The organism is Marinobacter goseongensis (assembly GCF_023156235.1).
GTDB lineage: Bacteria > Pseudomonadota > Gammaproteobacteria > Pseudomonadales > Oleiphilaceae > Marinobacter > Marinobacter goseongensis.
This window is the reverse complement of sequence record NZ_JAKZAI010000005.1, coordinates 1-55,680: the sequence shown is the minus strand read 5'-3', so window position 1 is coordinate 55,680 and position 55,680 is coordinate 1. Positions and strand designations below refer to the sequence as shown.

At 60.5% G+C, this 55,680-nt stretch carries 55 protein-coding genes (1 of these 55 only partly in view); 26 read left to right on the top strand and 29 right to left on the bottom strand.

Annotated elements, in window-relative coordinates:
* On the bottom strand, positions 1-766 hold the 5' portion of the coding sequence (locus MLC70_RS05315; RefSeq protein ID WP_248182047.1) for a L,D-transpeptidase family protein. Its footprint begins 896 nt before the window's first position; 766 of the gene's 1,662 nt are visible here — the first part of the coding sequence; it begins with the start codon at positions 764-766; its stop codon lies beyond the left edge, outside the window.
* A gap of 225 nt (positions 767-991) precedes the next feature.
* Between MLC70_RS05315 and MLC70_RS05310 the strand changes: the two genes are divergently transcribed.
* Positions 992-1,657, top strand: a complete 666-nt coding sequence (locus tag MLC70_RS05310; RefSeq protein WP_248182046.1) for a protein-L-isoaspartate(D-aspartate) O-methyltransferase — start codon at positions 992-994, stop codon at positions 1,655-1,657.
* 4 nt (positions 1,658-1,661) lie between these two features.
* Here the strand turns inward: MLC70_RS05310 and MLC70_RS05305 are convergent, their stop codons facing one another.
* Positions 1,662-2,468 (bottom strand): DUF1338 domain-containing protein, encoded by an 807-nt coding sequence (locus MLC70_RS05305; protein WP_248182045.1) that lies wholly within the window; start codon positions 2,466-2,468, stop codon positions 1,662-1,664.
* Positions 2,458-3,558 carry an arginine N-succinyltransferase gene (locus tag MLC70_RS05300; RefSeq protein ID WP_248182044.1) on the bottom strand — a complete coding sequence of 367 codons (1,101 nt, stop codon included), beginning with the start codon at positions 3,556-3,558 and terminating at the stop codon, positions 2,458-2,460. Before MLC70_RS05300 ends, MLC70_RS05305 begins: the two co-directional genes overlap by 11 nt.
* A gap of 133 nt (positions 3,559-3,691) precedes the next feature.
* Here MLC70_RS05300 and MLC70_RS05295 point away from each other — a divergent pair, with 133 nt between their 5' ends.
* Positions 3,692-4,120, top strand: a complete 429-nt coding sequence (locus MLC70_RS05295; protein WP_248182043.1) for an Lrp/AsnC family transcriptional regulator — start codon at positions 3,692-3,694, stop codon at positions 4,118-4,120.
* Positions 4,121-4,155: 35 nt separating this feature from the next.
* Here the strand turns inward: MLC70_RS05295 and MLC70_RS05290 are convergent, their stop codons facing one another.
* The gene (locus MLC70_RS05290) at positions 4,156-4,434 is read right to left on the bottom strand and encodes a YebG family protein (RefSeq protein WP_248182042.1); all 279 of its coding nucleotides are present in this window, start codon (positions 4,432-4,434) and stop codon (positions 4,156-4,158) included.
* Positions 4,435-4,561: 127 nt separating this feature from the next.
* On the bottom strand, positions 4,562-5,476 hold the full coding sequence (locus MLC70_RS05285) for a glutathione S-transferase family protein (RefSeq protein ID WP_248182041.1): 915 nt from the start codon (positions 5,474-5,476) through the stop codon (positions 4,562-4,564).
* 413 nt (positions 5,477-5,889) lie between these two features.
* Between MLC70_RS05285 and MLC70_RS05280 the strand changes: the two genes are divergently transcribed.
* The gene (locus tag MLC70_RS05280) at positions 5,890-7,572 is read left to right on the top strand and encodes an AMP-binding protein (RefSeq protein WP_248182040.1); all 1,683 of its coding nucleotides are present in this window, start codon (positions 5,890-5,892) and stop codon (positions 7,570-7,572) included.
* Positions 7,573-7,684: 112 nt separating this feature from the next.
* Here MLC70_RS05280 and MLC70_RS05275 read toward each other — a convergent pair whose 3' ends face one another.
* Entirely contained in the window at positions 7,685-7,882 is a 198-nt protein-coding gene (locus tag MLC70_RS05275) for a hypothetical protein (protein WP_248182039.1), read from the bottom strand.
* Between the two features lie 129 nt (positions 7,883-8,011).
* Between MLC70_RS05275 and MLC70_RS05270 the strand changes: the two genes are divergently transcribed.
* Positions 8,012-8,911: a LysR family transcriptional regulator gene (locus MLC70_RS05270; protein ID WP_248182038.1), complete on the top strand. Its 900-nt coding sequence runs from the start codon at positions 8,012-8,014 to the stop codon at positions 8,909-8,911.
* Here MLC70_RS05270 and MLC70_RS05265 read toward each other — a convergent pair.
* Positions 8,908-9,591, bottom strand: a complete 684-nt coding sequence (locus MLC70_RS05265; RefSeq protein WP_248182037.1) for a transglycosylase SLT domain-containing protein — start codon at positions 9,589-9,591, stop codon at positions 8,908-8,910. The two genes, MLC70_RS05270 and MLC70_RS05265, sit on opposite strands and share 4 nt — an antisense overlap.
* A gap of 124 nt (positions 9,592-9,715) precedes the next feature.
* Here MLC70_RS05265 and MLC70_RS05260 point away from each other — a divergent pair, with 124 nt between their 5' ends.
* A complete protein-coding gene (locus tag MLC70_RS05260; RefSeq protein ID WP_248182036.1) occupies positions 9,716-10,537 on the top strand; it encodes a DUF2059 domain-containing protein in 822 nt (273 codons plus the stop codon).
* 76 nt (positions 10,538-10,613) lie between these two features.
* Entirely contained in the window at positions 10,614-11,816 is a 1,203-nt protein-coding gene (locus tag MLC70_RS05255) for a M24 family metallopeptidase (RefSeq protein ID WP_248182035.1), read from the top strand.
* On the opposite strand, the gene MLC70_RS05250 is transcribed toward MLC70_RS05255, so the two are convergent.
* Positions 11,789-12,751 (bottom strand): VanZ family protein, encoded by a 963-nt coding sequence (locus tag MLC70_RS05250; protein WP_248182034.1) that lies wholly within the window; start codon positions 12,749-12,751, stop codon positions 11,789-11,791. The two genes, MLC70_RS05255 and MLC70_RS05250, sit on opposite strands and share 28 nt — an antisense overlap.
* A complete protein-coding gene (locus MLC70_RS05245; RefSeq protein WP_248182033.1) occupies positions 12,751-13,029 on the bottom strand; it encodes a peptidylprolyl isomerase in 279 nt (92 codons plus the stop codon). The genes MLC70_RS05250 and MLC70_RS05245 overlap by 1 nt, the downstream gene beginning before the upstream one ends.
* A 183-nt stretch (positions 13,030-13,212) precedes the next feature.
* Between MLC70_RS05245 and MLC70_RS05240 the strand changes: the two genes are divergently transcribed.
* The 4 genes from MLC70_RS05240 to MLC70_RS05225 all read left to right on the top strand — a co-directional run bounded on the left by MLC70_RS05240 (position 13,213) and on the right by MLC70_RS05225 (position 17,239).
* Positions 13,213-14,799 carry an ABC-F family ATPase gene (locus MLC70_RS05240; protein WP_248182032.1) on the top strand — a complete coding sequence of 529 codons (1,587 nt, stop codon included), beginning with the start codon at positions 13,213-13,215 and terminating at the stop codon, positions 14,797-14,799.
* 34 nt (positions 14,800-14,833) lie between these two features.
* Positions 14,834-15,403 carry a DUF1415 domain-containing protein gene (locus MLC70_RS05235; RefSeq protein ID WP_248182031.1) on the top strand — a complete coding sequence of 190 codons (570 nt, stop codon included), beginning with the start codon at positions 14,834-14,836 and terminating at the stop codon, positions 15,401-15,403.
* Positions 15,404-15,590: 187 nt separating this feature from the next.
* Positions 15,591-16,322 carry a polyamine aminopropyltransferase gene (locus MLC70_RS05230; protein ID WP_248182030.1) on the top strand — a complete coding sequence of 244 codons (732 nt, stop codon included), beginning with the start codon at positions 15,591-15,593 and terminating at the stop codon, positions 16,320-16,322.
* A gap of 14 nt (positions 16,323-16,336) precedes the next feature.
* Entirely contained in the window at positions 16,337-17,239 is a 903-nt protein-coding gene (locus MLC70_RS05225; protein WP_248182029.1) for an NAD-dependent protein deacetylase, read from the top strand.
* A 23-nt stretch (positions 17,240-17,262) separates the two neighbouring features.
* Here the strand turns inward: MLC70_RS05225 and MLC70_RS05220 are convergent, their stop codons facing one another.
* From MLC70_RS05220 to MLC70_RS05205, 4 genes are all read right to left on the bottom strand, one after another.
* On the bottom strand, positions 17,263-18,090 hold the full coding sequence (locus MLC70_RS05220; protein WP_248182028.1) for a metal-dependent hydrolase: 828 nt from the start codon (positions 18,088-18,090) through the stop codon (positions 17,263-17,265).
* A 209-nt stretch (positions 18,091-18,299) separates the two neighbouring features.
* A complete protein-coding gene (locus tag MLC70_RS05215) occupies positions 18,300-19,712 on the bottom strand; it encodes a sodium-dependent transporter (RefSeq protein ID WP_248182027.1) in 1,413 nt (470 codons plus the stop codon).
* Positions 19,713-19,804: 92 nt separating this feature from the next.
* Entirely contained in the window at positions 19,805-20,905 is a 1,101-nt protein-coding gene (locus MLC70_RS05210) for a Glu/Leu/Phe/Val family dehydrogenase (protein WP_248182026.1), read from the bottom strand.
* Between the two features lie 116 nt (positions 20,906-21,021).
* A complete protein-coding gene (locus tag MLC70_RS05205) occupies positions 21,022-24,534 on the bottom strand; it encodes an indolepyruvate ferredoxin oxidoreductase family protein (protein WP_248182025.1) in 3,513 nt (1,170 codons plus the stop codon).
* 316 nt (positions 24,535-24,850) lie between these two features.
* On the opposite strand from MLC70_RS05205, the gene MLC70_RS05200 reads away from it, so the two are divergent.
* From MLC70_RS05200 to MLC70_RS05190, 3 genes are read left to right on the top strand one after another with little or no spacing between them, the layout of a single operon-like run.
* Complete coding sequence (locus MLC70_RS05200) at positions 24,851-25,393, top strand: hypothetical protein (RefSeq protein WP_248182024.1); 543 nt, start codon at positions 24,851-24,853, stop codon at positions 25,391-25,393.
* A 59-nt stretch (positions 25,394-25,452) separates the two neighbouring features.
* The gene (locus MLC70_RS05195; RefSeq protein ID WP_248182023.1) at positions 25,453-26,163 is read left to right on the top strand and encodes an AzlC family ABC transporter permease; all 711 of its coding nucleotides are present in this window, start codon (positions 25,453-25,455) and stop codon (positions 26,161-26,163) included.
* Positions 26,160-26,471, top strand: coding sequence for an AzlD family protein (locus MLC70_RS05190; RefSeq protein WP_248182022.1), 312 nt, complete (start codon positions 26,160-26,162; stop codon positions 26,469-26,471). The genes MLC70_RS05195 and MLC70_RS05190 overlap by 4 nt, the downstream gene beginning before the upstream one ends.
* 29 nt (positions 26,472-26,500) lie before the next feature.
* Here MLC70_RS05190 and MLC70_RS05185 read toward each other — a convergent pair whose 3' ends face one another.
* From MLC70_RS05185 to MLC70_RS05170, 4 genes are all read right to left on the bottom strand, one after another.
* The gene (locus MLC70_RS05185; protein WP_248182021.1) at positions 26,501-27,274 is read right to left on the bottom strand and encodes a DUF3750 domain-containing protein; all 774 of its coding nucleotides are present in this window, start codon (positions 27,272-27,274) and stop codon (positions 26,501-26,503) included.
* A complete protein-coding gene (locus MLC70_RS05180) occupies positions 27,275-27,940 on the bottom strand; it encodes a hypothetical protein (RefSeq protein WP_248182020.1) in 666 nt (221 codons plus the stop codon). It abuts the gene before it with no gap.
* Positions 27,941-28,027: 87 nt separating this feature from the next.
* Positions 28,028-29,194 carry a GNAT family N-acetyltransferase gene (locus MLC70_RS05175; protein WP_248182019.1) on the bottom strand — a complete coding sequence of 389 codons (1,167 nt, stop codon included), beginning with the start codon at positions 29,192-29,194 and terminating at the stop codon, positions 28,028-28,030.
* Positions 29,195-29,250: 56 nt separating this feature from the next.
* On the bottom strand, positions 29,251-29,622 hold the full coding sequence (locus tag MLC70_RS05170; protein WP_248182018.1) for a Spy/CpxP family protein refolding chaperone: 372 nt from the start codon (positions 29,620-29,622) through the stop codon (positions 29,251-29,253).
* A gap of 184 nt (positions 29,623-29,806) precedes the next feature.
* Between MLC70_RS05170 and MLC70_RS05165 the strand changes: the two genes are divergently transcribed.
* Together MLC70_RS05165 and MLC70_RS05160 are read left to right on the top strand one after the other, a co-directional pair.
* A complete protein-coding gene (locus tag MLC70_RS05165; RefSeq protein WP_248182017.1) occupies positions 29,807-30,493 on the top strand; it encodes a response regulator transcription factor in 687 nt (228 codons plus the stop codon).
* Positions 30,490-31,812 (top strand): sensor histidine kinase, encoded by a 1,323-nt coding sequence (locus MLC70_RS05160; RefSeq protein WP_248182016.1) that lies wholly within the window; start codon positions 30,490-30,492, stop codon positions 31,810-31,812. The genes MLC70_RS05165 and MLC70_RS05160 overlap by 4 nt, the downstream gene beginning before the upstream one ends.
* Here MLC70_RS05160 and MLC70_RS05155 read toward each other — a convergent pair.
* Positions 31,759-31,968, bottom strand: a complete 210-nt coding sequence (locus MLC70_RS05155) for a hypothetical protein (RefSeq protein WP_248182015.1) — start codon at positions 31,966-31,968, stop codon at positions 31,759-31,761. The genes MLC70_RS05160 and MLC70_RS05155 overlap by 54 nt on opposite strands.
* A 35-nt stretch (positions 31,969-32,003) precedes the next feature.
* On the opposite strand from MLC70_RS05155, the gene MLC70_RS05150 reads away from it, so the two are divergent.
* The 6 genes from MLC70_RS05150 to MLC70_RS05125 all read left to right on the top strand — a co-directional run bounded on the left by MLC70_RS05150 (position 32,004) and on the right by MLC70_RS05125 (position 38,274).
* Positions 32,004-32,609: a YigZ family protein gene (locus MLC70_RS05150; protein ID WP_248182014.1), complete on the top strand. Its 606-nt coding sequence runs from the start codon at positions 32,004-32,006 to the stop codon at positions 32,607-32,609.
* Between the two features lie 73 nt (positions 32,610-32,682).
* A complete protein-coding gene (locus tag MLC70_RS05145) occupies positions 32,683-33,219 on the top strand; it encodes a DUF4136 domain-containing protein (RefSeq protein ID WP_248182013.1) in 537 nt (178 codons plus the stop codon).
* A 28-nt stretch (positions 33,220-33,247) separates the two neighbouring features.
* Positions 33,248-33,604 carry a translation initiation factor Sui1 gene (locus tag MLC70_RS05140; RefSeq protein ID WP_248182012.1) on the top strand — a complete coding sequence of 119 codons (357 nt, stop codon included), beginning with the start codon at positions 33,248-33,250 and terminating at the stop codon, positions 33,602-33,604.
* Between the two features lie 90 nt (positions 33,605-33,694).
* Positions 33,695-34,948: a D-amino acid dehydrogenase gene (locus MLC70_RS05135; protein WP_248182011.1), complete on the top strand. Its 1,254-nt coding sequence runs from the start codon at positions 33,695-33,697 to the stop codon at positions 34,946-34,948.
* Positions 34,949-35,084: 136 nt separating this feature from the next.
* Complete coding sequence (locus tag MLC70_RS05130; protein WP_248182010.1) at positions 35,085-36,821, top strand: alkaline phosphatase D family protein; 1,737 nt, start codon at positions 35,085-35,087, stop codon at positions 36,819-36,821.
* A 10-nt stretch (positions 36,822-36,831) separates the two neighbouring features.
* A complete protein-coding gene (locus MLC70_RS05125; protein ID WP_248182009.1) occupies positions 36,832-38,274 on the top strand; it encodes an alkaline phosphatase PhoX in 1,443 nt (480 codons plus the stop codon).
* A 51-nt stretch (positions 38,275-38,325) separates the two neighbouring features.
* Here MLC70_RS05125 and MLC70_RS05120 read toward each other — a convergent pair whose 3' ends face one another.
* The 8 genes from MLC70_RS05120 to MLC70_RS05085 form a co-directional block, all read right to left on the bottom strand.
* On the bottom strand, positions 38,326-39,969 hold the full coding sequence (locus MLC70_RS05120; protein ID WP_248182008.1) for a fatty acid--CoA ligase: 1,644 nt from the start codon (positions 39,967-39,969) through the stop codon (positions 38,326-38,328).
* 171 nt (positions 39,970-40,140) lie between these two features.
* Positions 40,141-40,422 (bottom strand): pyrimidine/purine nucleoside phosphorylase, encoded by a 282-nt coding sequence (ppnP, locus tag MLC70_RS05115; RefSeq protein ID WP_248182007.1) that lies wholly within the window; start codon positions 40,420-40,422, stop codon positions 40,141-40,143.
* An 86-nt stretch (positions 40,423-40,508) separates the two neighbouring features.
* Entirely contained in the window at positions 40,509-40,841 is a 333-nt protein-coding gene (locus MLC70_RS05110; RefSeq protein ID WP_248182006.1) for a Na+/H+ antiporter subunit G, read from the bottom strand.
* A gap of 39 nt (positions 40,842-40,880) precedes the next feature.
* Positions 40,881-41,150, bottom strand: a complete 270-nt coding sequence (locus tag MLC70_RS05105) for a K+/H+ antiporter subunit F (protein WP_248182005.1) — start codon at positions 41,148-41,150, stop codon at positions 40,881-40,883.
* Complete coding sequence (locus MLC70_RS05100) at positions 41,147-41,635, bottom strand: Na+/H+ antiporter subunit E (RefSeq protein WP_248182004.1); 489 nt, start codon at positions 41,633-41,635, stop codon at positions 41,147-41,149. Before MLC70_RS05100 ends, MLC70_RS05105 begins: the two co-directional genes overlap by 4 nt.
* Entirely contained in the window at positions 41,635-43,152 is a 1,518-nt protein-coding gene (locus MLC70_RS05095) for a monovalent cation/H+ antiporter subunit D (RefSeq protein ID WP_248182003.1), read from the bottom strand. Before MLC70_RS05095 ends, MLC70_RS05100 begins: the two co-directional genes overlap by 1 nt.
* Positions 43,149-43,517 (bottom strand): Na+/H+ antiporter subunit C, encoded by a 369-nt coding sequence (locus MLC70_RS05090; RefSeq protein WP_248182002.1) that lies wholly within the window; start codon positions 43,515-43,517, stop codon positions 43,149-43,151. Before MLC70_RS05090 ends, MLC70_RS05095 begins: the two co-directional genes overlap by 4 nt.
* Complete coding sequence (locus tag MLC70_RS05085; RefSeq protein WP_248182001.1) at positions 43,517-46,318, bottom strand: monovalent cation/H+ antiporter subunit A; 2,802 nt, start codon at positions 46,316-46,318, stop codon at positions 43,517-43,519. Before MLC70_RS05085 ends, MLC70_RS05090 begins: the two co-directional genes overlap by 1 nt.
* Before the next feature lie 407 nt (positions 46,319-46,725).
* Between MLC70_RS05085 and MLC70_RS05080 the strand changes: the two genes are divergently transcribed.
* A complete protein-coding gene (locus tag MLC70_RS05080) occupies positions 46,726-48,780 on the top strand; it encodes an NADPH-dependent 2,4-dienoyl-CoA reductase (protein WP_248182000.1) in 2,055 nt (684 codons plus the stop codon).
* Between the two features lie 107 nt (positions 48,781-48,887).
* Positions 48,888-49,907 carry a CNNM domain-containing protein gene (locus tag MLC70_RS05075; protein WP_248181999.1) on the top strand — a complete coding sequence of 340 codons (1,020 nt, stop codon included), beginning with the start codon at positions 48,888-48,890 and terminating at the stop codon, positions 49,905-49,907.
* A 43-nt stretch (positions 49,908-49,950) separates the two neighbouring features.
* On the opposite strand, the gene MLC70_RS05070 is transcribed toward MLC70_RS05075, so the two are convergent.
* Entirely contained in the window at positions 49,951-50,115 is a 165-nt protein-coding gene (locus MLC70_RS05070; RefSeq protein WP_248181998.1) for a hypothetical protein, read from the bottom strand.
* 112 nt (positions 50,116-50,227) lie between these two features.
* A complete protein-coding gene (locus MLC70_RS05065) occupies positions 50,228-51,223 on the bottom strand; it encodes a GlxA family transcriptional regulator (RefSeq protein ID WP_248181997.1) in 996 nt (331 codons plus the stop codon).
* A gap of 149 nt (positions 51,224-51,372) precedes the next feature.
* On the opposite strand from MLC70_RS05065, the gene MLC70_RS05060 reads away from it, so the two are divergent.
* The gene (locus MLC70_RS05060; RefSeq protein ID WP_248181996.1) at positions 51,373-53,175 is read left to right on the top strand and encodes an acyl-CoA dehydrogenase; all 1,803 of its coding nucleotides are present in this window, start codon (positions 51,373-51,375) and stop codon (positions 53,173-53,175) included.
* 165 nt (positions 53,176-53,340) lie between these two features.
* On the opposite strand, the gene MLC70_RS05055 is transcribed toward MLC70_RS05060, so the two are convergent.
* Positions 53,341-54,636: an alkane 1-monooxygenase gene (locus MLC70_RS05055; RefSeq protein ID WP_248181995.1), complete on the bottom strand. Its 1,296-nt coding sequence runs from the start codon at positions 54,634-54,636 to the stop codon at positions 53,341-53,343.
* A 182-nt stretch (positions 54,637-54,818) separates the two neighbouring features.
* Here MLC70_RS05055 and MLC70_RS05050 point away from each other — a divergent pair, with 182 nt between their 5' ends.
* Together MLC70_RS05050 and MLC70_RS05045 are read left to right on the top strand one after the other, a co-directional pair.
* Positions 54,819-55,082 (top strand): hypothetical protein, encoded by a 264-nt coding sequence (locus tag MLC70_RS05050; protein ID WP_248181994.1) that lies wholly within the window; start codon positions 54,819-54,821, stop codon positions 55,080-55,082.
* Between the two features lie 128 nt (positions 55,083-55,210).
* Entirely contained in the window at positions 55,211-55,510 is a 300-nt protein-coding gene (locus MLC70_RS05045; protein WP_248181993.1) for a hypothetical protein, read from the top strand.
* Positions 55,511-55,680: the final 170 nt, after the last annotated feature.

The window sequence follows — 55,680 nt, the reverse complement described above, 5'->3', positions numbered from 1 at the left end:
GCACAGCGGCCACCAGGGCAGGGTCGTGCCGGGTGGCAATCGCTTCTGGGGCGTCGCTGTCCGGGTGGGGGTGGTCACCCAGAGCCCTCAGCCGTTGCCGGACGTGCGGCACGCGTTCATCGCTGTTTCCCGGCCGGATGGTCTCGCCCTCCGGGATGCGTTCCCAGGGCTCACGCATCAGCGCAGCCACGGCCGCCCGGGCGCTCAGCAATTGCTGATAGCCCGGCGTGGCGGGGGCCAGGCGTTTCAACCCTTGCTCAACGTTGTCGGCCGCCAGGGCCTCCGCCAGAAGGTCATCGATGCCGCGGTCCGGGTGGCTGGCGTCCGGCTCCGGACGCAGATCTTCCGGGTTCACCTTGCCGTAGCGCAGATGAGACGCCAGCAGCAGGGCGCTGTCGGTCAGTAGCAGATCGATGTCGGCCTGGGCTTCGGCGTCCAGGTGCCGGGTATCGCCGGCAGCCACGCGTGTGAGTTGCGCCAGGTTGTAGTCGTTGGGGGACAGGCCATGGTGTTGTGCTGCCGCTACGGCATCGAGCAAAGCCCGGCGATCCGCTGCCTCGCTCCAGGCGAGGGTATAATCCCGCTCCCGGTAGAAGCTTGAGAGGGTCTTGTCGCTGGTAAGAATCTTGCCAAGGGCGCTGACGGGGAAGTCCAGATCTATGGCGCCCATGCGGGTGCGGATGGTGTCGTTAGCCACGCTGCCCATGGAGCACAGGCACAAGGCTGACAGAAGCATCCCTCTTACTGCCATGGAACCTGAGGTCATTCTGCCTCTCCGCCCAGAAAACATGAATTGGTTCACATAATCCTAGTCCTTTCCAGCTCGAGACAAAAGCAGAAGCTTTGCCTGCGGCCCCGGGTGACATGCAATGTGACAGCCCGGGGTGAAGCCTTCGGTCGGCGGATCGGTCTGGATATTGACCGGCGTCAAGGGGAGCGCGTCAGGGCAAGGGTAGGCTGGAATTTCACCCCTTTGCATCAGGTGCACAGAATGGACGCGCCCGATTTTACCGCCCGCCGGGCGTCGATGGTGGATTACCAGGTCCGCGGTCGGGGCCAGTTCTCGCCCGCGGTTCTGGCTGCAATGCGTCGGGTCAGGCGGGAGCAGTTTGTGCCGGACGAGCTGCGCGAGCAGGCCTACGACGACGGCCCGTTGCCCATCGGCCATGGCCAGACCGTGTCCCAGCCCTACATCGTGGCACTGATGGCGGAGGCCCTGTCGATGCAGGGCGGAGAGAAAGTGCTGGATATCGGAACCGGCTCAGGTTATGGCGCGGCAGTGCTGGCTTGCATTGCCGGGGAGGTGTTCGGTATCGAGCGGCTTCCGCAACTGGCGCAGCAGGCGTGCCGCGTGCTGCTGGCTGAGGGCTTCCTGAATGTCCATGTGCGCTGCGGTGACGGTACACTGGGGTGGCAGGAGGTAGCCCCGTTTGACGGCATTGTGGTGGCGGCGGGCGGCCCGGGGATTCCCGAAACCCTCAAGAATCAGCTTGTCATCGGGGGTCGGCTGGTGATGCCGGTCGGCTCGGAATTCGGAGGTCAGGAGCTGGTGCTCATCACCCGGGTGTCCCGCTCCGGGTTCGAGCGTGAAAGCCTGGGAGAAGTGCGCTTCGTTCCTCTGTTAGGTGCCGAGGGCTGGCCCGCAGAGAACCGCTAGCCCATCAGCCCGTTGTGTTGGTGCTCTCGAAGATCTTGTCGGCCGACGCGGCGACAAAGCCCGGATACAGCTGGCCGCTGGCGTCGGGATAGCGCAGCGCAAATTCATAGAAACAGCTGGGTATGGTTGCCGTCCTGTCAGAGAACTGCACCGGAATGCGGTCGGCCATGGTCGACGACTGCTCAAGCAGCTCTGCAGGCGACCCCTTGATCTCGCCGCCAGAGCTGTTGACCCGATAGCCCTTGTCTTTCAACAGCTGGTTGATGCCTGAGACACTGTGAAACTGCCCGAGCTGGTTGATGCTGACCGTGAAGTGATTGGCACGGAAGCCCCAGGCAGCCAGCCATCCGGCGTATTCGCTTTCCTGCAACAAGGTCTGGTAGGTGGCGTAATCGAGATCCCAGTGGCGGCCGGAATACAGAAAATTGTCGGCGGACACGCTGGCGGGCGACACCTGCGCCACCAGGTTACGGACAACAGCCTGCAGATCAGGCGAGTATTGCTCGGTTAACAATTCGGAGATGAAGACTTTCGGGGCCAGTGGGTCCGGGTGTTCATAATGGCGGGCATAGAGCTTTTTGGCGCCGAACCGGTACTCACCACCGGCGTAATAGCCCAGCGAGGTGAAGTGTTCCGCGAGGGCGTCCAGCCCTACCGGGGCCAGGTTGAAGGTGCGCAGGGCGATGTGGTCGTTGACAATGCCCTGGCCCTCCTCGGCGCCCAGAATGCGGTGAAGGCCTTCGGCCGAAGGGGTCACTCTGCGGTAGTCTTCCCACAAGTGGTGGAACAGCGATTCCCGATCAGTGTGCATAGCGGGCCTCCAGTAACGGTGAGTGACTGCGTGGCTGTTTCTGGTCTGCGGTTGGAGCCAGTGCAAGACAGCGGGCGACCGAACCGGTTTCCAGCATCAGTTTGCCGGCCAGAGAGCGGGGAACACTCAGCAAACGGTGGTGCGGCAGCCAGGTTGCCCCATGGGTGATCGTAGCGCGAAAATCGCGGACACCGCCATTGGTCAGTAACAGGGCCTGGTTAAGGTGGCCCGGCCGGTTGCGAGTGATCGCGGGTACGTTGTCATCCACCACCTGAACCCGGCAGGCCTCAGAACCCTGAATGCTGGCAATGCCGGCAAGCGGTGACTCGACGGTAGGGCCAGCATCAAACAGGTCCACATAGCCGGTGTAGCGGAAACCCTCGTCCGTCAGCATTTTCAGGGCGGGCCGGGTGCGCTCGTGAACCTCACCGATCACCCGGCGAGCCTGCTCACCGATGGAAGCGGTGCACAGGGACCCGCCAGGTAGCAGCTTGTCGAGCAGGCGGGTGTCGCCGGTGCCGGCCAGGCGCGTAACCGTGGCAAAATCGAGATTGCCCGCCTGCGCCCGTAACCCGTTCCAGAAAGGCGACTGGCCGTGCTCGTCTGATACTCCCCGCATTTCGGCGATCACCGTGTCCTCAAAGCGTTGTGGGTGCTGGGCCATGAACAGGAAGCGTACTTTTGACAACAGTTTGCCCGCCTGCGGTCGCCGATCACCTGGCCGCAGATACAGGCTGCAGATTTCGCTGCAACCGGTGTAGTGGTTGCAACGGATCAACTGGTCTGGTTCATCCGCCGTTCCCGGAGCGCCAGCGCTGTGTCGAAAATGAAACAGCGGGCGATCCTGCCCGGCGCGGGCTTCGATGGCCGTAGTGCCCATGACACGTCCGCTGTTTTCATCCACCAGCACGAACAGATAATGCTCATCGTCAGGGGTCCGGGGTGATCGGGCAAAGCTGTCGATACTGAGAGCGATCTTGCGCCTCAGAAAGTCCGGGTCATCCACCAGTGAGGTAAACCCCGGGCCGGATTCCCGGGCGATGGCACGCAGTGCTTCCAGGTCCTGATGCTGGATCGGGCGAATAATCATGGTGTAACCCCGCGGCGGATCGGTTCTGATTGTTTGTATTGGGGCAGTATGTAAGGGAGCAATGCCGGTTTGTAGTGGCAAAATTAACGGAATAATGAAATAATTTATCAAAATGACGAAATGAGTGGGCATTATGCTTGGAACACAGGATCAGAGGCTGTTGTTGCTGCTGCGGCAGAACGCCAGAACCAGTGTGTCGGACCTTGCGCGTGCGCTTAACCTGTCCCGCTCGACGGTGCAGCATCGGCTGGCGCGCCTTGAAAGCAGCGGTGTGATCAAGGGCTATTCGGTGCAGCTGGGGGGCCGATTCGAAGCCAGCCAGGTGGAGGCTCACGTCTCCATCAAGGTGATTCAGAAGCTGACGTCGCGCACCAACGTGGCACTGGAAAACATCAGTCAGGTGTCACAGCTGTTTTCGGTAAGCGGTGAGTACGACCTGATCGCGATTGTTCAGGCCCAGTCTCTGGAGGAGTTGAGTTCGGTTCTGGATGACATCGGCAATCTGGAGGGGGTGGAACGCACCAACTCGTCGGTGGTGCTGGAAACGCGCTTCCGGCGCTGAGGCTGTGCGCTCCTCCCTGAGCGCGGACGCCGCTGTTACTCGGTCAGCGCCGTCTGGTTCAGCAACGACGGCTTTTTCAGTGCACGGCCGAACAAGTCTTTTTCCTCGGCGATGGCCAGCGCCGCTTTTTCCGCCAGGGCCTCGTCCATGCCCTCAACCCGAGCCTGCAGGAACTGGGTGATTTCTTCCGCGAGTTCCAGCACCTTGTCTCGTGCATCGGCGTCCGCTTTGGATGAAAACAGCAGGGTATCCGGGTTTTTCAGCGCCATCTCCAGTCCATCCCTTTCCGAGTAGTACAGTGCTTGTACAGCCATGAATCTCTCCAATGGGGTCCCCCGCCGGCAGGGCGCGGCGCGGGAGAGTCGTTACGTATGGAAAGCAGTGTAGCGCACCGAAGCTGTATATGTATACAGTTGTCAGTGCGTGCTTCCGGGCGTTGGCTCAGGCAGCGGTTATGGCAAAACCCTGCGCCGGGAAGTGCACGTGCACGGTCCCGGTTCTGGGGTGTTCCCGCTTCAGGATGGTGGTGTGCTCATTGCCGAACAGGAGCAGGCCCTGCACAGGGTCACGGCCGTAATCGTCTGGCGCCACGGTCACAGCCTGCCCGGTGAGGGGGTGTTCAGAGGCTGCCTCCAGTGCTCTGGGGTCGGCGGTTCTGGCGATATCCAGCGCCTGTTCATCCGTGATTTCTGCACGCTGGCCATGGCCGAAGGATCGCATCCGTTGAAGCCAGCCTTCAACCCGCGGGTAATCCCGGAGCCAGGGCTTGCCCGCCAGGTCACACGCGAACCAGAGTCCGTGGTAGGCAGAAAAATCTGCGATGCAGGGTGTGTCTCCGAACAGGAAGTCCTGTTCCAGCATGCCTTCCATCTGCGCCATGTGCGCCAGCACCCGAGCCTTGGCTTCAGGCCCCTTGAGCGCCTTTACCCGGGCCTTGCGCCCCATATTGATCCGGTCTTTCAGGAAGCGGAAGGTGTTGTACAGAGAGGTTTCACGGATCAGCTTTTTCAGCATACGGCCGTCACTGGCGGCGATCACGCAGGCCAGGAATACCTCGAGATCGGCTTCCCGCACAAAGTCCTGCACCGCCTGTGGCTGCTGTTCCAGAATCAACTCGGGCTTGCCACTGAGCCGCGCAATTTCCCGCGCGACAGAGCGGGTATCACAGAATACGTCCGCCCCCAGTTGCGCCACCGGGATTTTCCGGTAGCCGCCGGCGAGCTTGTCCAGCACTGGTCGCGGCGGCATCTCTTTCACGATGACAGACTGCCAGCTGAGGCCGGCATAGCCGAGCATGGCCCGCGTCTTCTCACCGAAAGGTGACATGGCATAGTGATACAGAACAAGTTCTTGCATGGATGTGGTCCCTGGCTTTTGTGAGTGCTCAGAGCATACACGGATCAGGGGGCATCATGCGATGACTGCCGGTGGGATTGACCTAGGAAACCAAAAGCCCGGCCGAGGCACAATAGATAAAGGCCGCAGAACCCATCAGGATGAAGCCCCAGGCAGGGAAGATCAGGTAAGAGCGATTTGTTGTTTTCATGGGCATCTCCGGAAGTGACCCTGTTCAGTACGCTGAGCCACCAACTGTAGACCATCCTGCGCAACTGTCACGATTCGATTGCGCGCTGGCCTGCAATAAAGTAACAATCAGTCAGTTTTTGAGGCACCAGCGGCTATTGAGTAAGGGTGAAATGCCGGTAGTATGCAGATGACCTGAAACAAAGAGTCAGTCCGTGTCTGACAATAACAACAAGGAGCCCAAGATGGCTGTAGACCTTGAGAAGCAATCCTCCCTTCATTGCCTGTACTACTGGGCAAACAAGAATCCGGACAACGTATACCTGACCCAGCCATTTCCGGACGGGCGGGTCGAAGACATCACCTGGAGCCAGGCTGCGGACCAGGTGTCGCGCATGGCGGCTCACCTGAACAGCCTGGCGTTACCCGAACGCAGCAACATCGGCATTCTTGGCAAAAACAGTGCCCACTGGATCCTCGCGGATCTGGCCATCTGGGCGGCCGGTCATGTGTCTGTTCCCCTATACCCGACCCTCAACGGTGACACCGCGGCCTACATCCTTGAACACAGCGAGGCAAAACTGCTGTTTCTGGGCAAGCTCGATGGCACCGCCGATGGCTGGAATGACATCAAGGGCCACATACCGCCGGAACTGCCGATGATCTCATTGCCCATGTCGCCGCGGGACGACACGCCGAAGTGGCTGGACATCATTGCCGGATGCGAGCCGGCTGAACCGAAACTGCCCGACCCGGACGCGTTGGCGACCATTGTCTACACCTCCGGCAGCACCGGTCGCCCGAAAGGCGTGATGCACAGTTTCCGCACTATGATTTCAGTGGCCGATGGTTTGCAGCAGCTGTTCCCGGTGTCATCGGATGAGCGCATGCTGTCCTACCTGCCGCTGGCCCACGTTGCCGAGCGGGCGGCGGTGGAAACCCAGTCGCTGTATTACGGCTTCCACCTGTATTTCGCCAACTCGCTCGATACCTTCCAGGAGGATTTGCAGCGGGCCCGACCGACGCTGTTCTTCTCGGTGCCGCGGTTGTGGATGAAGTTTTACCTGGGCGTTAACGCCAAGCTGCCGCCGAAAAAGCAGAAAGTGCTGTTCAACATTCCGATTCTCAAATCGGTGGTGAAGAAAAAAGTGCTCAAGCAATTGGGGCTGGATCACTGCCGCGCGGCTCTCACCGGCGCTGCGCCGCTGTCCGGCGAAATCATTGCCTGGTATCGCGGCCTGGGGCTGGAGCTGCTGGAGGTCTACGGGATGTCCGAGAACTTCGGTTATTCCCACGCCAACCGCCCCGGCCAGGCCAAGGTCGGCACCGTGGGTATGGCCAATCCGGGGGTCGAGCACCGCCTGGGTGAGGGTGATGAGGTCGAGGTGAAGAGCCCCGGCCAGATGCTCGGGTACTACAAGAACGAAGAGAAAACCCGGGAAGATGTAACCGATGACGGCTTCCTGAAAACCGGTGATATGGGCGAAATTGATGGTGATGGCTGCCTGCGGATCACCGGCCGGGTCAAGGATCTGTTCAAGACCTCGAAAGGCAAGTACGTGGTGCCGGTTCCTATCGAGAACCGGTTCAACCATCCGAAAGCCGAGGTGGTGTGTGTGGCCGGTGCCAATCAGCCGCAGCCATGCCTGATGGTGCTGTTGTCGGATGAGGCAAGGGAGGCGCTGGAAACCGGTGGTAGTCGTGCGGAGCTCGAGCAGGAGCTGGCGCAGGAGCTGGAAGCGGTGAATGCCGAATGCGAAGCCCATGAAAAGCTGGCGTTCGTGGTAGTGGTCAAGGAACCCTGGACCATGGAAAACGGCATGTTGACGCCTACCATGAAGATCAAACGCAACGTGATTGAGGACTACTACAACCGGAAGATGGACGAGTGGTTCGGTCAGAAGACCAAAGTGGTCTGGGAGTTCTGAGTCTATAACGAAAAACACCGGTGGACCGTGCCTGCGGCGCCACCGGTGTTCCTGACATCCTTTTTCACATCCTTGCGCAAACCCTTCCCTGCTCCTGACGCCCGCTTCGGGTTCAGTGGCCGCCTTGCATTGCCTGGGGCATGTCCGTAGTTGCAGCCTGGGCGCGACGACCTGCAATGCGCAGCTTCCTGCCGATGAACTGAACCGCTTGCCTGGTGGCAGTGCGGGTATACTGGCGCCTGACCTCAACACTGTTGTGGAGGATGCTGGACGGCAGCGGGTGAACGGTTGCGATATGCTTCTGAGTCATAGCGCCTTCCTCCTTGTAGGGGGTGGGTTAGTTAGGGATCTATCTTTAATTTACAAACAATTCTAAGGGTTCTTATTTGCAGCATAAATACGTTAAAATCCGTACTCACGTTGCAAATATGCAGTCACTATGGACTGGGATTATCTTCGATATATTCACGCACTGGCAATAGGCGGAACACTCGCCAGGGCCGGCGACATTCTGGGTGTTCACCAGACCACGGTGTTGCGGCGGCTCGACCAGATGGAAGAGGCGCTGGGAGTGCAGTTTTTCGAGCGTTCCCGGGACGGTTTGCAGCTCACACCGGTGGGCGAAACCGCGTTCAGGGAAGCCCAGCGGCTGACCGTCGAGATGGACAATCTCGAGCGCAAGCTGGTCGGCCAGGACTCCGCACCGGTAGGCAAGGTTCGCCTGGCGGCGGAGGATGCCATGATGGCGCCGTTGCTCAGCCCGATACTGTCCGATCTGGTGCGGGAGTTTCCGGATATCGAGCTGGAAGTGCTGACCGATAACGACGTGGCCAACCTCAGTCATCGGGAGGCGGATCTGACCCTGCGCCCCGAGAACAAGCCCCAGGCAACTCTGGAGGGTGAGCGCGTCGCCGCCGTTGAGTCTGCGGTGTATGGCTCGGCGCAGTACTGCCGGCGACATCGCAATATGGACGTCGAGAGTCACCCGGAGGGCTGCGTATGGATCATTCCGGATGAGACCTTCAGCCACCTGGCGACCGGGCGCTGGTACCGCAAGCATCTGAAAAATGTGCCATCGGTGATTCGCTGCAACAGCCTGCAGTCGATGCACGCATTGGCCATCGCAGGCGCCGGCCTGGCGGTGCTGCCGTGTTACCTGGGGGAAAGCGCGAGAGAGCTGCGGCGGCTGTCGGAGCCTCTGGAAGGCGAGAGCGTTGATTTGTGGCTGCACGTCAACCACGACACCCAGCAAATGGCGAGGGTGAGGATCGTCATGGAGTATCTGGTGGAACGATTACAGTCACTGCAGACGCTGATCGAACCCCGGCGCCAGGCCTAGCCACAGATCGGCCAGAACTGATACCAGCGCCAGCACTGGAACTCTTTCTCGCAGCTTTTCAACTGGTTGTCGTAGCGATAGGCGCGGGTTTGCACCCGTGAGGCGAGCTCGACGATGCGCGGTTTGGCCTCATAGCTTCGTCGGGCATAGCCGGTGCGGCCTTCGTGGTAGGCGAGGTACAGGTTGCGCGGGCTGTGAAAGGGAATGCCGAGCTGGCGGTTGGTCAGATAATTGTACCAGCCGACAAAATCCAGGGCATGTTCCATATGGGTCCGCACCACAAAGGGCCCGTCACCGTTCGCTTCCAGGTACTCGCCCCAGGCCGGGTCCAGCGCCTGCGCGTAGCCATACGCCGAGGTTGGTCTGGTCCAGGGTATGAATCCCCAGAGCGTGCGTCGCGGGGGGCGCGCGTGGCTCCGAAAGGACGATTCGTAATACACGAAGGCCATCTGTGTAGCGATGGGCGTGCCCCATTTCTCCTCGGACTGTCTGGCGTAGTCATACCACACCGGTTGTTCGCGGAAGATCTCACACACGTTCTCCTGCTGCAGGGGCGGCTCAGGCTCAAGCAGGCTGAACCTCAGGGTTGCCCAGCTGGCGATCACCAGGCCGAGCACCGGCAGCCCGTACCACTTCAGTCGAGACTTCCAAACATTAAGACGTTTGCTGAGCTTACTCATGGGCTGGAAAACCAGAACCCTCCGTTACCCTACCAATTTGTCATCAAACCACACCCGGTATCGCTTGCAGGGGGTGCTTTTACCGTGGCATAAACCGCCCATCAATCTTCTCGGATGATAGGCCATGAAAGCATTTTCCCAAATTAAACCGGTTTTAGTTTCCGTCGCTCTTTTGTGGGGGACGGCTCAGGCCGCTCCATCTGCCGATGCAGTGCTGGCGGCATCACCCATTGATGACATCGTTGCCCAGTACCCGGCGATGATGAGCCAGGGTATCCGCGACGGGCTCAAGCAAAGTGGCCGGGTGCCGCCGTTCGCGGCAGACACCATTGGCCACATGGTCAGCAACAGCTTTAACGCGCAGAAGATTCAGGCGGAGATCACCGCTGACCTGGAATCCACGCTCAGCGATGCGCAATTGCAGTCGGTGATGGACTGGTACGACACCCCGCTGGCGCAGAAAATTGCCGCTGCGGAAATCGCCGCGTCGCGGCCGGAAGCCTGGGCGGAAATCCAGACCCGCGCAGCGGAACTCAACAGGCGCTTCCGCGGCAGCGAGCGTGTCGACATGTTTGACCGTTTCGACAAGGCCTCGCGCGCAACCGAGAGCGCGGTCGACACCTCCATTGCCGTGCAGCTGGGCCTGGCGACCGCGTTATCCGCTCTGAAAGGCAGCGATGCGGCGTCCTTCGAGCAGATTCAGTCGCAGATCGAGAGCCAGCGCGGCATGCTTGAGGGTATGGTGAACCAGCAGGTTTTCGACAGCTACCTGTTTACCTATCGCGACATCAGCGCGCAGGAACTGGCGCTGTACATTGCATTTCTGGAGAGTGACGCGGGCTCCGGTTTCTCCCGCGTGGTCACTAACAGCATTCAACGCGCCATTACTGCCCCGATTGAGTCCATTGGCAGCCAGATGGTGCGCTTTCTCAATCCCGGGAGCTGATTCCCGGGCCGAGAGTTGATCAACGGAAGTTTTGGGTCCACCCTTCTGAAAGGAAGCGTTTGCGGGAGGATGCCCCATGGACTTCAATGCCTACCAGACTGCACTGTCCAGTGTCGCACGGGGCGCGGAGTGTCCGTTCCCACCCGCAGAATTCGAGTCCCGGCTGGCCAGGGTGCGGGCGGGTATGGCCCGAGACGACATCAGTGCGCTTCTGCTCACTGACCCTTCCGATATCTTTTACCTGACCGGCTACAGCACCTTCGAGGTGTCGGTGCACGTGGCGCTGGTGGTGACGCCTGCCAGCCTCCTGTTGCAGGTGCCCTCCATCGAGATGGGGCCGGCCATGGTCACCACCCGGGTGGAACAGGTGGTGGGGTATCGCTGGGAAGGCATCGGCGAGGTGCTGGAGCCACTGGTCGAAGCGCTGTCGGGGTTCGAGGAGCGGGTCGGCGTTGATTTCTGGCACGGCTCCCTGCGGCACGGTGTGATCGAGGGTGTCCGGACCCGCCTGCCGGATATCCGGTTTGTCGACAGCGCCTTGCTCCTCAAGCGCGTGCGTATCGTGAAATCCCCGGCGGAACTGGCCTGTCTGCGGCGCAGCGCGCACACAACCGGCCTGGGCCTGAAGGCAGCAGTGGCGGCAGTCAGGCACGGCGTCACCGACAACGAGATCGCCGCGGTTGGCGCCGAGGCGCTGCTGGCCGCTGGCAGTGAGTTCATGAGTATGCAGCCCATTGTCACGGTCGGTCACCGCAGCAGCATTATCCACACCAACCACAAACGCTTTGCCATTGAGCCGGGCGACCCGGTGTTTCTGGAATTCGGCGCAGCCTGGAAACGGTATACCGCCCCGATGATGCAGACAGTGGTCGCCGGAGTGCCGACCCGATCAATGCAGCGGGTGTTTGACGGCTGCCGTCGGGTGGTGGAGGCCTTGCTCGAGACAATAAGGCCGGACGTCAGTTTCGATGCCGCAGCCCGCGCCGGAGAAAAAGCGCTGGCACCGCTGGCGGGTGAGGTGTTTTTCTCCGGGGTGTTCGGCTACACCGTGGGTGCGCAGTTTCCGCCTTCCTGGGTGGAAGGGTCCGGGTTCATCGCCCGGGGGCAATCCTCACGTTTCCAACCGGGCATGGTGTTTCATCTGCCGCTGTGTCTGCGAATACCGGGCCAGTGGGGGATCGGTTGCAGCGAGACTCTGCTGGTCACGGACGCCGGCACCGAAGTCCTGACTACGAATCCCTGGTCGCTGGCTCAGTCCAGCCTCAGCTCTGTCAGGTAGACGGTGCGCGGCTGGGGGAGCCGGATCACAAAAAGCCCCAGTCTGCGGATGTCGGACATGTCCATGGTGCGGGTTCCCGGCGCGTTCTTGACGTCGTCCAGGTTCAGGGTGAAACGGTTGATCCCCGGCTTCAGTTCCAGTTGGGTGTTGAAGCGATCGCCGTAGGTGTTGGCCTCGCGCTCGTGGGCGACGTCGTTGATTCTCAGATTCATAATGAAGCTGTCGCTGTGGGGATTGAACAGCGACAGCCTGAGCTGGTCGTAGCCGCGCCAATCCGGTGCCAGGTTGTCCAGAGACGCGCCGGAGTATAGTTTGGTGTTCAGTGAGATCTCCAGGCTTTTCCCGTCAGTCCGCTCGCTGGCCCCGGAATGCAGGGATGAGGGCGTCACCGGTCCGCGCCAGAAACGTGTGGGCTGTTCGTGGGAAAAGTTGTACAGCAGCGGGAGCTGGCTGTTGATCTCGAACTGCCTCGAGGCCACCACGCCGGCGGCACCCAGTTCAAAAATAACCAGTGCCAGCGACGCTAGCGCCAGTGCGCGCGTGGAGCCCGGGGTGCGGGTTTTGGACGTAAGCAGGGGGTGCCAGGCAAGCACCAGCCAGGTGCCCATCTGATTGCGCAGTACGTCGCGCCAGTCTTCCTGCCGCGCCAGTCCGGACTGCAGCAATTCGATGGCGATACCGATCGCCAGTACCACCAGAGTGACGGTCAGCCACAAACGCCAGCCCTGCAGCCAGCGCCACGGCTGGACCGCGTAGGTGGCCAGCGCGAAAAAGATGAGATGGCCAAGATCCCACAAAGCCCTGTCCAGGGGCGTCGACGACCAGTCCGGCCCACCGACAAAAAACAGGGGAACGATCAGAACAACCCCCACCGCAGCCAGTATTTGTAGAAGCTGGCCGCTGCAGAGGTTTTGCAGGATGGATCCGGTTCTCATCAGCCCCGGCTGGTCACTTCCAGCAGGTGGTAGCCGAACTGGGTCTTGACCGGGCCGATCACGGTGTTCAGCTCGCTGTTGAACACCGCCTTATCAAACTCCGGCACCATCTGGCCCGGGCCGAACGAGCCCAGATCACCGCCGTTGCGGCCGGAAGGGCAGGAGGAGTGCTGTTTCGCCGCGTCGGCGAAATCCTGGCCGCCTTCGATGGCTTTTTTGAGCTCTTCGCATTTTGCTTCGCTGTCGACCAGGATGTGGCGTGCGGTTGCCTGTGTCATGGATAGTGTCCTGTAGGTTTTGGTGAATGAATACTTCAGGGTAGGAATGCTGCCCGCCCTGCCGGCCGGAGGCAAGTGCTTTTTATCCGTGTTTCTGCGGCCTCACGGTTCCGGCCGCAAACCTGTACAATGCCGCCTTTTCTTTGCCGGCGCATCCGGCCCTCACACAGACAGGTCAGTTTCTTGATTTCCACCGCCAATATCACCATGCAGTTCGGGGCCCGGCCCCTGTTCGAAAACGTATCCGTCAAATTCGGCAATGGCAACCGCTACGGCCTGATCGGCGCCAACGGTTGCGGTAAATCCACGTTCATGAAAATTCTCGGTGGCGACCTGGAACCGTCCTCCGGGCAGGTCATGCTGGAGCCCAACATTCGACTGGGTAAGCTGCGGCAGGATCAGTTCGCCTATGAAGAGTGCTCGGTCATGGACACGGTGATCATGGGTCACGAAGAGCTCTGGCAGGTCAAGAAAGAGCGCGACCGCATCTATTCCCTCGCGGAAATGAGTGAGGAAGATGGCATGGCCGTGGCCGATCTGGAAGTGCAGTTCGCCGAAATGGACGGTTATACGGCGGAGTCCCGCGCCGGCGAACTGTTGCTGGGCCTGGACATTCCCCTGGAACAGCACGACGGCCCCATGAGCGCCCTCGCACCGGGCTGGAAGTTGCGGGTTCTGCTGGCCCAGGCGCTGTTCTCCGACCCGGACGTGCTGCTGCTGGACGAGCCCACCAACCACCTGGATATCAACACCATCCGTTGGCTGGAAAACATCCTGGTGGCCCGCAACAGCACCATGATCATCATCTCCCACGACCGCCACTTCCTGAACAGCGTGTGCACTCACATGGCGGATCTGGACTATGGCGAGCTGCGCCTGTTCCCGGGCAATTACGACGAATACATGACAGCCGCTACCCAGGCCCGCGAGCGCATGTTGTCGGACAACGCCAAGAAAAAGGCGCAGATTGCTGAGCTGCAGCAGTTCGTCAGCCGTTTCTCCGCCAACGCCTCCAAGGCCAAGCAGGCCACCTCCCGCGCCCGTCAGATCGACAAGATCCAGCTGGAAGAGGTGAAGCCCTCAAGCCGGGTGAGCCCGTTTATCCGTTTCGAACAGGGCAAGAAGCTGCATCGCCAGGCAGTCACCCTCGACAAGATGAGCAAGGGGTTTGATGAGAAGCCTCTGTTCAGGAACCTGAGCCTGCAGGTAGAAGCCGGCGAGCGGGTGGCCATCATCGGCCCCAACGGCATTGGTAAAACCACGCTCCTGCAGTGCATGGCCGGCGCCTATACCCCGGACAGCGGCGAGGTGAAGTGGACCGACAGCGCCGAGGTGGGCTATTTCGCCCAGGACCATACTGCGGACTTCGCCAGCGACGATACGCTGTCGGACTGGATGGCCCAATGGACCACCGGTGGTGAGCAACTGGTGCGCGGTACGCTGGGGCGGATGCTGTTCTCCGGCGATGATATCGGTAAGTCCGTGCGGGTGATTTCCGGTGGTGAGCAGGGGCGTATGCTGTTCGGCAAGCTGATTCTGCAGAAGCCCAACGTGATGCTGATGGATGAGCCGACGAACCACCTGGATATGGAGTCCATCGAGGCGCTGAACCTGGCGCTGGAGAACTACCCGGGTACGCTGATTTTCGTCAGCCATGATCGGGAGTTTGTTTCTTCTTTGGCTACTCGGATTATTGAACTCAAGGCCGACGGGATTACTGACTTCAGCGGGTCTTACGATGATTATCTGAGGAGTCAGGGGTACCTGTAGGGGCCTTTGACTGAATCAAGGAAACGGCAAGCGCATGGGTGAGAACAAAGTTATTAATGCGACTCGAAAGTGGGTCGAAGACGTGGTCGTGGGATATAACCTGTGTCCGTTCGCCAAACGGGAACTGGTTCGGAACCGGGTTCGGTTTGTCGTATCGGAGGCAGTGACGGAAGATGAGTTACTGCAGGCGCTGCACGCCGAGCTTCAACGGTTGGATGACGAACCCGAGATCGAAACCGCTCTGTTGATCCATCCGGGTGTGCTTCGGGACTTTGGTCTCTACAATGAATTCCTGGACGCGGCAGATGGTCTGTTAGCCTACCTGGATATGGAAGGCGTCTACCAGATCGCCAGCTTTCATCCAGATTATCAGTTCGCTGAAACGGAACCTGACGCGGCGGAGAACTACACCAACCGTTCCCCGTTCCCGATGCTTCACCTGTTGCGGGAAGCCAGCCTGGAAGCAGCGATTGACAGTTATCCGGATGTGGATGAAATCCCCCAACGAAACATTGAGCTGATGGAAAAATTGGGCGAAGACAAAATGCGTAATACTCTTGCAGCATGCTTCAGTAACGCTTTACCAGAGCGGACAGGGGAGTAGAACAAAGAGCCGGTGGGTCGGGCCGTCCAAAACTGTGCGGAGCCAGGGATGGCGGAGCCCAAGCGCCCCATGGATGGGCTTGAGCGTGTTTTGGACGGCCCGACCCACCGGCGACTGCACGGACTATCAGGCTGGTAGAGGCAACTCCCAAGTAAAACCAGCCCCCACACCAGAAGAGTCGTAAGAAATGGGACTGCTTTTCGAACAAATAGACAGCCAGCCCTCGGTGATCGGTGAGATCACCCTGCGCCGAAGACGCATCCCGGCCATTGGCGATCGCGACATCTATGAGGTGAAGCTGGGCGAGGAATTCCTCATGTCCAGCATGTTTGTGGACGCCGAGGTCGCGCTGTCTGATATCGGGCTGGGCGAGACCGAAGGGGATAGCCTCAGTGTGGTGGTGGGCGGTCTTGGGCTGGGGTATACCGCCGTGGCGGCTCTCAAGCACCCGCGTGTCAGTGAGCTGCTGGTGGTGGAGTACCTGCAACCGGTGATCGGCTGGCATCAGCAGGAGCTGGTGCCGTTGGGCAAAGACCTCAATGCCGATGCACGGAACCGCTACATCCATGGCAGCTTTTTTGAGCTGGCCATCGCCGATCCGGACACCGGAGGCTTTGATCCCGCGTTACCGGGTAAGCGGTTTGATGCCATTCTGCTGGACATCGACCACTCGCCGCGGGCGCTGCTGCATAACTCCAGCGCGAGTTTCTACACCACCAACAACCTGCGCCTGATGGCACGTCAGCTCAAGCCCCGGGGCGTGTTTGCCATGTGGTCCAACGAGGGCGAGGATGAGGCATTCATGGCGGTGTTGCGGGAGGTGTTCATCGATGTGGACTGCCACGTCGTAAGTTTCTACAACCCGTTCCAGAACAGGGAATCGTTCAATACTGTTTATGTGGCCCGCAAGCCGGGCTGAAAGCCGGAGTCTGTGTGCCTGTGACCACCCATCGAAGCCGACCGTTCCGCTCCAGCCAGCGTCTGCCCGATCCGGCGCAGCCGCCGGTGTTGCACGAGCCGGACGAGGCGGGGGCGCTGCTGGCAGAGTTTATTCACCGCTACCCGAAGCTGATGGTTCTGACCGGTGCCGGGGTCAGCACAGATTCCGGCATTCCGGATTACCGGGACGGTGACGGCGCCTGGAAGCGCAAGCAGCCGGTTCAGCACAACGCGTTTATGGAAGACATTCACACCCGCCGCCGCTACTGGGGCCGCAGCCTGATCGGCTGGCCGGTGATGCGGAATGCCCGGCCGAACCCCTCCCATCATTGCATCTCCGAACTGGAACGACTCAACCACAGCCACCGGGTGGTAACCCAGAATGTGGACCGGTTGCACCAGCAAGCCGGTACCCACGCGGTGACCGATCTCCATGGTCGCGCCGATGAGGTGCTGTGCATGAGCTGTGGTTATCGCTGCCCGCGGGATGAGGTGCACGACCGCTGTGCCGATCTCAATCCCGGATTCCGGCAGTACACCGCCGACACCGCGCCGGACGGGGATGCGGATCTGAATGTGGATTTCGCGGATTTCCGTCTGGTGGATTGTCCGAAGTGTGGGGGTATTCTGAAGCCGGATGTGGTGTTTTTCGGGGATTTTGTGCCCAAAGAGCGGGTGGTTTCTGCGCTGGATGCCCTCAAGGCCTGCGATGGTCTGCTGGTGATCGGCTCATCGCTGATGGTGTATTCGGGGTTTCGCTTCTGCCGCTACGCGTCCGAATGGGACAAACCCATTGCCACGTTGAATCTTGGGCGCACCCGGGCTGATGAGCTGGTGTCGCTGAAGCTGAATGCCCGCATCGGCGAGACCCTCAGGGCCTCGCTCGAGCGGTTGTAAGGGGGCCTGGATGGGGCGAACCCTCAGGCGAGATTGAGCTGCTTACGCCACTTGCGCAGCAGGAATTCGGTGTCGTGCTGCCAGGGGTGGAAGTTCGGCTTGAAGTAGTCCAGGTACTCCGGGATGATCGCCGTGAACAGGCCTTTGGGGCCCCACACGCGGTTCAGACCCTTGGCCCAGGAGCGCAGGTTCAGCAGCTGCTTGTCTTCGCGCATCAGCTCCACGATAAAAGAGTGGATCGCCACCATGATCAGCGCGGTGATCAGTGCCATGCTACCCATGCGAATCGCGTAGTCCGCCACGCCCTTGTCGTAGAGCTTCTCATAGGTGTCGAAGGCAACAGCTTTGTGCTCGTTTTCTTCCACGCAGTGCCAGGCCCACAGGGTGCGCATGGAAGGATCGATGGAGTTGACCAGATCCTCACGCTTAAGCAACTGGGCAGACAGAATGCCGGTGAAGTGCTCCAGGGCAACGGTGGCGGCCAGATGCACGCGCTTGTTGTTCAGCAGCGGCAGGTTCTTCGCAGACAGAAAGCCCCGGGTCCAGCCTTCCAGCTTCTTGATGTCAAAACCCTGATTGATAGCGCCTTCGTTGAAGTGGCCATGCTCTTTCGCGTGCATGGCTTCCTGTCCGATAAAAGCGCCGATGTCCTTCTGCAACTGCGGATCATTGATCTGGTCGCGTACCGCTCGGACGCTGTCCACAAAGAAACGCTCGCCATCCGGAAACAGCGCGGACAGGGCATTGAACAGGTGTGTCATGAACGGGTCACTGTCGACCCAGTGCCGTGGCACTTCCTCAAAACCGAAGTCCTGACGGCGTACGGGAAACGATGCGGTTACTGCTGACATGGTGTGACCTCTCTGATCCATTGTTCTATGCCGTTCACTTTACGGGACGCCCATCCGCTTTGGCCGGTTAGAAAGGGACAGAATGTGGTCACAGCTGTAAAACGGTGTGAAAAGACGTAAAGCGTTGGGGGCAGGAAGTGCAGTCGGGGCAAGGGGCAAAAGGGGGTAAGGGGGGGCAGGGAGACGGCAAACACCGCCTCCCTGGCGCCTTACAGCAGGTTGTAGATAAACACCACCGCTACCGCCACCGGTGTAACGAAGCGAACGGTCACCAACCACAGGTTGAACATCGCCGGCGACAGCGACAGCTCGTTTTCCATGGCCTGGCGGGACATCACCCAGCCGGCGAACAGCGCCACCAGCAACCCACCCAGCGGCAGCAGGATGTTGGCGGTGAAGAAGTCGAGCAGGTCGAAGATGGTCTTGCCTTCCAGCATCGGGATAAAGCCCAGTGGGGCCACATCCGCCCACAGGTTCAGGGACAGGATCGAGGCAATACCGAGTGCCCAGCAGACAATGCCGGCCGCCAGGGTGCTGACCGCTCGGTTCATGCCCTTTTGCTCCTCCAGCCATTCCACAATCGGTTCCAGCAGGGAAATCCCCGACGTCCAGGCCGCGAAGATCAGCAGTACAAAGAACAGGGTGCCAAACACGGTGCCCATGGGCATCTGGCCGAAGGCCAGGGGCAGGGTCTGGAAAATCAGACCGGGCCCGGCGCCTGGCTCGAGGCCATTGGCAAACACAATCGGGAAGATGGCCAGGCCCGCCAGCAGCGCCACGCCGGTGTCGATGACAGAGACTGTGATCGAGGTTTTGGCGATGGAGATGTTTTTCGGCAGGTAAGAGCCGTAGGCCATCATCACCGCCATGCCGAGGCTGAGAGTGAAGAAGGCATGGCCCAGCGCCACCAGAATGCCTGCGGTGGTGAGTTTGGAAAAGTCGGGCTGGAACAGGAAAGCTGCGGCCTCGCCAAAGTGGCCGGTGGTCATGGCGTAGCCCACCACCACCAGCAACAACACGAACAGGGCCGGCATCAGGATGCTGACGGCCCGCTCCAGGCCGGCGCGCACGCCGCGTGCGACCACCACCATGACCATCGCCATGAACAGGGTATGCCAGGCCAGCAGGGTCGTGGGGTTGCTGAGCAGCCCCGAGAAAATGGCACCAACCGCGTCGGCAGACTGGCCGGTGAGCTGGCCGCTGGCGGTGGTGCCGACATAGGAAATGGCCCAGCCGCCGATGACGGAATAGAACGAAAGAATCAGGAAGCCCGCCAGAACGCCGACGGCGCCCACCAGTTTCCAGGCCGGTTTCAACCGGTCGCGCTCGGCAATCAGGCGCAAACTGTTGACCGGGCTGCGCCCGCCGCGCCGGCCGATCATGACTTCTGCCATCATGATGGGGATGCCGACAATGGCAATGCAGAGCAGGTACACCAGAACGAAGGCGCCGCCGCCGTTCTCGCCGGTAACGTAGGGAAATTTCCAGATATTACCGAGGCCGACGGCGGAGCCGGTGGCAGCAAGGATAAAGGCGAGGCGCGACGACCAGAGGCCGCGTCTGGCGTTGGCGCCTTCCAGTGCCCCCGGATAGGTGGCCGAACCTGATGAAGTGACAGACATGACGATCTCCTGCGGTACTTGTTTTTGTCAGGGATTAAAAAAGAGGAACTGCAGAAGCCTGCAGCTCCCAAGGGGGGTGCACCGGTGTCAGGTTACCCGGTGCAAGCCAACCGCTCAGGCGCCAGCCCGGCACCCGCGGTATGTTTGTGAAACCGCTCTTCCGCCAGTTCGTTAGCGATGGCCCCGGTGGGGCGGCCTGAACGGCTGGAACGGTTGAAAATTTCGGTCAGGGTGTCGCCGATGGTGTCCACATGGGCGCGCACGGTGCCCGGCGTGGCGCCGGTGCGCTCATAGAACACATCGATGATACCGCCGGCGTTGATGGCGAAGTCCGGGGCATAGAGAATGTCCCGATCCCGCAGCATGGCGTCGTGTTCCGGGCGCGCCAGCAGGTTGTTGGCGGCACCGGCAACGATCGGAGCCCGCAGCCGCGGGATGCTGTCGCCGTTCAGCACCGCGCCCATGGCGCAGGGAGCCACCACATCCACCGGCAGGAACAGAATGTCCTCAGCAGACGCCGGTCTGGCGCCCAGCTGATCCACTGCCCGCTGCATGTTGTCCTCGTGGATGTCGTAGACCCACAGCTCCGCGCCCGCCTCTTTCAGGTGCCGGGCGAGCCGGAAACCGACGTTGCCAATGCCCTGAATGGCGACTTTCAGGCCAGTCAGATCGGTGCGATCCAGCTTGTGCTTTACAGCGGCCTGCAGGCCAATGAACGTGCCATAGGCCGTGGCCGGCGAGGGGTCGCCGTTGCTGGGGTTGCCGTCAAAACCGGTGCGGTCGGCAATACCGGCGACGTGCCGGGTGTGACGACCCATCACCTTGAGGTCCGGTACGCTGGTACCCGAGTCCTCCGCGGCAATGTACTGGCCGCCCAGGCTTTCCAGATGGCGGCCGAGGGCTTCCATGAGTGCCTCGGTTTTGTCTTTGCGGGGATCGCCAATGATCACCGACTTGCCGCCGCCCAGATCCAGGTTGGCCAGGGCAGACTTGTAGGTCATGCCCCGGGACAGCCGCAGCACATCACGCAGGGCTTCTTCGTCCGTGGCGTAGGGGAACATGCGGCATCCGCCCAGGGCCGGGCCGCGGGAGGTGTTGTGGATGGCCACAATGGCTTTCAGTCCGGTTTCCGGGTCACAGAAAAAGGACAGGTGTTCGTGGTTGTCGAACTCGGGATGGCTGAATACGTTCATGGCGTTTTGCCTCTCGTCCGTGGCCGCCGCTGCCCTTGTGAGGCCTGCGGAAGCGACTTGATGGAGCGGGCAGCCGGCCCGGCCCCAAGGTAGAGGCCGGCCGCCCTGTTTACAGTTTAGACCGCCGCGTTGGCGATTTGCTGATGTTCCCGCGCCTGCGGGTTGAGCTCGGCCCGCCACTGGTTGCGTTCCTTGCGGGTGGCCTGGTAAGCGTGCTCTTTCACCGGGCCGTAACCGCGGATTTTGGCCGGCAGGCTAGCCAGGTTGCGGGCCGCCACGGCGTGATCCGAGCTCAGATGCCGGAGCAGGAAGGCCACGTCGGCCTCGTATTCCCGGATGATCCTGCGTTCCAGCCGGCGATCGGCGGTGTAGCCGAACGGGTCCAGCGGGGTGCCGCGCAGACCCCGGGCTTTGGCCAGCAGCGCGAACACGGTTTCCATCCACATTCCGAATTTGAGCTTTTTCGGCCGTTCCCCGTTCTTGCTGCGACTCAGAAGCGGGGGCGCCAGATTGAATTCCAGCTCCACTTCGCCCTCGAACTCTTCGGCAAGTTGCTTGCGCAGGCTGCCATTGCTGAACAGGCGGGCCACTTCGTACTCGTCCTTGTACGCGAGCACCTTCGCGTAGTTCTCGGCAATGGCGCGGAACAGCATCGGGTCGCGGCCCAGCCTGCCAGCAATGGCTTTCTCCGCAGCGCGCACCAGTTTCTCGTATCGTCTGGCCAGTGCGATGCTTTGATAGTCGGTCAGGTGCGCCTTGTTGCGTTCGATCAACTGATCGGTGGTTTCCATCACCTGAACCGTCTGTGCGCCGGCAGCTTTCGGTGCCGGGAACGCCAGCGCCCTGACCTTTTCCAGATCATGGGCAGCGCGGCGGCCCCACAGGAAGGCCTGCTTGTTTTTCTCGACGGACACGTTGTTCAGCTCGATGGCACGTTCGATGGATTGGGCACTCAGGGGCAGCAGGCCCTGCTGATAGGCGAAGCCCACAGTAAACAGGTTCACCGCCATGCCATCGGCCATCAGCGCCTTGGCCAGACCACCGGCATCGAGGAACCAGCTGCCGTCGGCGCGGCAGGCCTCCCGCACACTCTGCTCCATGGATTCGCCGGGGAACTGGATATCCGGATCGCGGGTGAACGCTGCGGGCATCGCCGGCTCGGCATTGACCACCGCGCGGGAAAAACGGGTGTCCAGTTTCGCCAGGGCGTCGTCGGTGGCCGCCACCATCAGGTCAAACGCCAGCATCAGGTCCGCTTCGCCGGCGGGAATCCGCACCGCGTGAATGTTTTCCTGGCGGTCGCTAATGCGTATGTGGCTGACCACGGCGCCGAACTTCTGCGCCAGGCCGGTCTGATCCAGCACCGACACCCCTTTGCCTTCGATGTGAGCCGCCATGCCCAGCAGGGCGCTGACGGTCACCACCCCGGTGCCACCCACGCCGGTGAGCAGAATGCCGTAGGGGTCGTTGCCGGACACCGGTGTTGGCTCGGGCAGGGCAGGGAAGTCGACGTCGGCGCTGACGCCGGCAGGCTTCTTTAGCTTGCCGCCCTTGACGGTGACAAAGCTGGGGCAGAAGCCACGCACGCAGGAGAAATCCTTGTTGCAGCCAGACTGGTCGATGGTGCGCTTGCGGCCCGCGTCGGTTTCCTTGGGCAGGATCGACAGGCAGTTGGACTGGATGCCGCAATCGCCACAGCCCTCGCACACGTCGGAGTGAATCATCACCCGCTGGTCGGGATCGGCCATGGTGCCGCGTTTACGACGGCGACGTTTTTCGGCGGCGCAGGTCTGATCGTAGATGATCACCGAGCAGCCCTCGAGCTCCCGCAGTTCCCGCTGAACCGCGTCCAGGTCGTTGCGGTCATGGAAGGTGGTGCGGTCGGCAAAGTCCGCGCGGGACGGGTACTTGTCAATGTCGTCACTGACCACGGCAATGCGACGAACGCCCTCGCCGTAGAGCTGGTGGCTGATCTGCTGCACGCTGAGGGTGCCATCTACCGGCTGGCCGCCGGTCATGGCCACGGCGTCGTTGTAGAGAATTTTGTAGGTGATGTTGGCGCCGGAGGCAATGGCCGCGCGAATGGCCAGCACGCCGGAATGGAAATAGGTGCCATCGCCGAGATTCTGGAACACGTGCTTCTGGCTGGTAAAGGGCGCCTGGCCAAGCCAGGTCACGCCCTCGCCACCCATCTGGGTGAAGGTGTCGGTGCCCCGATCCATCCAGGTGGCCATGTAATGGCAACCGATGCCGCCCAGGGCACGACTGCCCTCCGGCACCTGGGTGGAGGTGTTGTGGGGGCAGCCGGAGCAGAAGTGCGGGGTGCGCTCCAGACGCTCCCGCGGGTTGGCGAGGCTGTGTTCTTTTTCGGTGAGGAAGTCCAGGCGTTTCTGCAGGGTGTCGTTGCAGTAGCGGCCGTCGAGCCGAGAAGCGATGGCGCGGGCCACCATGGCGGGGGTCAGTTCGGCAATGGTCGGCAGCAGATCGTGACCGTGGTCGTCCCGTTTGCCGATGACATTGGGCCGTTGGCCATCCTGCCAGCTGTAGAGCTGGGTTTTGAGCTGATCCTCGATCAGCCCCCGCTTTTCCTCCACTACCAGGATTTCTTCCAGGCCCGTGGCAAATTCGTAGATGCCCTCCGGCTCCAGCGGCCAGGGCATGGCGACCTTATAGACGGTCAGGCCGATGGTTTCGCGTTCTTCCTGGCCCAGCCCGAGGTCGGCCAGGGCCTGAATCACGTCCAGATAGGCTTTGCCGGTGGTGACAATGCCAAATCTCGGCTGGCGGGCGGAATACACGGTGTGGTCGAGCCGGTTGGCGCGGCAGAAGGCTTTGGCGGCCTCCAGCTTATAGCGGTGCAGGCGTTCCTCCTGCGCCATGGGTTTGTCCGGCCAGCGGGAATTGAGCCCGCCTTCGGGCATCGGGAACTCGCGTGGCAGGCGAATGTCGATGCGGCTGAGATCAATGTTGGCGGAAATGGACGAATCCATGTTTTCTGCCAGGGCCTTGAAGCCCACCCAACAGCCGCTGAAGCGGGACATGGCCCAGCCATACAGGCCCATGTCCAGAATGTCCTGGATGCCCGCCGGGTTCAGTACCGGCATCCCGGCATCGAGAAAGGCGTAGTCGCTCTGATGGGGCAGCGTGGAGGACTTGCAGGCATGGTCGTCGCCGGCCACGGCCAGCACACCACCGAAACGGGAGGTGCCGGCTGCGTTGGCGTGTTTGAAGACATCGCCGGTGCGGTCGACACCGGGACCCTTGCCGTACCACAGGCTGAACACGCCATCGTATTGGGCGCCCTCGAAAATATTGACCTGCTGGGCGCCCCAGACCGCCGTTGCACCCAGGTCCTCATTGATGCCCGGGAGAAAGTGGATGTTCTGTTTTTTCAGATAATCGCGAGCTTTCCACAGCACCTTGTCGAAACCGCCAAGGGGCGAGCCGCGGTAGCCGGAAATAAAGCCGGCGGTATTGAGGCTGTTGGCGCGATCAAGCTGGGCTTGCAGCAGGGGAAGGCGGGCCAGGGCCTGGCTGCCGTTCATGTAGACAGTGCCGGAATTTTTTTCCCAGACATCGTCAAGGCTGACGGGACGCAGCCCGTCGGGGGTGCGTGAAACATGTGGCATGTGTGAAATCCTCTCCCACCTGGCCGGATCTCGGCATGAGCGGGTATCTTGTTCTTGTCGTCCGGCTTTTGGCCGGCGGTTCGATTTCAGGTGTCCCGGTGCTCCGTTCTGGAGTGCCCTTTTGGGGCGGAACGAAAAACAAATTAGCTGCAATTGACGTTAACGTCAACGCTGAAACCGGAATCTTTAGATGCAGTCGCCATATCCCGGTTTTGCTTATCGTAAAACGATTTGAACAATCATCAGGTTAGCTGTGTTGGTTTTTTTATAATCAAGTCACATCATCTGACTCAGGGCATCTGAGTGGAGGACGATTATGAAACGGCTCTTCTATCTGGTGGACACTATCGACAGTGTCGAGAGTATTTCCGAGGATCTGCACGAGCGTGGCATTACCGACTGGCGGTTCCACATCTTCAGCAAGGATGAGGCAGGGCTCTATACCCACAGGCTGCACACCGCCAGCGTGCTTGATAAGACCGATCTGCCCCGGTTTGTGGAACGGGGAATGATCATCGGTGGCCTGTTCGCACTGTTTTTCGTGGTACCCATTGCCACGTGGGGCGGCTTTGGCTGGCCGCTCTCTGCATATGTTGCGATGGGCGTGTTCGCGGTCATTGCCGGCGGCTGGCTCGGCGGCTTTGGCGGTATCGGCACGGAGAACTACCGCATCCGGAAATTCCACGGTGACATCGAATCCGGACGGCACCTGGTCATGGTGGATGTGCCCAAGGCCGATGCAGAGCAAATGAAGGAAGTGATGGCAAGGAATCACCCTGAAGCGAAATTGCAGGGCGAGGGCAGCAGCTTCAACAACCCGTTTGCTGCGGCAGACGGTCGGGTGCACATCGTGCATTAGGCCGTGTCTGCGGGTAACTACCTATACGCTGATTGAGGATTCTGACTTAGTTTTCTCTGATGTCTGTCGCTTCCTATCCTTATCAGCTTCAGCCGGCCAAGGTGCGCCTTGAGTTTGTCCGGCTGCTTCCCATCTCCTTGTTTGTGGTGGCGTTTGGTGCTGCCTTTGGCCTGGCGGCCATCCAGAAGGGGTTGGAGCCGCTGCAGGCGTTGCTGATGAGCGCAACCGTGTTTGCCGGCGCGTCCCAGTTTGCGGCCGTCGATATGTGGGGCGCCCAGGTTTCAGTGTTACCGTTGATCGCCGTGGTGTTCGCTATTAACTCCCGCCATCTGTTGATGGGGGCGTCACTGTACCCGATGCTCAAAGAGTTACCGCCCCGTCAGCGCTATGGCGTGTTGCTGCTGTTGACCGACGCCAACTGGGCGGTGTCGGCCCAGGAATATCAGAGTGGCCGGCGTAATCTGGAAGTGATTCTTGGCGGCGGGCTGGCATTGTGGCTGGCCTGGATGATCGGCACCCTGATGGGCGTTTACTTCGGTCGCCTGCTGCAAGACCCCCAGAGCCTGGGCCTGGACATGGTGCTCGGTTGCTTCCTGCTCGCTATGGCTCTGGGTGGCAAAAAATCCCCTCGCATTCTGGTTGCCTGGGCTGTCGCCGCGGCCGCCGCGCTGGCCGCCTACTGGTATCTGCCCCCTCACACACACGTTGTGGTCGGCGCCCTGGCGGGTGGCGTGGTCGGGTTGTTCTGGCTGGAGAAAAAACCGGTATGACCATCGAGACCACCACCTCCGGCATATTGCTGCTCATCGCCATCATGACGGTGGTGACGCTGGCAACCCGCTATGGCGGCGTGTTCGCCATGTCGTTCGTGCGGATCAGCCCGCGCGTCGAAAGCTTTATCAACACCATGGCCAGCTCGGTGCTGATCGCCATTGTTGTGCCCATGGCCTTTGACGGCGATGCCGGCGCCCGAGCGGCTCTGCTGGTCACCGCAGTGACCATGCTGGTGTTGCGCAAACCGCTGCCGTCGATCGCTGCCGGGATTGCCGCCGCTGCGGCGGTGCGTTATCTGTTCTGAGCTTCGGGCAGGCCACCGTCGTCTTGACATTACTCTCCAGATTCGGAGGCCATCGGATTGGTATTCCTCAGTGCCAGCTCACCAATGCCCGGTAGCTTGATACCCAGACCCAGCGGGTTTATGCCCAGCGACAAGCCCAGCACGTTCAGCTCCAGCCCCTCCCGAACGCCGGCCAGCAAACCGAAATAGCCCCCCAGTGAGAGCTGATAGCCCGAGCCGCCGGGGACCGATGCGCCCACGCGATCTCCCAGATAGTCCTTGCCGATGGCATGGTTCGGCAGAGCCACGTCCAGGCCCTCGGTTTCGCGAATCACCCAGGCCACGAAGGTGTTGCTGTTGGGCCCGGGCCAGGCTTCATATTCGTCTGGATAGGGGTAGGTCTGCACCGCCTCGTAAATGCCGGGAATGAGGGCTTCGGCTTCCTCGCCACGAATGTCGGCGTACAGCACCGGTTCGGCCCCATACCAGCGGCGGTCCGGGTCTCCGGGGCGTGAATTTACCACGTACTGACGCCAGCCAGTCACCTCATGCACGTAATACTGCTCCGCTGCTTTTTCTTTCGTACTGATCCACGTATGCACGGCAAAATAGCCGCGCCAGCTCCAGGCCCGGGCACCGTACACCTGAATGATGGCTTCTTCGGTTTCCGCCGCCAGCGGGGCGATTCCGGCGCTGTCCCTGGACGCGGTCTGCCAGCTTTCGGCGCTGTGCAGGGTGCCGCTGGTGGCCAGCAGCAGAGGGCCGGCCAACATCATGAACAAACCACCGAAGAACCAGGTGGTTACTTTCAAAAATCGTCTCATTCAGCTTGTCCTGAGGGTGCGTCGTCGGATAATGGAAACCACCTGATTCATCAGTTCCCGCGCCTCCCCATCGTACAGCAGGTGGAATTTCTCCCGCTGGATATTGCGGTCGTGGGTGGTGTCGGAGGTGGCGGTATCTTTCAGCAGATCCATGTACTGGCAGGCGGCGAGATGTGCCTTGATCTCCGTATCAATCACCCTGGTGACCAGCGTGTCTACTTCCTCATGGCAGTAGGGGCGATGACGATTCAACGCATTCCTCGCTTCCAGTGCGGCGTTACGCGCTTCCAGCCGGAGTTCACCGGCCGGCTCGCCGGATTCCACTGTGCGCAGGAACATGCCCAGCCGGTCGTGCAGCAACCACAGTTGCGGCCAGATAATGTCGTACGCGGCCTTCTCGGCAGAGAATTGGGCCGATTCGGGAGCACCGCCTGCGGCACCGAGCAGGGGCGGCGGGGTGCCATTGAACTGGTTGATGCGAAGTTCGTCCATATCGCGCCAGAGGGTTTCCGTGCGTTGCTTGAGCTGGGCATCCAGGTAAGCCTGGTTTCGCCGGGCGCTGGACGAATATACGAGAGTGCCCACCGCCACGATCAGCGCGACCGCTGATATCACGAGGGCAATGCTGTTCTGGTCCATGAGGCTGATGATCTGATCCGTATCCATGGTGTGTGACCTGTCCCGATGCCTGAAGGAGGGGTTCTGAAATTATCAGGAAACCCACGCTCAGGTTATTACAAGATCGTATAAAAATTAACCAGTATTCTCCTGTCGGAACGGCAGGGCCTCCCTGGCATCATCAACATAGCGCCGGACGTGTTCCGCCTCCTCGGCGGTAAATCGTTCAATGGCCTCGTGAAATCCCGGATGGACTATGCCGTGCCAGGAGTGGGTGACCACCGGCTCGAAGCCACGGATCAGCTTGTGCTCGCCCTGGGCGCCGGCGTCAAAAGTGGACAGGCCGAGATCTATGGCCAGCTCGATGCCCTGGTAGTAGCAGGTTTCAAAATGCAGAAAGTCGTACTCTTCCAGACAGCCCCAGTAGCGGCCGTAAAGTGTGTCATCACCGGTCAGGAAAAGAGAGCCTGCGATCATGTCGTCGTCCCTGATCGCCATCACCAGGTACAGCTGTTCGGGCATGGCCGTGCGCAGCTGGCGGAAGAAAGCCTCATTCAGGTAAGGGCGTTGGCCCCGCTTGAGATAGGTTGCCTGATAGAACACATAGAAGGCCGACAGCACCTGCGCCGGCATGTCTGTGCCGGAAAAACGCCGGAAAGATACGCCGGACTCGCTGACCTGTCGGCGTTCCTTACGAAGGGACTTGCGCTTGCGTGAAGTGAGCGCGCCGAGGAAATCGTCGAATCCCCGGTATCCATGGTTGCGCCAATGGAACTGGCACCCGAGACGGTGCAGCTCCCCGGTCTTTTCAAGCAGTTGCTGATCATCGGCGTTGGGAAACAGTACGTGCCAGGAGTGGGCGCCCAGGGCATCACAGGCGCTGTCCAGCAGTTTGTGAAGCAGCTCGGGCGTCAAACCCTTGCGCAGGGTCTCACCCAGCAGCAGGCGCGGCCCCTGGCAGGGGGTGAACGGCACGGCGATCAACAGTTTGGGGTAGTACTCTTCGCCGTAGCGCCGGTAGGCATCGGCCCAGGCCCAGTCAAACACATACTCGCCCATGGAGTGGGCTTTCAGCCACGCGGGCGCCACGCCGGCCAGATCGCCGTCCAGCCAGAAAGTCAGGTGTGCGGGTGTCCAGCCGGATTCACTGGTGGTGCAGCCATTGGCCTCCAGTGCCCGCAGAAAGCGGTGCTTGAGAAACGGGTACGAGCCGGGGCAGAATGCATCCCAGTCCGCTTCTGCAATGTCTTCGATGGATGTGCAGAAACGAACGAGCGGAATTGGGGAGCCGGGTTCGGCCATGGTCGGGCAACCTCCTTGGTGATACCCGATACCATACGCCAGAACCCCGCAACTGATCACTGGCTGGCGCAGTGTTCCTGCATTTTCGCCTGCCATTTCTCCATCTTAGCGGCGCGTTTCTCTTGCTTCTCCTGATGGATCTCGTCCCAGATCTCGCGCTGCTCGTCGGTCAGTTTGAGGCGGTCGGCCATCCTGGCGTGGCGCTGCTCCATTTTGGCCTGGTATTCCTGCATCCGCGCCTCGCGGTTCTCGGGGCTGAATTTGCCGGTGTCGTTGCGCATCTGCTCACACATTTCGGCGTTGTTGTACTTGCCGTGGTGGCCGTGATGTTTGTCTCCGTGATTGCCGGCGAGCGCCAGCGGGCTGGCCAATAGCGCTGCGGACAGAAAGACGCTGGCGAGAAACCGGGGGGATGGGTGTTTGATCATCGTTGGACCCTCTTGCTCATTGGTAGAGCCGCCGAAGCAGCCCCGTGACAGTGAGGATTATGCTAACGGACAAACCTGTCAGCCGGTGTCAGTGCCGTGTAAAGGTTGTGCAAAGGAAAATCGCCAGAAAAAGACACCGCAGGCCAGCGTGTTAGACTGAATCGTGTCAATCGGGAGGAGAGTCATGCAGAACAGGGTATTGCTGGTTGAGGACGACGATGAGCTACGGCAATTGCTGGCCCGCTACCTGACCAATCAGGGTTTCAGTGTGCGCGAGGCGGCGACCGGCAACGACGGGCTGTCGCTGGCCCGTGGCCAGAACTGCGACATTGTAGTGCTGGATATCATGTTGCCGGACATCAGCGGACTCGACGTGTTGCGGGCCCTGCGTGCCGAAACCCACCTCCCGGTGGTGCTGCTCACGGCCCGGGGTGATGAGACCGACCGCATTGTCGGCTTCGAGGTGGGGGCCGACGATTACATCCCCAAGCCCTGTAACCCGCGGGAACTGGTGGCGCGGCTGCAGGCCCTGCTGCGCCGCATCGCCTGGGATCAGGCGGTTGATCTGGACGCTTCCCGCACCTATGGCGACCTGCGGGTGGAGCCTGCCCATCGCCGGATCTATCAGGATGACAACCCGCTCGAACTCACCGCCACGGAATATGAGGTGCTTCAGGTGTTGCTCGCCCATGCCGGCAGCGTGGTCCGTAAAACCGACCTGATGCAGTGGGCGCTGGGACGACGGCTCGAAGCCCATGACCGGACCCTGGACATGCACATTAGCAACCTGCGCAAGAAGCTGGGTAACGACGATCCGCCACGGATCGAGACCGTGCGAGGGCTGGGCTACAGCTATCGGGTGCCGGCATGACGCGGCGCGTGGTGTTTCCGCTGTTCTGGCGAATTTTCCTGTCTATCTGGCTGGCCATGGCGATCACCATGCTGATCAGCAACGTTGCCACACGGGCGCTTATGGATCGTGAGCGCGCGTCCATCGAGCGTCAGGTCGGCCTGAGGGAGTTGGGCCTGGAGGCGTTAACGGTGCGCCGGAGTGAGGGCCGGGGGCCGGCCTGGCGCTTTCTGAGAGCGCAGGGCGAACGCCTGGAACTGCACCTCATTCTGGTGGAGAACGATGAGCAGGATGGCCGCTTGCCCTCGGCCATCCGTGAGCGCCTGAAGTCAGGCTGGTACCGGCAGCGCCCCGCGGTGATTGAGGTTGGTGAGGGGTACCGGTTGGTGGCCTGGCCACGGATGGACGGTGAGGGTTGGCTCGACCCGCGCTTTTTCCGTGTGCTGGAGATGGCGCTTGCTTTTGTGTTGATTACACTGGCTTGCTGGTGGATTGCCCGGTTGGTCTCGCGACCGCTCCGACATATGGAAACCACTGCCCGGGACATCGCTGGCGGTAACACCCAGTTGCGGGTCAGTGACCAGATTGCCGGCCGGCGGGACGAAGTCGGGCAGCTGGCGGCTGCTTTCAACGCCATGACCGAGCAGCTTTGCAGTCTGCTTGATCGGCAGAAACATCTGCTGCGGGACATTTCCCACGACCTGAGAACGCCGCTGACCCGGCAGCGGATCGCCATCGAACTGGCCAGTGAAAGCGGAACGGACGAAGACCTGCTGGCGAGCATTCTCCGCCAGAACGAGCGCCTGGAAGCCATGACCTCGCAGATTCTCACGCTCTATCGGGTGTCGGAAGAGGGGCGCGACATTCCCCGCGAGGCGGTTCAGCCGGTGATCGTGATCAACGATGTGCTGCAGGACGCAGCCGACTATGCCGAGCATCGGGGGGTGGACTGCCAGTTAACGATCAGTCCGGATTGTCCGGGGGTATCCGTGCTGGGAGATCAGGGATTGTTGCAACGGGCTTTCGATAACATCGTACAGAACGCCCTCGATCACACCAGCCCGCGTCATGCGGTTCACGTCTGCATGAACAAGGTGGATGGCGCTCTGGTCACGGTGATCGAGGACGAAGGCCCGGGGGTGCCCCCGGAGATGCTGCCCCATCTGTTCGAGCCGTTCTACCGGGCTGACAAATCCCGTGGAGGTAAGGGTTGGGGCCTCGGGCTGGCCATTGCGCGGGACATTGTGGCGGCCCATGATGGTGACATTCGGGCAGATCTTGCTGTTTCAGGCGGGCTTCGGGTGACCGTCATCCTGCCGGTCTTTACCGATGTCAGCTGACACATCGGTAGCCGGGGCGTCAGGTTTGAGTTCCGCTGCGCGAGAGAAATCGATGCCCTCAATTTCGCCTTCGTCATAGCGGATGCCGCAGCCGGCTTTTCGGATTTTCGCAGGCGGTGCGGTGCCAGCTGAGACGGGATCGTCTTCATTTTCCACGTTGGATTTCCTCGGTGTGCGCGGAGCGCGAGTAGATGAACAAGAACTACCCTGTTCCCGCAGGATACCTTGAGCGGGAAACGGAGATAAAGAAAAGCCGGTTTATCGCCCGTATTGCTCACGTGAGCAGCCGTGACGAGGTGCGCGCGTGGCTTGATCAGGCCCACCGGGATCATCCGGACGCCCGCCACATCTGCTGGGCCTACCAGTTGGGGCGCCCGGGATCGGCGGCGGAAGCGGCGATGAACGACGATGGCGAGCCGTCGGGCACCGCGGGTAAGCCGATTCTCGGGGTGATCCAGCACAAGGATATGGGGGACGTGCTGGTGATGGTGATTCGCTATTTTGGCGGCATCAAACTGGGTGCTGGCGGCCTGGTCCGCGCCTACGCCGGAGCTGCCGAGAGCGTGTTGTCTGCAGTGGAACGGTCGGTGCAGCAGGCCATGGACGCGGTTGATGTGACCATGGGGTTTGCCGATGAGCAGCCCTTGCGGCACTGGTGCGAAACTCACGAGGCGTTGTTGGTCGCGGTGGAGTACGGTGCCAGCGTCAACGCGCGGGTGCAGGTGCCGGCGGATCATAGCGAGGCCTTTGCCGCTTTTTGTGAGGCCCACAAACTCGATTACCGTTTCGAAAGGTAGGGAACCCTCGCTACATCTCTGACCGTTCGGAGTGCGTATACTTTACACAAGGAAATCAGACATGAGGTGTACTATGACGATTCGCGCGGTTGTGGCATCCCTGACGATGCTGTTGCTGGCCGGTTGTGCCAGCAACGTGGTGACCGATTACGACTCGGCCGCCGTTTTCGGTAACTACTCATCCTGGGCGTTCCCCGAGCGCGGTGGCGACAGTGCGTCTTTCGAATCGCTGGATGATAGCCGGATTCGCGCTGCGGTTGAGCGCGAGCTGAACCGGAGGGGGCTCGACAAGGCCGGGGCAGATGCCGCGGATTTGCTGGTGACCTGGCAAATTGTCGAGGAGGAACGGCTCGAACGTTCCGGCCTGGGGTTCGGTCTCGGCATCGGTCGTGGTAACTTTGGCTGGGGGCTGTCTACGGCACCGCCGATTCGTGAAGTGCAGGAAGGTAAGCTGGTGGTCGAGCTTGTTGATGCGCAGAGCGAGCGTGTGGTGTGGCGTGCGGCAAGCCGGCGTTACCTCAACGAGGACCAATCGCCGGAATACCGCCGCGAGCTGATCGACGAAGTAGTCGCGGACATGTTTACCGAGTACCCCCCGGGACTGAAGTAGGGCGTGAAACACTGTAATCGGAGTACCAATGAAGTCGAGATCGGCTGGTGGCCTGGTTTTTTCCACTGAGCAGGGGCGCATGTGCCCGGACTGCCGCCATCCCGTTGCTGACTGTTGCTGCGGCCAGCCGTCCCGGCCGGCCGGTGACGGGGTGGTGCGGGTCAGTCGCGAAACCAAGGGTCGCAAGGGCAAGGGCGTCACCCTTGTGACCGGAATCCCCCTGGACGATAAAGAACTCAAGGCCCTTGCGAAGGTACTGAAAGCCCGGTGTGGGACCGGCGGCACCGTCAAGGACGGTGTCGTTGAAATCCAGGGGGACCAGCGGGACATCCTCGTGCCGCTGCTTCAGGCCAAAGGCTGGACCGTCAAACGGGCCGGCGGCTGATGATCTAACACCCAATGCCGGCCCCGGACGCTAGACTGGGGCCCGGTCCATGGTGTCCCGCACGGGACTCACGCTTAGCGGAGGATAAGGATGCACGTAATGGTGCTGGGTGCAGGTGTTGTTGGTGTTACCACCGCCTGGTTTTTGCGCAAACAAGGCCATGAGGTCACCGTTATTGACCGGCAGAGCAAAGCCGGCCTGGAGACCAGTTATGCCAACGGTGGGCAGATATCGGTGTCTCACGCCGAGCCCTGGGCCAACCCCTCGGCGCCGTTGAAAGTACTCAAGTGGCTGACCCAACCGGACGCGCCGCTGTTGTTCAGGCCCCGTTTTGACCTGGCCCAGTGGCGCTGGGCGCTGTCTTTCCTCAAGGAGTGCACGTCGGCGCGTGCGGCCTATAACATTCGCCAGATGGTGAACCTGGGTACCTACAGCCGATCGCAGTTGCAGGCCCTGCGCCAGGAGGCCGGGCTGGAGTACGATCACCTCGAGAAGGGCATACTGCACTTCTACACCAGTCAGCAGGAATTCGATGCCGCTCTTGAGCCCACACGGCTGATGCGGGATCTCGGTTGCGACCGCCAGGTGATCGATGCTGCCCGCGCCGTTGAGCTGGAGCCGGCGCTGGCGCCGATCCGCGATCGCATCGCCGGGGCCACTTACACCTCCGAGGACGAATCCGGCGACGCCCGGAAGTTCACCCAGGCACTGGCGCGCAAGGCAGAGGAAGCCGGCGTGCACTTTCTGTACGGCACCGACATCCTCGGTTTCGACAAGACCCGGGAGCGGGTTCTTGGTGTGCAGACCCTCTGTGAGGGCCGCCACGAAACCCAGCGTGCCGATGCCTATGTGCTTAGCCTGGGCAGCTTCAGTGCGATACTGGCGCGGCAACTGGGTCTGTTCCTGAATATCTACCCCGCCAAGGGGTATTCCATCACCGTACCGGTCAGGAACGAGGCCGCGGCGTTCAAGGTCAGCCTGACTGACGACGAGTACAAACTGGTGTACTCACGCCTCGGGGATCGCATCCGTGTTGCCGGCACCGCCGAGCTCAACGGCTATAACCGGGATCTGGATTACACCCGGTGCCGGGCGATCGTCCGCCGCACCGCGGAAGTGATGCCTGAGGCCGCGTACTGGGACCAGGCTGAATTCTGGACCGGACTGCGCCCGGCAACGCCATCCAATGTGCCCTACATCGGTAAAAGTCATTTCGGCAATCTGTATCTAAATACGGGCCATGGCACCCTGGGCTGGACCCATTCCTGCGGTTCTGCCGCGGCCATAGCGGACATCATTGACGGTCGCACGCCGGATGTGGATTTCGCGTTTTGCGGTTTGTAGATCTGTAACCGGTTAATTTGGCCCAATGTGCGGGGTGCCTGTCATTCGCGAGTAATAGACTGTTTTCAATCTGTGATCTCCATCACAACAAGTGATCGACGACCGTCGGCTCACAATCAAGAATCCGGAGAGCAGAATGAACAAGCAACGCCGTGTGGTGCTCAAGGGCCTCGCCGCCACATCTCTCGGCGCGTTGACGGCCTGTGGGGGCGGTGGTTCGGGCAGCGGGGCCGCGGCCAGAGTCTCCGGGCCAGGTAACGTCGCCGGTGACAGCAACAGTCAGCGCGTTCCTGCGGTCGCATTCAACCACGGCGTTGCCTCAGGCGATCCTCTCGCCGACCGCGTCGTGCTGTGGACCCGTGTCACTCCGGCAGACGCGCTTGCCCGGGACGCAGGTGTCATACCGGTCAGGGTAACCGTTGCCCGGGATCGGGACATGCAGGAACGCGTTGGTCAGATCCAGACAACCACCGGACAGGCTCAGGATTTTTGCGTCAAGGTGGATGCGGCGGGATTGCAGGCGGACACCTGGTATTACTATCAGTTTTCTGTCGGTGATCAGACTTCCCCGGTGGGCCGAACCCGCACCTTCCCAGCTTCGGGTATGCCGGCTGAACGTGCCCGATTCGCCGTGGTGTCCTGCTCGAATTATGCCTTTGGTCTTTTTTCCGTTTATAAAGCCGTGAGTGACCAGAGCGACCTGGACTTTATCCTGCACCTCGGTGACTACATCTACGAATACGGTCCGGGTGAGTACGGTGACTTTCCCGACCGCGACCCGCTGCCTGCCCATGAGATTCTCGAACTGTCGGATTACCGGCAGCGCCACGCCCAGTACAAGACCGACAGCAACTTGCAAGCGGTACATCAGCAGTTTCCGATGATCTGCATCTGGGATGACCACGAGTCTGCCAACGACAGTCATCGGGACGGCGCGGAGAACCACGATGAAGCGACCGAGGGCGCCTGGACCAATCGCCGTGAGGCCGCGATCCAGGCCTATTTCGAGTGGTTGCCGATTCGCGAGGTGGTCGCAGACAGCGGTCGGATCTGGCGACGCTTCGAGTTCGGCCGGTTGATTGACCTCTTTATGCTGGACACCCGCCTTGAGGGTCGGGATGCGCAGGTGTCTTCGCCTGCCGATCCCGCCCGCTTTGACGACCAGCGCCGCATCATGAGTGAGCAGCAGATGAGCTGGCTCAGGGAGGGTCTGATGACGTCCGACGCCCACTGGCGGATGATTGGTCAGCAGGTCATGTTTTCCGAGCTGAACATTGTCCGGACGCTGGACGCGGCCCGCACCCTGGGGCTGGAGGATATCTCCGCCTTCAACGGTCAGTTGCTGTCACTGAACATGGACCAGTGGGACGGTTATGTGGCTGACCGGGAGGCGATACTCCAGACCCTGTCCGGGCAGGGCATCGATAACACGGTATTTTTCACCGGGGACATCCACACCTCCTGGGCAAACGAAGTCTACGCGGATCCCGGCAGTCTGCTGGAGAACGCGCTGACGGATCCCCTTGCCGCCGAGTTCGTGACGCCCTCGGTTACCTCTCCGGGTTTTCCCGAGCAAATCGCCGGTCTTGCGGGTGTCGCTGTCCAGCTGGCCAATCCGCACATGAAGTACGTGGAGCTCAAATCGCCGGGCTTCATGCTGGTGGATGTGACAGCCCAGCGTACCCAGGCCGAGTTTCTGTATGTCAGGAGCATCTCCAGTGTCGATCAGCTCGGCGAGATTGATCTGGCCATGAGCAAGGTGGTGGGTGTCGACAGCGGCAGCAGCCGCATTTACCAGGATCGGCCCCGGTCCACGCCTCGCGCCGTCCGCACGGCGCTGGTGCATCCGCCCGTGCGTGAAACTGTCAGCTAAGGAGTACACGATGTCCCGATCCATTATCCCCCAGGGTCCCCACTGGTCGCGCCGAGACGTTCTGAGAACCCTGTTTTTTACCGCAGGTGCCGTGGGTTCTGCCTCGTGGTTGTCGGGGTGTGGCGGTTCCGGTTCCGGCGCCTCAGGCGCCACCCTGCCGCCACCGCCGGGCATGGGAGAGGCTCCGGACGGAGAAGTACTGCCCGAAACCGTTGAAAAGCTTCTCGGGCGTTTCAGGAATATCGGTCCTTTGCGGGCACCCGACGTTCATGGCGTTCGCACGCCCGAGGGTTTTGCCACCCGGATTGTGGCGATCAACGGAGAGTTGCCACAGCCCCAAGGGATGGCTGTGATGGGTCCCCGCACCGGGGGTATCGGGAACCGGCCGTGGCATATTTTCCCGGATGGCGGTGGGGTGGTGCCCCGTGATAACGGCGGTTGGATCTACATCAGCAACAGCGAAGTGCCCGGCGTCGGCAGCATCGGCTTCACCTTCCCCCAGTTGGCGGATCTTACCAATGTGCTTGAGGAGTTCACTCCGGGCCTGGCTCAGGTGGGCACGCTGGTTTTCGATCCGGACGGGACGCTGGTGGACTCGTACACCATCCTCACTGGCACGACCTTCAACTGCGCCGGTTGCGTGACCCCCTGGAAATCCTGGCTGTCCTGTGAGGAATTCCCCAACGGCCAGGTCTGGGAGTGTGACCCGTATCAGCCCGGTGATGGCGTGCCGCGACCGACACTCGGCTTTTTCTCCCATGAAGCCATTGCCATCGATCCGGACGAGCGCCTGCTCTACCTCACGGAGGACATGCCGGACGGACGATTTTACCGATGGATTCCGGATCCTTCTGATTGGCCGGAAGGCAGCGACAGAGCCGCCTTGCAGGCTGGCCGGTTGCAAATGCTGGCCGTGGGCGGAAATGGCGTGCAAGCTGCCGTGGATGGGCCCCAGGCGATCACCTGGGTGGATGTCCAGAACCCCCACGAACCGCAGCACCAGAACCGGTTACCGGAATCGACCGTTTTCGATGGCGGCGAAGGTGTCTGGTTCTTCCGCGGCGTTGTCTACTTCGCCACCAAGGGCGATGACCGGATCTGGGCCGTCGATACGCTGGCCCAGACCATTGAAGTGATCTATGACCGCGCCACGGCGGTTGCGCCAAAGGACATTCTCTCCGGTGTGGACAACCTGTTTGTCACCTCGCAGGGGGACATTCTGGTGGCGGAGGACGGGGGTGACATGCAGGTCGTAGTGATCCTTCCGGATGGCAACCTGAAACCGCTGTTACAGATAGTCGGGCAGGACGCCTCGGAAATTGCAGGGATCGCGTTCTCGCCGGATGGTGGACGAATGTATTTCACGTCGGACCGGGGCGGTCGAAACGGTCTGGGCGGGTTTACCAACGGGCTCGGGATGGTCTACGAACTGATCCTGCCCGAGGATATTTAAGGCCGTTAAACGGGGGGCGGATGATCATGGCCATCCGTCCCCGTTTCGGCGTTACTTCAGCTGATCCCGGATCAGCTTCTTGTTGATCTTGCCGACGCTGGTCTTGGGGATATCATCAACGAAATCAATCTGTGCCGGAATGGCCCATTTGTTGATCTCGCCGGCTTCCACAAACTGTTTCAGGTGCGACTGGATGTCTTCCAGGCTGGCCTGCTCGCCCGGTTTGAGCGTAACCAGCGCGTGTGGGCGTTCTCCCCATTTCTCGTCCGGAATACCCACCACCGCCGCACCGGCCACTGCCGGGTGCTGGCTGATCAGGTTCTCCAGATCCAGTGAGGACAGCCATTCGCCACCGGTCTTGATGACGTCTTTGATGCGGTCCTTGATCACCAGGGTGTTGTCCGGTTCCATGCTGGCGACATCACCGGTATGCAGCCAGCCGCCTTCCCAGAGCTCCTGGCCTTTTTCCGGTTCTTTGAAGTAGCTCTGGGTCAGCCATGGGGCCCGGGCCACCACCTCGCCTTTGGCGTCGCCGTCATGGGCCACCGGATGACCGGTCGGATCCACAATTTCCAGTTCGGCCATGGGCACGGCGATCCCGGTTTTCACCCGCTTGGCGGTCTGCTGGGCCAACGGCAGTTCCAGATCTTCCGGCTTGAGATGAGTGACGCTCAGCAGCGGGCAGGTCTCAGACATGCCGTAACCGGTGTACATGCGGATGCCAAGCTTCGCACCCGCGTCGCACAATCCCCGGGTCAGGGCGCTGCCACCAATCAACACGTGCCAGTTGCTGAGGTCCGCGGTCTTGATGGATTCGGTACCCATCATCATCTGCATGATGGTCGGTACGCAGTGTGAGAAAGACACCTTGTGTTCCTTGAGCAGGTCCACCAGCAGTTCGGGTTCATAACGACCCGGATAGACCTGCTTGATACCCAGCATGGTGGCTGCGTAGGGCACGCCCCAGGCGTGCACGTGGAACATCGGTGTGACCGGCATGTACACCGTTGAGGATCTCAGCAGAGGCATCTCGTCGTAGGCTGAGAGCGACCCGGTCATGGCCAGGGTGTGGAGCACCAACTGACGATGGCTGAAGAACACACCTTTGGGGTTGCCGGTGGTGCCGGTGGTATAAAACGTGGTGGCAACGCTGTTTTCGTCGAAATCGGGGAAATCAAACTCGGTTCCGGCCCTCGCCAGCAGGGCTTCGTACTCGCCGGCCGTCTCCAGGTTGGTGGCCTTGGCGGTGCTCTCGTCGGTCAGCTGAATGTAGCTTTTGACGGTTTTGATCTCGCCGCTGACGCCTTCCAGAATGGGCAGGAAGTCATCATGCACCAGAACCACGTCGTCTTCTGCGTGATTCATGGTGTACACGATTTGTTCCGGAGACAGGCGCACGTTGATGGTGTGCAGCACGGCGCCGATCATCGGTACGGCAAAAAAGCACTCGAGGTAACGTGGCGTGTCCCAGTCCATCACCGCGACGGTGTCGCCGGGCTTTACGCCGGCATCGGTGAGGGCATTGGCCAGGCGATGAATCCGCTCGACTAGATCGGTGTAGGTGTACTTGCTGCGATTGGCGTAAACGATTTCCTGATCCGGCGAGTACCTGGGGCCGGACAGCAGCAGTTGTTTGATCAGCAACGGATACTGGTGAGCGTTGTCCGCTGGTGGAAGAATTCGGGTCTGTGCCATTACTCGGTACCTCTTTCTCAGTTATTGATGTTATGCGAGAAACAGGGGTAAATCTGACACATTTTGCGGCAAACGAAAACCTTGAAAAGAGGAAAAAAGCCAGAGCGAATCAGGTGTTAGGAATACTGCATTTCGCTCTGGGATGTCGCTCAGATGACAGTGAGCTGACGGTTACTCGTAAGTGCAGAGGTAGGCGGTATCGATATCGGTTTTTGCTTTGAAGCTGGCCTGACCGGCCACGTCGAAGCTTTCGCCGGCACCGTAGGTCATCCACTCTTCCATGCCTGGCAGCAGCACGGTCAGGGCCCCACTGACGACAGTCATGGTTTCCTTCTTGCTGGTGCCAAACTCATAGTCACCCGGGCTGATAACACCCACGGTGGCGGGGAGAGTGGAGGTCTGGAACGCGATGGATTTGGCCTTGCCGTCGAAGTACTCGTTCACTTTCAGCATGATGTTGGCTCCTTGATTCAATTTGGGGGCCTACTATACGGCAATTTTCTGTCTGGCCAACGACATTTTTGGCGTCCCGTTCGCGGCTACTGCTCCCAGGGCTTCCCCCGGGTGTCGTCCATGGACTTGACGCCGATGTGCATGGCCGCCTTGGCCAGAATGTTGGCGCTCACCGGTGCGGTCATGAACAGGAACACGGTGATCAGTATTTCGGAAATACCGATGCCGTCGTGGCTCACACTGAAATAGAGCACCGATGCCAGCATGATGGCGCCGACACCGACCGTTGTGGCTTTGGTCGGGCCGTGCAGGCGAGTGAAAAAGTCCGGCAGACGGGCCAGGCCAATGGCGCCGACCAGGGTGAAGAATCCCCCGACCAGCAACAGGGCTGCAATGATGTACTCGGCAATTTCGTTCATGGCCGGCATCCTCCATATACCTTCAGGGAGTTCGTTACGTTATTCAATGACGCTACCTCGCTTCAGGTACTTGGCCATGGCCACGGTACCGACAAAGCCCATCACTGCAATCAGCAGTGCAGACTCGAGATAGAGCCGTGTACCCAGCGTAATACCAAGCAGGATGATCAGAGCAATGGCGTTGATGTACAGCGTATCGAGCGCCAGCACTCTATCAGGGGAATCGGGACCGCGAATCAGCCGGTAAACATTCAGCAGGGCCGCAATCATGACCATGGCCAGGGTGATGTACAGTGCTATTGTGATCATTTAAACATCTCCAGCAGGGGCTTCTCGTAGCGTGTCTTGATGGCATCGATAACCTCCTGTTCACTCTGCGCATCCAGGGCGTGAATCAGCAGTGTCTTGTTGTCATCACTGACGTCGGCGCTGACTGTGCCGGGTGTCAGGGAGATGGTGCTGGCGAGGATGGATATGGCCAGCGGGTGTTCAAGTTCGAGCGGGTAGCAGACAAACATCGGGCTGGGCGCTCGCGGACTGAGAATCAGCCGCGCCACCGATACGCTCGCGACGATGATGTCCATGAGCACGCGTGCCAGGTATACCGGCATACGCCAGGGGTGAATGAAACCCGGTCGTTCAGGCCAGAATCCCTGGGTGATCTGCGGGATCAGCCAGGCGAGAAATAGGCCAAGCACAACACTGGCACCGGAAATGCCGTCACTCAGGAACTGCCAGATGGCGAACAGAAGCAGGCTGAGCCACGGCTGGGGAAAATTCAGACGATCAAGCATTATTCGTCCTCCCCGACCATAGGTGTTTGCAGAATGCCGATGTAGGCGTTGCTGTCATGCAACTGGGCTGCCGTGGCATCGGTGTAACGACTGATCGGTCCGGCCAGGGCAACGATCACAATGCTCAGGGCCACTAGCGCGCCGGCCGCCACGGAGACGGTGCCGCTCAGTTTGCCGGGATCTTCGATATGGCCCTCCACGTTCCGCCAGAACACGATGCTGCCGGCGCGGCTGTAGGCAATCAGTGAGAAGAAGCCGCCGATAAGGATCACTGACCATAGCCAGGCCATTTGGGGGCCGGGGGTGACAGACTGCAGGATCAGCAGCTTGGCAAAGAAGCCACTCAACGGTGGTAGCCCTGCGGCAGCGACGGCACCGATCAGAAACAACACGCTGAGGAAAGTGCGGTTGCGCATCCGTGGCGCGGTGACGATTTTATCTGCCGCGGTGCCCCGTTGCCGACTGATGAGATCCGCCACCAGGAACAGGCCGCCCACCACCCAGGTGGTGTTGAGCAGGTAGAACAACGCCGCCGAGGTGCCTTCCACGGAACCGAGCGACATGGCAGCCAACAGGGTGCCCACGGAAATAATGACCTGCCAGGCCACCAGAGTCTTCAGGCTCTCGGAGCCCAGGGCGCCAATGACGCCCATGGCAAGGGTGATGAGTGCCAGCGGGAAAAGCCAGTCCATGCCCAGCCCCGAGAGTTCCCCGGCCTGATCACCGAACACCAGGGAATACACCCGCAGGATCGCGTAGATGCCGACCTTGGTCATCACCGCAAACAGGGCTGCAACCGGCGCGGTGGCCTTGGCATAGGCGCGGGGTAACCAGAAGCACAGCGGCAGGATCGCCGCCTTGAGGCCGAACACCACTAGCAGCATCATGCCGCCCGCTTTGACAATGTGAATATTCTCGTCGCTAACATCCGCCATTTTATCCGCCAGATCGGCCATGTTCAGGGTGCCGGTTACGCTGTAGATCATGCCGACACTGATCAGGAAGATGGCAGAGCCGATGAGGTTGAGCACCACGTAATGCAACCCCGGAACGGTTCGGGTTGTACCGCCCCCATGCATCAGGAGGCCATAGGAGGCAATCAGCAGCACCTCGAATGCGACGAACAGGTTGAACAGGTCGCCGGTCAGAAAGGCGATGTTCAGCCCCAGCAGCTGGAACAGGAACAGTGCATGGAATTGGCGATTGCCCTCATCAGCGCCGCCGATGGAGTACAGATGGCAGAACAGCGCCAGCACCGACGTCATCACCAGCATCAGGGCGGCGAGGCGGTCCAGCACCAGAACGATGCCGAAAGGCGGTTGCCAGTTACCGAATGCGTAGGCGCGATAGCTGCCGTCGTCGGCCATTACCAGTAGCACAATGGAGGCGGCAAGCAGAAGCACCGTGGTGGTCAGCGCCAGGGTGCGGCGCAGGCTGATGGGGGCGTAACCCATGAAGACCTGCAGCATGCCACCGAAGAGGGGGATCAGTATGGGAGCGGTAAGCCAATGATTCATTTACCGGTTACCTCCTCGGCTGAATCCAGTTTCGAATCGGTGCCGGACTGGCGCCCGTCCACATGATCGTCGTCGTTGTCGGCGAGGTTGCGCAGGGCAAGCACCACCACAAACGCCGTCATGGCAAACCCGATCACAATGGCCGTGAGCACCAGAGCCTGGGGCAGCGGGTCGGAATAGGCAGCGGTGCTACCGATGATCGGCTGACCACCGGACACTAGACGGCCGGAGGAGAACAAAAACAGGTTGACGCCGTAAGACAGCAGCGTCAGCCCCACCACCACCGGAAAGGTACGGGCCCGTAACAGCAGATACACACCAGATGCGGTCAGTGCGCCAATGGCCAGAGCGAAAGCCAACTCCATTACGCGCCCTCCTTTTTGCTTTTGATGGCCGAGTGGGGCGACAGGCGCCCGATGCTGACCAGAGCCAGCAGGGTTGCCCCGATGACCGTCAGATATACGCCCAGATCGAACACCAGCGCCGATGCTACCTCGAATTTACCCACGATCGGCCAGCTGATGTAATCGAAGGTGCTGGTCAGGAACGGATAGCCAAAGGCGTAACTGCCCACGCCTGCAATGGTGGCAAACAGCAGCCCGAGCCCGACCATGTTGTGGTATCGGAACGGTACCCGGTCCTGGGTCCAGATCATGCCGCTGGCAATGTACTGGAGAATCAGAGCCACCGCGGTGATGAGGCCGGCAATGAAGCCGCCGCCCGGCAGGTTGTGGCCCCGCAGGAAAATGTAGGCGGAAACCATCAAGGCCAGGGGCAACATGGGCCTGGCAATCTGGCGCAGCATCAGCGGGTAGGCGTCGCGGGTCCATCTGTGGCCGAGGCCGTCACCTGGTGGCGGTGTCAACGCGGTCTCCTTGAGCATGGCGTAGATGCCCAGAGCGGCGATAGCGAGCACGGTGATCTCGCCGAGGGTATCAAAGCCCCGGAAGTCCACCAGGATCACGTTGACCACGTTGGTGCCCCCTCCGCCGGGTTTGCTGTTGGCCAGGAAGAATTCGGAGATGGATGCGAATGGCTGGGTCAGCATCGCCAGTGTCACCACCGTCATGCCGGCGCCAGCCGCCAGCGCGATGGCGATGTCACGTAGCCGCCGGGTGGTGCTGCTTTCGATAGGCGTCCAGGACGGCATGTAGAACAGCGCCAGCATCAGCAGAACAATAGTGACCACCTCCACCGAGAGCTGGGTCATGGCGAGGTCTGGTGCGGAGAAGCGGGCGAAGCCCAGCGCCACCATCAGCCCTACCACGCTGAGCAGGACCAGCGCGTAGAAACGCTCACGATGGAGCGCGGCGGTGGCGAGCGCGCACAGGATCAATATGCCAATGCCGATCAGGGTTGGCCAGTCGACGGGTGACAAACCGCTTTCACCCACAAAAACACCAAGGTTCATCAGCGGTGCGATGGCCACTGCCAGCACGCTGATGACCAGCAGGCCCGCGTAACGCTGCAGTGATCCGTTCTCGATGTGCCCGGTGAACCGGGTCGCCAGTGACGCAATACGGGACACCGTGGCCTCGAAGACTGCCTTCTCATCGATTTCACGGAAGCGGGCATGGAAATCGAAGAAGCGTTGCCGCTGGCTGTACATCAGCAGACCGCCAAAGAAGGCGGCGAAACTCATGAACAGTGGCAGATTAAAACCGTGCAGGATGGCCAGATGGTATTCCGGTACCTCGCCACCCAGGGTCGCGGAGGCGGCGGCGTAAAGCAACGGGCCGACTGACAGTGCGGGAAATACGCCCACCATGATGCAGGCGAATACCAGAATCTCCACCGGGATCTTCATATACCGCGGCGGTTCGTGGGGCGGGTAGATGGGGAGATCCACCGGCTTGCCATTGAAAAATACATCGTGGATGAACCGCGCCGAATAGGCCACGGCGAAAATGCCTGCGAGTGTTGCCACCAGCGGCGGCAGCCACGCCCAGATCCCGGGCAGATTCAGTTGCAGGGATTCGGCGAAGAACATTTCCTTGCTCAGGAAGCCATTGAGTAGCGGAACCCCTGCCATGGACGAGGCCGCCACCATCGCCAGGGTGGCGGTGTGGGGCATGTAGCGCCAGAGCCCGTTGATACGCCGCATGTCACGGGTGCCGGTCTCGTGGTCAATAATGCCCGCCGCCATGAACAGCGACGCTTTGAAGATGGCGTGGTTGATCACGTGGAACACCGCCGCCACCGCGGCCAGCTGAGTCCCCATGCCAAACAGCAGGGTAATCAGGCCCAGGTGGCTGACCGTGGAGTGCGCCAGCAGGCCCTTCAGGTCATGTTTGAACATGGCGACATAGGCGCCAATGAGCAGCGTGGCCATGCCGGTAAAGCTGACCATGTAAAACCACTGCTCGGTGCCTGCCAGGGCAGGGTAGAGGCGGGCCATAAGAAATATGCCCGCTTTGACCATGGTGGCGGAATGCAGGTAGGCGGAAACCGGTGTGGGTGCCTGCATGGCGTGGGGCAGCCAGAAATGAAACGGGAACTGCGCCGATTTGGTAAAGGCCCCGAGCAGCACCAGGGTCAAGGCAACGGGGTAGAGGCTGTGAGCCTTGATCTGGTCGCCGGCGGCCAGCACAGCGTCAAGCTCGAAGCTGCCGACAATATTGCCGATGATCAGAATGCCGGCAAGCAGTGCCAGACCACCACCACCGGTCACTGCCAGCGCCATCCGGGCGCCCCGGCGCGCGTCCTGTTTGTGGGTCCAGAAACTGATCAGCAGGAACGAGGTCAGACTGGTCAGCTCCCAGAAAATCATCATGAGGAGCAGGTTGCTGGACAGCACAATGCCGAGCATGGAGCCCTTGAAACACAGCAACAGCGCGTAGAATTTACCGACGTTTTCTTGGGGCTTCAGATAGTAGCGGGCATAAAGAATAATCAGTAGGCCGATCAACAGAATCAGCAGCGCAAAGAGTAACGACAGGCCGTCCAGTCGGAAACTGAACGACAGTCCGAGCTGTGGCAGCCAAGGGTAGCTGTGCAGCACCACGCCGCCGTCAGCCAGGGTCTGCCAGTGCGGATACAGCGCTGCCAGGGCTATGAGAGCTGGCACCGATGCGGCTATGGCAATGGCCGTACGCCCGCCTTGGGCGAACAGCGGCGCGGCTAAAGCCCCTAAAAAGGGCAGTAAAACAACCAGCGGTAGCGACATCGCAACCTCTTTATTGGTTTCTTGTATTTCATGGATGGAGGTTTAATCGTTGCCTGAGCTTAGTCTCCGGCCACCTGTTCTGCACCGGTCGATGCATTACCGCGTGCAATCGCGGTCAGCGGCGGACACTCAGTCTGAACGCGGTGGGTCTGGAAAATACGGAAGACGGCCCCGGTGAAGATGCACCTCGGCTGTAGCCGGAAAATAACCGGGTTGGTGTGACACGTCGGACCTCTCGGTCATGGGTGCTCCGCTCGTCTGATACGAGCACCGATGATACGTGGCCGGTCCCGCAGGTCAAGTCGACTGGCCATTAATCCGGTTTATAGGCCCTTTGGGTGTCATACATTAGTCGTAGTTAGCTGTGCTACCATGTTGGCTTCCCCGAAAACACCAAGAGATACCCCATGACCCAAGCCTACCCGCACCTGTTGAAGCCTCTCGATCTCGGATTCACGGAACTCAAGAACCGGGTGTTGATGGGCTCCATGCATACCGGTCTCGAGGACCGCTTCTGGAACATCCATAAGTTCGCCCGGTATTTTGCGGAGCGGGCTGAAGGCGGGGTCGGGCTCATGGTCACCGGCGGATACTCACCCAACCTGGTCGGGCAGTTGGCGCCCCTGTCGTCCACCATGAACAATCGAGCCACAGCGCTGTTGCACCGGCATGTCACCGGCGCCGTGCACGAGGCCGGCGGTAAGATCTGCCTGCAGTTACTGCACGCTGGCCGTTACGGGTACCAGCCGCTGATTGTGTCTGCGTCCGCCACCAAGGCGCCGATCAGTCCGTTCAAGGCCCGGGCGCTCTCTACCAAGGGTGTGGAACGTCAGATCAACGATTTCGTCGATGCCGCGAAGCTGGCGAAGTTTGCCGGCTATGACGGCGTCGAGGTGATGGGTTCCGAGGGGTACTTCATTAACCAGTTCCTGTGCGAGCGAACCAACAAACGCACCGATAAATGGGGCGGCCCCTACGAGAACCGCATGCGGTTGCCGGTCGAGATTGTGCGCCGCATGCGCGAAGCGGTGGGGCCCGAGTTCATCATTATCTATCGACTGTCGATGCTGGATCTGGTCGAGGGCGGCCAGACCTGGGATCAGATCGTGACGCTGGGCAAGGCCATTGAGCAGGCCGGCGCCACCATCATCAATACCGGGATTGGCTGGCACGAGGCGCGGGTGCCCACCATCGTAACGTCAGTGCCCCGCGGCGGTTTCGCCGATGTGACGGCCAAGTTCTATGGCGAAGTGGACATCCCGATCTGCACCACCAACCGCATCAATACCCCGGAAAAGGGCGAGGACATCCTCGCGGCCGGCAAGGCCGATATGGTGTCCATGGCGAGACCGCTGCTGGCTGATAGTGAATTTGTCCGCAAGGCCGAGCAGGGCCGTGCCGATGAGATCAACACCTGCATCGCTTGCAACCAGGCCTGTCTGGACCATGTTTTTCAGGCCAAGCGTGCGTCGTGCCTGGTGAACCCCCGAGCGTGTCATGAAACCGAACTGGTGTTGACCGTTGCGCCGGTTGTTCGCCGCGTAGCAGTGGTTGGCGCCGGGCCTGCCGGGCTCGCAGCGGCCACCACGGCGGCCAAGCGGGGGCACAACGTGACGCTGTTCGAAGCAGACGACAAGATCGGTGGTCAGTTTAACTACGCCAAGCGGATTCCCGGCAAGGAAGAGTTTTACGAGACCCTGCGGTATTTCCAGCGCCAGATCGAGCTGCTGGAGATTGATCTCAGGCTCAACACCCGCGTTGACGCGCAACAACTGACCGAAGACGGTTTTGACGACGTGATCATCGCAACCGGTGTCAAGCCCCGTACGCCGAACATCGACGGCATCGATCACCCCAAGGTGTTGGGGTATCTGGATGTGCTGCGACACAACAAGCCGGTTGGCCAGAGTGTGGCGGTTATCGGTGCCGGTGGTATCGGCTTCGACGTCAGTGAATTTCTCACCCACGATTTCAGCCACCACTTGGAAGGCGAGCAGGTCAGCGTGGCGGACTGGCAGGCGGAGTGGGGCGTGAACCCGGAGTTTGAGGGCCCGGGTGGGCTGGCGGAGCGCAAGCCGACGTCGTCTCCCCGCAAGATCTACCTGATGCAGCGCAAGTCTGGCAAGGTCGGCGGCGGTCTGGGCAAAACTTCGGGCTGGGTGCACCGCAACAGCCTCAAGCACCGCGACGTGGACATGTTGCGCGGTTGCAGTTACGAGCGCATTGACGATGAAGGCCTGCACATTTCCATCAAGGACAAGGACGGCAAGCTGACAGAGAGCAAGGTGCTGAACGTGGATAACGTGATTATCTGTGCCGGCCAGGAGCCGTTCCGCGCACTGTACGACCAGCTCGCCGGAGCCGGCGTTCGCGCCCATCTGATTGGTGGTGCCGATGTGGCGGAGGAGCTGGATGCCAAACGCGCAATCCGACAGGGAACAGAAGTGGCAGCGGGGCTCTGAGCCCCGCCAGACCACGAGCCTGATGGGTGTGAAATCCGGGCTAAAAACATAGCGAATCCTGTGGTCGTTCGTTAAAATTTCGATATCTTCCTGTCCACAAGGTCTCTATGACGCTCCTGGTTGCATTCGCCGTTCTGTCGATCAGCTTTTCGTTTCTGTGCTCCATACTTGAAGCCTCGCTACTGTCTGTGACGCCCAGTTATATCGCGTCTCTCAAGAAAGATAGCCCGAAACTGTTTGCCAAACTCCGCAAACTCAAGGACAACGTTGACGATCCACTGTCAGCAATCCTGACTCTCAACACGGTGGCTCACACAGTAGGGGCCACCGGCGTGGGTGCCCAAGTTGCGGTGGTGTTCGGGGAAGCCTGGTTGGGGGCGGCCTCGGCCATCATGACTCTGGCAATCCTGATCTTCTCTGAGATCATCCCCAAAACCATTGGTGCGAAATACTGGCGCACCATTGCGCCGCGCCTGCCTGCCATTCTCGGGTTCATGATCAAGTCGCTGCTGCCATTCATCTGGCTGTCCAAGCAGATCACCCGCCGCATCGGTTCCGGTGAGGTCGATGTGGATATCCGCGCCGAAATCAGCGCCCTGGCGGAGATCGGTCGCGATCAGCAGGCGCTGGACGAAGATGAACGGAGAATGATTCAGAACGTGCTGAGGTTCCATGAAATCAAGGCCAGCGCGGTAATGACGCCCAGAACCGTGTGCAAGGTGATTCCACCGGCGATCACCATGACGGAGTTCCGGGAGATGGTGAAGAAGTCGCCTTTCTCACGCTATCCGGTGATTGATGAAGACGGTGAGGCGCTTGGCTACCTTCACCGGGCCGATCTGATCACCCTGGACGAAGATGTGAAACTGCTCGATCACATGCGGAAGATCAAGCGAGTGAAAGGAAACACCAATATTGAGTTTCTGTTTTCGGACATGTTGCGGGAGCGCCAGCATCTGGCGGTGGTGTATGACGAACTGGGTACCTGGCTTGGAATAGTGACGCTGGAGGACATATTGGAGACGCTTTTGGGCACCGAGATCATGGACGAAACCGACAATGTTTCCAACCTGCGCCGCTACGCCAAACAACGCTGGAGCCGCCGCCTGAAGAAATACGGCTCCTGAATGCCGCGCTGTGGGTTGCCGGAGCGGGCGGCCGGAAAGGGGGTCAGCGGACCGCTTTCAGGGCATTGAAAATGGCCTCGGCTTCGGCCTCAAGTACCTGATTGCGAAAGCTGTTTCCCTGTTGCGCGGCCTGGGCAATCTGCTTCTGTTTCATGTCGTACAGCTTGCTCAGGATGTCTGCCTGGCTTTGTCTGATCGGTGCGGTCATGGCGAACCTCCCCATTTTTACACCTGTGTCGGTATTCTTTACGTTACCGGCCATGGCATGGCCTTCAATGACTAACGATGCATAACGCGGGCCAGTGGGTGGTGTCTGAACATTACCGTCCGAACCGCGCTCGGTAGGCCCCCGGCGCCAGGCCGGTGTGTTTGCGGAACAGGCGGCTGAAAGAACTGACGTCTTCATAACCAACCCGCCGTGTCACTTCTTCAACCGCCATTCTGGAATGTTCCAACTGCTGGCGGGCCGCCTCAATGCGCAGAACCTGCAGATAGCCCGTGGGCGTATCGCCGGTGGCCGCCTTGAAGCGGCGAATCAACGACCGCTCCGTCAGGCCGCTTAATAAGGCCAGACCGGCCAAAGTGACTGCCCCACTGAAGTGACGGTCCAGCCAGTCCTGAAGTTTCAGAATTGCCGCGTCTGAGTGATAACGGCGTGCCTGCATGGCGCTGTAGGGCGCCTGACTGGTGCGCCCCACATCAATCACGAACGCCTTGGCCAGTTCTCGCGCCACCTGCGCCCCGGCAAACCGTTCCACCAGATAAATCCCCAGATCCCACCACGCCATCCCGCCGCCGGCGCAGGCAATGTGGTTGTCCACCGTCACCAGCTTGTCCGGGTGCAGATCCACCGCGGGATATCGTTGCCGGAACTGATTACTGAAACCCCAGTGGGTGGTTGCCTGCCGTCCGTTCAACAAACCCGCCTCGGCCAGCATGAACGCCCCGGTGCAGTTACTGGCCACCTGAACCTGCCCTGTGCCGGAAGACTGAAATCCACCCAGCCACGCAATCAGTTCCGGGTTTCGGCTCAACACCGGCTCGATTGGCCCGCCGATGGTGGGAATGATGACCAGATCGGCGTTGCTCTGTGCCGGGCTTCGATCATTCCAGGCACCGTCTGGCAGGATGGTAAGCCCGTTGATGCAACGGCAGGGCGCTCCGTCCCGGGTTAACAGGCGCGTGGCGAAGTGCGGCTCCGGCGCTTCTCCGTTAATCCGTGCCCAGGTGACTCCGGCCAGCCGGAAAAGATCGATGATGCCGGTAATGGCACTGGCAAGTGCTCCATCAAATCCGATGACAGAAACCGTTCGCATGCTTGCTCCCTTTCACGCCCGATCGCCGGACTCTTGTTCACCGGTTGCTCAGAGTCGGTTGGCGATATTCACCATGATTATGTCATAAATGCCGGTTCCCCGAAAAACGGAGGTATGAGAGGCTATCGGCAACTAACAGGAGACCAAGCATGACCGACACCCTGATCGACCGCCGCGACCTGGCGTTCCAGCTTTACGAAGTCCTCGATACCGACAGCCTGATCACTCGCGAGCGCTTCAGCGAACACAACCGCGATACCTTCGAGGCCGTCATCGAAACCGCCGACAAAATGGCCAGGGAAAAATTTGCCACCCACAACAGCGCTGCGGATAAAGACGAGCCCAAATTCGTCAACGGCGAAGTCGACATGCTGCCCCAGGTCAAAGAAGCGTTCGACGCCTACGCCGAAGCCGGCTTTATCGCCGGTCGCTACGATTACGAGCTCGGCGGCATGCAGCTGCCGGAATCGGTCATGGCCGCCTGCAATGGTTTCTTCACCGCCGCCAATCCCGGCACGGCTGGCTACCCGTTTCTGACCACGGCTGCCGCCAACCTCATCCGGGTGTTCGGCAACGAGCAGCAGCAGACCACCTTCCTGCCGCACATGCTCAGCGGCCGCTTCAGTGGCACCATGGCGCTTACCGAGCCCCACGCCGGCTCCTCCCTGGCAGACATTCGCACCTCGGCGTCACCCACCGAGGATGGTCACTACCTGATCAAAGGCGCCAAGATCTACATATCCGGTGGTGAGCAGTCCATCACCGAGAATATCGTTCATATGGTACTGGCTAAAATCAAAGGCGCACCGGCGGGGGTGAGAGGCATTTCCCTGTTTGTCGTGCCCAAGTTTCTGGTGGACGAGGAGGGCAACCCCACGGAGCGCAACGGCGTAAGCCTTGCCGGTCTTATTCACAAGCTGGGCTATCGCGGCACCACCTCTACCGCCCTGAGTTTCGGTGACGATGCGCCCTGCCACGGTTACCTGGTCGGCGAGCCCCATCAGGGCCTGAAGTACATGTTTCAGATGATGAACGAAGCCCGTGTCGGCGTCGGTTTCGGCGCGGCCGTGATCGGCTATCGTGGTTACATGCACAGCCTGGAATACGCCAAAGACCGTTTGCAGGGCCGCAAGGCCAGTGAAAAGAACCCGGAATCCCCACAGGTGCCGATCATCGACCACGCCGATGTTCGCCGCATGCTGCTGGCCCAGAAGGCCTACAGCGAAGGCGGACTGGCCCTGTGCCTGTTCGGCGCCCGCCTGATGGACGACCAGCACACCCATCCCGACGAACAGAAGCGCATGGAAGCCGGCAAACTGCTGGATTTACTGACCCCCGTGATCAAGGCCTGGCCCTCCGAGTACGGCCCTAAGGCCAACGACCTGGCCATTCAGGTCTACGGTGGTGCCGGCTACACTCGCGAATACCCGGTGGAGCAGTGCTGGCGCGACAACCGCCTGAACCCCATCCACGAGGGCACCAACGGCATCCAGGCACTGGACCTGCTGGGCCGCAAGATCTGGCAGGACCAGAGCCACGGCCTGCAGCTGTTGATGCAGGAAATGCAGGTGGACCTGGAAGCGGCCACCACCGACCGCTGTCAGCAATGGGCGCTGTCTTTGAGTGAAACCCTGCAGCAGGCGGTGAAAGTCACCCAGAGTCTGGGTAAATCGCTGATGGGCGGTGAAGTGGACAAAACTCTGGCGAACGCGTCCTGCTACCTGCATCTGTTCGGTCACATCATCGTGGCCTGGATGTGGCTCCGTCAGGCTAACGCAGCGGCTAACGCGTTGGCGTCAGCCAACACGGACGATGAGCGTAACTTCTATCAGGGCAAGCTGCAGGCGGCCCAGTATTTCTTCCACTGGGAATTGCCGACGGTGGCGCAGGATCTGGTGTTGTTGCGGAATCAGGATGATACCTGTCTGAACATGAAGTCCGAATGGTTCTAAGTCTGGAGTAAGCACAAACGGTTGGTATGGCTTCCCGGGACACGCCACAAGTGCGTCCATGCAGGCTCTGATGCGGCCATCCCTGGCCACAGCCGGTCCCGGGAAGCCGCATCAACCGTATGCGCCCGGAAAGATCAGCCCGTTGACCGGGCCTTCTCCGTTAAATCAGGCAGCTTCTTCAGAGGAAGAGGAATCCTTCTGGTTTTTGGCCTCAGCCGCTACCGCCGCCGCATAGTCGGCGTACTTGTTCATCAGCTCTTCCTTGCGATCGGGATCCCAGTTGATCTTGCTCAGATCGCCCTCGTAGTGATCGATCACCCGCTTGTCCATCATCTCGTACCACCAGGACGGCAGATACGCCGGCAGCAGCATCGAGGCATAACCGCCCGGCAACTGCGGAGCGTGCTCGAAGTGACGCAGTGCCTGGAAGCTGCGGGTCGGGTGGGCGTGGTGGTCCGAGTGGCGCTGCAGCTGGTACAGGAACAGGTTGGTTACAATGTGATTGCTGTTCCAGCTGTGTTCTGGCTGGGTGCGCTGGTACTTGCCTTTGCTGTCTTTCTGACGCAGCAGGCCGTAGTGTTCGACGTAGTTGACCGTCTCCAACAGGCTGGCACCGTATACCGCCTGGGCCGCCAGGAAGGGCACTGCGCGCGGGCCGCAGATCAGCGTGGTGGCGCCGAAGAAGCCGGCACTCATGGCCCAGCCCTGGAGCAATTCGTTGTCCAGTGTCCAGAAACCCTTGTCCTTGCGTGCCAGCCGCGCTTTTTCAATCTTGACGGCGGACTTGATACCACCGACCACGGTGCGGGGCAGGAATTTCCAGAAACTCTCACCCATGCGGCTGCTGGCCGGGTCTTCCGGTGTGGCGACGCGCTTGTGGTGGCCGAAATTGTGCTCTACCACAAAGTGGGTGTAGCCAGTGGGCGCCAGCGCGGCCATGGCCATCAGTTTGTTGAGCTTGTTGGACTTGTGCCCCAGTTCATGGGCGGTGTTGATGCCAACGCCGTTGATGGCGCCGACCGTCAGTGTGATGCCGATCTTGTCAGCCAGCGGCGTATTCTTGCGGCTGGCCAGCCAGGCGCCCATGAAGGTCATGGCGTACTGAGTGGGGATGAAGGCCTTCACGATGCGGTCGTAGTACTTGTCCTGCTCCAGGGTTTTCACCGCGGACTCCGGCGGGTTGCTCTTGTCCTCACCAATGGCGCGATCCAGTGCCGGAATGACGCCGTGCACCAGGGCGGGACCGGTCCAGGCCAGTGACCGCAGTTTTTTCGGGGCCACGGCGTAGCCGGCCAGGGCGGCAAGGCCGATGCCGGGTAATGCCGGCCCCATCAGCCACAGGTAGCGTTTCGGGTCTTTCCAGTCCTTGCCGGGCTTTGACGAGGCGGCAGGGGCGTTGACGCTCTCAACGGCGGTCTGTGTCGCCTGGCTGTGCATATTGTCGCGGGTTTTTGCGTTCATTGTTGGGCTCCAGTCATCAGGATGTGCCTTAACTTTATGTCGGACAATCTGACAGTGCAACATGGAGTGTGAAAACTGGTCGTTTGGGGCCATGGTTATGGTGTCAAAAATTGGAAACTGGCGAGGTGTCCGGTTTTGGGCCAGACTGATGATCGCCGGTCAAACACAGGGAAGCGCCAGCCATGGCTACAGGGAATTTCTCCAACGCGACGTCCTCAACGCACTGTTCTGTTCATCACTTGCTTCGCGAGTACCTGTCATCTGCGCGGTTGCTGGAGATTGTATATCGGGATGATGCGGGGCAGGTGCAGATCGTTCACGACAGTATCCGCGACCTGTTCAACCGTGCCGGTCGGGAGTTCGTGCTGATCGGTCGCGGTCAGCTGTTGCGGCTGGACCACATCGTGATGCTTGACGGGCTGGAGATATCAGGCGGGATCGGTTGAATGGCCATGGAATGCTGCTAACTTGCTGTGAGAGTTAACAAAAGGGTAATGCCGGTGTAATTGCTTACCCCGGCCGTCGGCCATAAACTTGTCTCTGTTATATACATTCGCCAACGAAAGGACATGGTATGAACAAGCTAACTTTGAGTGCACTGGCTCTGATGATGACATTGGGTCTTGCCGCTTGCAGTCAGGAAGACGAAGGTGCCGATTTTGAGGAAGCCGCGGAAAACGCGGGCGAAATGATGGATGACGCTGGCGATTCCATCGAGGAAGGCGCTGAGGAAATGACTGGCCAGGATGAAAGCGCCATGGGTGAGCTGCAGGAAGGTGCAGAGAACGCGGGCGAAGAAATGGGTGAGGCGGCGGACGAAGCCGGTGATTCCATGGAAGAGGGCTGGGACGAGGTGACCGAAGACGATAAATAAGCCTTCGGACCTCAGCAAAAAAGCCGACCACTGCTGTGGTCGGCTTTTTTTATGGTTCATCGCGGGTTAGCGTGAAAAAGTAGGAGACGGCGGGAGCCTGTAAATAAATCTGTGTAACTGCCCACCCCATTACAGGTGGCCGTCCAGGCGGTCACCGAATTCGATAATAA

Bases quoted from the DNA above. Each gene is read 5' to 3' on its own strand.
- MLC70_RS05310 (WP_248182046.1), top strand. From the start codon at position 992: ATGGACGCGCCCGATTTTACCGCCCGCCGGGCGTCGATGGTGGATTAC.
- MLC70_RS05305 (WP_248182045.1), bottom strand. From the start codon at position 2,468: ATGCACACTGATCGGGAATCGCTGTTCCACCACTTGTGGGAAGACTAC.
- MLC70_RS05300 (WP_248182044.1), bottom strand. From the start codon at position 3,558: ATGATTATTCGCCCGATCCAGCATCAGGACCTGGAAGCACTGCGTGCC.
- MLC70_RS05295 (WP_248182043.1), top strand. From the start codon at position 3,692: ATGCTTGGAACACAGGATCAGAGGCTGTTGTTGCTGCTGCGGCAGAAC.
- MLC70_RS05290 (WP_248182042.1), bottom strand. From the start codon at position 4,434: ATGGCTGTACAAGCACTGTACTACTCGGAAAGGGATGGACTGGAGATG.
- MLC70_RS05285 (WP_248182041.1), bottom strand. From the start codon at position 5,476: ATGCAAGAACTTGTTCTGTATCACTATGCCATGTCACCTTTCGGTGAG.
- MLC70_RS05280 (WP_248182040.1), top strand. From the start codon at position 5,890: ATGGCTGTAGACCTTGAGAAGCAATCCTCCCTTCATTGCCTGTACTAC.
- MLC70_RS05275 (WP_248182039.1), bottom strand. From the start codon at position 7,882: ATGACTCAGAAGCATATCGCAACCGTTCACCCGCTGCCGTCCAGCATC.
- MLC70_RS05270 (WP_248182038.1), top strand. From the start codon at position 8,012: ATGGACTGGGATTATCTTCGATATATTCACGCACTGGCAATAGGCGGA.
- MLC70_RS05265 (WP_248182037.1), bottom strand. From the start codon at position 9,591: ATGAGTAAGCTCAGCAAACGTCTTAATGTTTGGAAGTCTCGACTGAAG.
- MLC70_RS05260 (WP_248182036.1), top strand. From the start codon at position 9,716: ATGAAAGCATTTTCCCAAATTAAACCGGTTTTAGTTTCCGTCGCTCTT.
- MLC70_RS05255 (WP_248182035.1), top strand. From the start codon at position 10,614: ATGGACTTCAATGCCTACCAGACTGCACTGTCCAGTGTCGCACGGGGC.
- MLC70_RS05250 (WP_248182034.1), bottom strand. From the start codon at position 12,751: ATGAGAACCGGATCCATCCTGCAAAACCTCTGCAGCGGCCAGCTTCTA.
- MLC70_RS05245 (WP_248182033.1), bottom strand. From the start codon at position 13,029: ATGACACAGGCAACCGCACGCCACATCCTGGTCGACAGCGAAGCAAAA.
- MLC70_RS05235 (WP_248182031.1), top strand. From the start codon at position 14,834: ATGGGTGAGAACAAAGTTATTAATGCGACTCGAAAGTGGGTCGAAGAC.
- MLC70_RS05230 (WP_248182030.1), top strand. From the start codon at position 15,591: ATGGGACTGCTTTTCGAACAAATAGACAGCCAGCCCTCGGTGATCGGT.
- MLC70_RS05220 (WP_248182028.1), bottom strand. From the start codon at position 18,090: ATGTCAGCAGTAACCGCATCGTTTCCCGTACGCCGTCAGGACTTCGGT.
- MLC70_RS05215 (WP_248182027.1), bottom strand. From the start codon at position 19,712: ATGTCTGTCACTTCATCAGGTTCGGCCACCTATCCGGGGGCACTGGAA.
- MLC70_RS05210 (WP_248182026.1), bottom strand. From the start codon at position 20,905: ATGAACGTATTCAGCCATCCCGAGTTCGACAACCACGAACACCTGTCC.
- MLC70_RS05205 (WP_248182025.1), bottom strand. From the start codon at position 24,534: ATGCCACATGTTTCACGCACCCCCGACGGGCTGCGTCCCGTCAGCCTT.
- MLC70_RS05200 (WP_248182024.1), top strand. From the start codon at position 24,851: ATGAAACGGCTCTTCTATCTGGTGGACACTATCGACAGTGTCGAGAGT.
- MLC70_RS05195 (WP_248182023.1), top strand. From the start codon at position 25,453: ATGTCTGTCGCTTCCTATCCTTATCAGCTTCAGCCGGCCAAGGTGCGC.
- MLC70_RS05190 (WP_248182022.1), top strand. From the start codon at position 26,160: ATGACCATCGAGACCACCACCTCCGGCATATTGCTGCTCATCGCCATC.
- MLC70_RS05185 (WP_248182021.1), bottom strand. From the start codon at position 27,274: ATGAGACGATTTTTGAAAGTAACCACCTGGTTCTTCGGTGGTTTGTTC.
- MLC70_RS05180 (WP_248182020.1), bottom strand. From the start codon at position 27,940: ATGGATACGGATCAGATCATCAGCCTCATGGACCAGAACAGCATTGCC.
- MLC70_RS05175 (WP_248182019.1), bottom strand. From the start codon at position 29,194: ATGGCCGAACCCGGCTCCCCAATTCCGCTCGTTCGTTTCTGCACATCC.
- MLC70_RS05170 (WP_248182018.1), bottom strand. From the start codon at position 29,622: ATGATCAAACACCCATCCCCCCGGTTTCTCGCCAGCGTCTTTCTGTCC.
- MLC70_RS05165 (WP_248182017.1), top strand. From the start codon at position 29,807: ATGCAGAACAGGGTATTGCTGGTTGAGGACGACGATGAGCTACGGCAA.
- MLC70_RS05160 (WP_248182016.1), top strand. From the start codon at position 30,490: ATGACGCGGCGCGTGGTGTTTCCGCTGTTCTGGCGAATTTTCCTGTCT.
- MLC70_RS05150 (WP_248182014.1), top strand. From the start codon at position 32,004: ATGAACAAGAACTACCCTGTTCCCGCAGGATACCTTGAGCGGGAAACG.
- MLC70_RS05145 (WP_248182013.1), top strand. From the start codon at position 32,683: ATGACGATTCGCGCGGTTGTGGCATCCCTGACGATGCTGTTGCTGGCC.
- MLC70_RS05140 (WP_248182012.1), top strand. From the start codon at position 33,248: ATGAAGTCGAGATCGGCTGGTGGCCTGGTTTTTTCCACTGAGCAGGGG.
- MLC70_RS05135 (WP_248182011.1), top strand. From the start codon at position 33,695: ATGCACGTAATGGTGCTGGGTGCAGGTGTTGTTGGTGTTACCACCGCC.
- MLC70_RS05130 (WP_248182010.1), top strand. From the start codon at position 35,085: ATGAACAAGCAACGCCGTGTGGTGCTCAAGGGCCTCGCCGCCACATCT.
- MLC70_RS05125 (WP_248182009.1), top strand. From the start codon at position 36,832: ATGTCCCGATCCATTATCCCCCAGGGTCCCCACTGGTCGCGCCGAGAC.
- MLC70_RS05120 (WP_248182008.1), bottom strand. From the start codon at position 39,969: ATGGCACAGACCCGAATTCTTCCACCAGCGGACAACGCTCACCAGTAT.
- ppnP (WP_248182007.1), bottom strand. From the start codon at position 40,422: ATGCTGAAAGTGAACGAGTACTTCGACGGCAAGGCCAAATCCATCGCG.
- MLC70_RS05110 (WP_248182006.1), bottom strand. From the start codon at position 40,841: ATGAACGAAATTGCCGAGTACATCATTGCAGCCCTGTTGCTGGTCGGG.
- MLC70_RS05105 (WP_248182005.1), bottom strand. From the start codon at position 41,150: ATGATCACAATAGCACTGTACATCACCCTGGCCATGGTCATGATTGCG.
- MLC70_RS05100 (WP_248182004.1), bottom strand. From the start codon at position 41,635: ATGCTTGATCGTCTGAATTTTCCCCAGCCGTGGCTCAGCCTGCTTCTG.
- MLC70_RS05095 (WP_248182003.1), bottom strand. From the start codon at position 43,152: ATGAATCATTGGCTTACCGCTCCCATACTGATCCCCCTCTTCGGTGGC.
- MLC70_RS05090 (WP_248182002.1), bottom strand. From the start codon at position 43,517: ATGGAGTTGGCTTTCGCTCTGGCCATTGGCGCACTGACCGCATCTGGT.
- MLC70_RS05085 (WP_248182001.1), bottom strand. From the start codon at position 46,318: ATGTCGCTACCGCTGGTTGTTTTACTGCCCTTTTTAGGGGCTTTAGCC.
- MLC70_RS05080 (WP_248182000.1), top strand. From the start codon at position 46,726: ATGACCCAAGCCTACCCGCACCTGTTGAAGCCTCTCGATCTCGGATTC.
- MLC70_RS05075 (WP_248181999.1), top strand. From the start codon at position 48,888: ATGACGCTCCTGGTTGCATTCGCCGTTCTGTCGATCAGCTTTTCGTTT.
- MLC70_RS05070 (WP_248181998.1), bottom strand. From the start codon at position 50,115: ATGACCGCACCGATCAGACAAAGCCAGGCAGACATCCTGAGCAAGCTG.
- MLC70_RS05065 (WP_248181997.1), bottom strand. From the start codon at position 51,223: ATGCGAACGGTTTCTGTCATCGGATTTGATGGAGCACTTGCCAGTGCC.
- MLC70_RS05060 (WP_248181996.1), top strand. From the start codon at position 51,373: ATGACCGACACCCTGATCGACCGCCGCGACCTGGCGTTCCAGCTTTAC.
- MLC70_RS05055 (WP_248181995.1), bottom strand. From the start codon at position 54,636: ATGAACGCAAAAACCCGCGACAATATGCACAGCCAGGCGACACAGACC.
- MLC70_RS05050 (WP_248181994.1), top strand. From the start codon at position 54,819: ATGGCTACAGGGAATTTCTCCAACGCGACGTCCTCAACGCACTGTTCT.
- MLC70_RS05045 (WP_248181993.1), top strand. From the start codon at position 55,211: ATGAACAAGCTAACTTTGAGTGCACTGGCTCTGATGATGACATTGGGT.